Annotated in this window: 38 protein-coding genes and 6 pseudogenes (1 of these 44 only partly in view); 34 read left to right on the top strand and 10 right to left on the bottom strand. The window is 70.8% G+C overall.

The window, feature by feature from the left end; genetic code table 11:
- The first annotated feature begins 724 nt into the window (after positions 1-724).
- Both ACFVKT_RS06390 and ACFVKT_RS06385 read left to right on the top strand, forming a co-directional pair.
- Entirely contained in the window at positions 725-3,238 is a 2,514-nt protein-coding gene (locus ACFVKT_RS06390; protein WP_385728051.1) for a Helicase associated domain protein, read from the top strand.
- A 97-nt stretch (positions 3,239-3,335) separates the two neighbouring features.
- Positions 3,336-3,464, top strand: coding sequence for a hypothetical protein (locus ACFVKT_RS06385; protein ID WP_385728050.1), 129 nt, complete (start codon positions 3,336-3,338; stop codon positions 3,462-3,464).
- A 351-nt stretch (positions 3,465-3,815) separates the two neighbouring features.
- Here the strand turns inward: ACFVKT_RS06385 and ACFVKT_RS06380 are convergent, their stop codons facing one another.
- The 5 genes and pseudogenes from ACFVKT_RS06380 to ACFVKT_RS06360 all read right to left on the bottom strand — a co-directional run bounded on the left by ACFVKT_RS06380 (position 3,816) and on the right by ACFVKT_RS06360 (position 8,566).
- A complete protein-coding gene (locus tag ACFVKT_RS06380; protein ID WP_385728048.1) occupies positions 3,816-4,211 on the bottom strand; it encodes a hypothetical protein in 396 nt (131 codons plus the stop codon).
- Between the two features lie 85 nt (positions 4,212-4,296).
- Positions 4,297-4,437, bottom strand: a pseudogene (locus ACFVKT_RS06375) (ATP-binding protein); the annotation flags it as partial.
- Positions 4,438-4,983: 546 nt separating this feature from the next.
- Positions 4,984-5,781, bottom strand: a complete 798-nt coding sequence (locus ACFVKT_RS06370; protein WP_385728046.1) for an SAM-dependent methyltransferase — start codon at positions 5,779-5,781, stop codon at positions 4,984-4,986.
- Positions 5,782-5,877: 96 nt separating this feature from the next.
- Entirely contained in the window at positions 5,878-8,094 is a 2,217-nt protein-coding gene (locus tag ACFVKT_RS06365) for a DUF262 domain-containing protein (protein WP_385728044.1), read from the bottom strand.
- A 40-nt stretch (positions 8,095-8,134) separates the two neighbouring features.
- The gene (locus ACFVKT_RS06360) at positions 8,135-8,566 is read right to left on the bottom strand and encodes a hypothetical protein (protein ID WP_385728196.1); all 432 of its coding nucleotides are present in this window, start codon (positions 8,564-8,566) and stop codon (positions 8,135-8,137) included.
- Between ACFVKT_RS06360 and ACFVKT_RS06355 the strand changes: the two genes are divergently transcribed.
- From ACFVKT_RS06355 to ACFVKT_RS06310, 10 genes and pseudogenes are all read left to right on the top strand, one after another.
- The gene (locus ACFVKT_RS06355) at positions 8,507-8,842 is read left to right on the top strand and encodes a hypothetical protein (RefSeq protein ID WP_385728199.1); all 336 of its coding nucleotides are present in this window, start codon (positions 8,507-8,509) and stop codon (positions 8,840-8,842) included. The two genes, ACFVKT_RS06360 and ACFVKT_RS06355, sit on opposite strands and share 60 nt — an antisense overlap.
- A gap of 161 nt (positions 8,843-9,003) precedes the next feature.
- Positions 9,004-9,495, top strand: a pseudogene (locus ACFVKT_RS06350) (glycosyl hydrolase family 18 protein); the annotation flags it as partial.
- Positions 9,496-9,506: 11 nt separating this feature from the next.
- Positions 9,507-9,695 (top strand): DUF6233 domain-containing protein, encoded by a 189-nt coding sequence (locus ACFVKT_RS06345; RefSeq protein ID WP_385728194.1) that lies wholly within the window; start codon positions 9,507-9,509, stop codon positions 9,693-9,695.
- A 269-nt stretch (positions 9,696-9,964) separates the two neighbouring features.
- Entirely contained in the window at positions 9,965-11,137 is a 1,173-nt protein-coding gene (locus ACFVKT_RS06340) for a tyrosine-type recombinase/integrase (protein WP_385728042.1), read from the top strand.
- A gap of 384 nt (positions 11,138-11,521) precedes the next feature.
- A complete protein-coding gene (locus ACFVKT_RS06335) occupies positions 11,522-12,385 on the top strand; it encodes a hypothetical protein (protein ID WP_385728040.1) in 864 nt (287 codons plus the stop codon).
- A gap of 123 nt (positions 12,386-12,508) precedes the next feature.
- Positions 12,509-12,850 carry a helix-turn-helix domain-containing protein gene (locus ACFVKT_RS06330; RefSeq protein ID WP_385728038.1) on the top strand — a complete coding sequence of 114 codons (342 nt, stop codon included), beginning with the start codon at positions 12,509-12,511 and terminating at the stop codon, positions 12,848-12,850.
- A gap of 478 nt (positions 12,851-13,328) precedes the next feature.
- Complete coding sequence (locus tag ACFVKT_RS06325) at positions 13,329-14,624, top strand: hypothetical protein (protein WP_385728036.1); 1,296 nt, start codon at positions 13,329-13,331, stop codon at positions 14,622-14,624.
- A 290-nt stretch (positions 14,625-14,914) separates the two neighbouring features.
- A complete protein-coding gene (locus ACFVKT_RS06320) occupies positions 14,915-16,222 on the top strand; it encodes a hypothetical protein (RefSeq protein WP_385728034.1) in 1,308 nt (435 codons plus the stop codon).
- A gap of 494 nt (positions 16,223-16,716) precedes the next feature.
- Entirely contained in the window at positions 16,717-17,748 is a 1,032-nt protein-coding gene (locus tag ACFVKT_RS06315; RefSeq protein WP_385728032.1) for a streptomycin biosynthesis regulator, read from the top strand.
- A 262-nt stretch (positions 17,749-18,010) separates the two neighbouring features.
- Positions 18,011-19,156 (top strand): glycine amidinotransferase, encoded by a 1,146-nt coding sequence (locus tag ACFVKT_RS06310; protein WP_385728030.1) that lies wholly within the window; start codon positions 18,011-18,013, stop codon positions 19,154-19,156.
- A 90-nt stretch (positions 19,157-19,246) separates the two neighbouring features.
- On the opposite strand, the gene dpgD is transcribed toward ACFVKT_RS06310, so the two are convergent.
- Complete coding sequence (dpgD, locus tag ACFVKT_RS06305; protein WP_385728028.1) at positions 19,247-20,080, bottom strand: enoyl-CoA-hydratase DpgD; 834 nt, start codon at positions 20,078-20,080, stop codon at positions 19,247-19,249.
- Between the two features lie 71 nt (positions 20,081-20,151).
- Between dpgD and dpgA the strand changes: the two genes are divergently transcribed.
- The 16 genes from dpgA (at position 20,152) to ACFVKT_RS06225 (ending at position 44,400) form a co-directional block, all read left to right on the top strand.
- Positions 20,152-21,285: a 3,5-dihydroxyphenylacetyl-CoA synthase DpgA gene (dpgA, locus tag ACFVKT_RS06300; RefSeq protein ID WP_385728026.1), complete on the top strand. Its 1,134-nt coding sequence runs from the start codon at positions 20,152-20,154 to the stop codon at positions 21,283-21,285.
- Between the two features lie 179 nt (positions 21,286-21,464).
- Positions 21,465-22,226 (top strand): enoyl-CoA-hydratase DpgB, encoded by a 762-nt coding sequence (dpgB, locus tag ACFVKT_RS06295; protein ID WP_385728024.1) that lies wholly within the window; start codon positions 21,465-21,467, stop codon positions 22,224-22,226.
- A gap of 125 nt (positions 22,227-22,351) precedes the next feature.
- Positions 22,352-23,656 carry a (3,5-dihydroxyphenyl)acetyl-CoA 1,2-dioxygenase DpgC gene (dpgC, locus tag ACFVKT_RS06290; RefSeq protein ID WP_385728192.1) on the top strand — a complete coding sequence of 435 codons (1,305 nt, stop codon included), beginning with the start codon at positions 22,352-22,354 and terminating at the stop codon, positions 23,654-23,656.
- Complete coding sequence (locus tag ACFVKT_RS06285) at positions 23,634-25,118, top strand: aminotransferase class I/II-fold pyridoxal phosphate-dependent enzyme (RefSeq protein ID WP_385728022.1); 1,485 nt, start codon at positions 23,634-23,636, stop codon at positions 25,116-25,118. Before dpgC ends, ACFVKT_RS06285 begins: the two co-directional genes overlap by 23 nt.
- Positions 25,115-26,437 carry a hypothetical protein gene (locus ACFVKT_RS06280; protein WP_385728020.1) on the top strand — a complete coding sequence of 441 codons (1,323 nt, stop codon included), beginning with the start codon at positions 25,115-25,117 and terminating at the stop codon, positions 26,435-26,437. Before ACFVKT_RS06285 ends, ACFVKT_RS06280 begins: the two co-directional genes overlap by 4 nt.
- 35 nt (positions 26,438-26,472) lie before the next feature.
- Complete coding sequence (locus tag ACFVKT_RS06275) at positions 26,473-30,162, top strand: amino acid adenylation domain-containing protein (protein WP_385728017.1); 3,690 nt, start codon at positions 26,473-26,475, stop codon at positions 30,160-30,162.
- On the top strand, positions 30,159-31,373 hold the full coding sequence (locus ACFVKT_RS06270) for a thioester reductase domain-containing protein (RefSeq protein WP_385728015.1): 1,215 nt from the start codon (positions 30,159-30,161) through the stop codon (positions 31,371-31,373). Before ACFVKT_RS06275 ends, ACFVKT_RS06270 begins: the two co-directional genes overlap by 4 nt.
- Positions 31,370-32,293: a hypothetical protein gene (locus tag ACFVKT_RS06265; RefSeq protein ID WP_385728013.1), complete on the top strand. Its 924-nt coding sequence runs from the start codon at positions 31,370-31,372 to the stop codon at positions 32,291-32,293. Before ACFVKT_RS06270 ends, ACFVKT_RS06265 begins: the two co-directional genes overlap by 4 nt.
- Positions 32,290-33,336 carry a methyltransferase gene (locus ACFVKT_RS06260; protein ID WP_385728011.1) on the top strand — a complete coding sequence of 349 codons (1,047 nt, stop codon included), beginning with the start codon at positions 32,290-32,292 and terminating at the stop codon, positions 33,334-33,336. Before ACFVKT_RS06265 ends, ACFVKT_RS06260 begins: the two co-directional genes overlap by 4 nt.
- A gap of 148 nt (positions 33,337-33,484) precedes the next feature.
- Positions 33,485-34,696 carry a cytochrome P450 gene (locus ACFVKT_RS06255; protein WP_385728008.1) on the top strand — a complete coding sequence of 404 codons (1,212 nt, stop codon included), beginning with the start codon at positions 33,485-33,487 and terminating at the stop codon, positions 34,694-34,696.
- A 10-nt stretch (positions 34,697-34,706) separates the two neighbouring features.
- On the top strand, positions 34,707-35,789 hold the full coding sequence (locus ACFVKT_RS06250; protein ID WP_385728006.1) for an LLM class flavin-dependent oxidoreductase: 1,083 nt from the start codon (positions 34,707-34,709) through the stop codon (positions 35,787-35,789).
- A gap of 73 nt (positions 35,790-35,862) precedes the next feature.
- Positions 35,863-37,578 carry an ABC transporter transmembrane domain-containing protein gene (locus ACFVKT_RS06245; RefSeq protein WP_385728004.1) on the top strand — a complete coding sequence of 572 codons (1,716 nt, stop codon included), beginning with the start codon at positions 35,863-35,865 and terminating at the stop codon, positions 37,576-37,578.
- The gene (locus ACFVKT_RS06240) at positions 37,575-39,443 is read left to right on the top strand and encodes an ABC transporter ATP-binding protein (RefSeq protein ID WP_385728002.1); all 1,869 of its coding nucleotides are present in this window, start codon (positions 37,575-37,577) and stop codon (positions 39,441-39,443) included. The genes ACFVKT_RS06245 and ACFVKT_RS06240 overlap by 4 nt, the downstream gene beginning before the upstream one ends.
- A gap of 333 nt (positions 39,444-39,776) precedes the next feature.
- Entirely contained in the window at positions 39,777-41,747 is a 1,971-nt protein-coding gene (locus ACFVKT_RS06235; RefSeq protein WP_385728000.1) for an AMP-binding protein, read from the top strand.
- A complete protein-coding gene (locus tag ACFVKT_RS06230) occupies positions 41,744-43,147 on the top strand; it encodes a peptide ligase PGM1-related protein (protein ID WP_385727998.1) in 1,404 nt (467 codons plus the stop codon). The genes ACFVKT_RS06235 and ACFVKT_RS06230 overlap by 4 nt, the downstream gene beginning before the upstream one ends.
- A complete protein-coding gene (locus ACFVKT_RS06225; protein ID WP_385727996.1) occupies positions 43,144-44,400 on the top strand; it encodes a class I SAM-dependent methyltransferase in 1,257 nt (418 codons plus the stop codon). Before ACFVKT_RS06230 ends, ACFVKT_RS06225 begins: the two co-directional genes overlap by 4 nt.
- A gap of 246 nt (positions 44,401-44,646) precedes the next feature.
- Here ACFVKT_RS06225 and ACFVKT_RS06220 read toward each other — a convergent pair.
- A pseudogene (locus ACFVKT_RS06220) lies at positions 44,647-45,137 on the bottom strand (transposase); the annotation flags it as partial.
- An 80-nt stretch (positions 45,138-45,217) separates the two neighbouring features.
- On the opposite strand from ACFVKT_RS06220, the pseudogene ACFVKT_RS06215 reads away from it, so the two are divergent.
- Positions 45,218-46,512, top strand: a pseudogene (locus tag ACFVKT_RS06215) (IS256 family transposase).
- A gap of 117 nt (positions 46,513-46,629) precedes the next feature.
- Positions 46,630-48,200 (top strand): annotated as a pseudogene (locus ACFVKT_RS06210) (ISL3 family transposase).
- A gap of 164 nt (positions 48,201-48,364) precedes the next feature.
- Here the strand turns inward: ACFVKT_RS06210 and ACFVKT_RS06205 are convergent.
- Positions 48,365-48,694 (bottom strand): deoxyxylulose-5-phosphate synthase, encoded by a 330-nt coding sequence (locus ACFVKT_RS06205; RefSeq protein WP_385727994.1) that lies wholly within the window; start codon positions 48,692-48,694, stop codon positions 48,365-48,367.
- Positions 48,695-49,107: 413 nt separating this feature from the next.
- On the opposite strand from ACFVKT_RS06205, the gene ACFVKT_RS06200 reads away from it, so the two are divergent.
- Positions 49,108-49,659: a DUF4158 domain-containing protein gene (locus ACFVKT_RS06200; RefSeq protein WP_385727992.1), complete on the top strand. Its 552-nt coding sequence runs from the start codon at positions 49,108-49,110 to the stop codon at positions 49,657-49,659.
- A 365-nt stretch (positions 49,660-50,024) separates the two neighbouring features.
- Positions 50,025-50,808: pseudogene (locus ACFVKT_RS06195) on the top strand (IS1380 family transposase); the annotation flags it as partial.
- Positions 50,809-51,179: 371 nt separating this feature from the next.
- Here the strand turns inward: ACFVKT_RS06195 and ACFVKT_RS06190 are convergent.
- Together ACFVKT_RS06190 and ACFVKT_RS06185 are read right to left on the bottom strand one after the other, a co-directional pair.
- On the bottom strand, positions 51,180-51,764 hold the full coding sequence (locus ACFVKT_RS06190) for a TMEM165/GDT1 family protein (RefSeq protein WP_385727990.1): 585 nt from the start codon (positions 51,762-51,764) through the stop codon (positions 51,180-51,182).
- 419 nt (positions 51,765-52,183) lie between these two features.
- Positions 52,184-52,666: a hypothetical protein gene (locus tag ACFVKT_RS06185; RefSeq protein ID WP_385727988.1), complete on the bottom strand. Its 483-nt coding sequence runs from the start codon at positions 52,664-52,666 to the stop codon at positions 52,184-52,186.
- Positions 52,667-52,768: 102 nt separating this feature from the next.
- Between ACFVKT_RS06185 and ACFVKT_RS06180 the strand changes: the two genes are divergently transcribed.
- Positions 52,769-53,461, top strand: coding sequence for a response regulator transcription factor (locus ACFVKT_RS06180; protein WP_385727986.1), 693 nt, complete (start codon positions 52,769-52,771; stop codon positions 53,459-53,461).
- A protein-coding gene (locus ACFVKT_RS06175) for a sensor histidine kinase (RefSeq protein WP_385727984.1) crosses the window boundary here: on the top strand, positions 53,458-54,556 show its 5' portion. 206 nt of this gene lie beyond the right edge of the window; 1,099 of the gene's 1,305 nt are visible here — the first part of the coding sequence; its start codon is at positions 53,458-53,460; its stop codon lies beyond the right edge, outside the window. Before ACFVKT_RS06180 ends, ACFVKT_RS06175 begins: the two co-directional genes overlap by 4 nt.

Below are 54,556 nucleotides of genomic sequence, written 5' to 3'. Positions count from 1 at the left end.
GTCTGCTCCGCAGACACGACGCGACGACGCTACGCGTCGTTACCATCGCTTCGCGATGGAGCATTGCGCTCCGCGCAATGCAGCGGGACTCCGTCCCGCCAGCCCGGAATCGCTCCGCGATCCGGACCGGTACAGGCCTGCTCCGCAGTCCCATACCGGAGCTGACGCACCCTCCGGGCGCGTCAGAAAAGAAGCTGGCTGCGTCAGCAAGGAATTATGCGCCGTCGCCGGTTCGCCCGGTTGGAGATCAGTAGGCCACTGAAGAAGACACTCATGAAAGCCGGGTAGAGAGCCTGGCCTGTGTGACCCTCAGCTATTCGCCACACCGTCCAGGCCAGGCATAAGCCCACCATCGGCCAGCACATCCAAGCCACCCAGCGGGCCCCGGCTTGGTCCAGGCCGGCGGATCGTGCATTTCCGATGATCGGGTCACGGATAAAACCTCCGCCGTACGGGTGCCCGCATTCACCGCAGGCAGGCGGGGGTCCGGGTCCTCTTGTCAGATTCGGTCACCTCCGGACGGTTTCAACCGCTTCCGACCAGACCTGGTGCGTCACTTTCACATGTAGCTTGATTCTGGGATTATGACGGAGTACCTCCTCCCTCCTGAGGGTCGCAAAAAACGCTAACCCTGTCGAATTGAATGAATTCGTCATTTAGGGGTCTGGATGGAATCCAGGTTGAGATAATACTGCCTCTCTAAATATCGAGAATTCGAGGTATTGTGACTCAGATAAAATTGCGTCCGCATCAGGCCGAGGCAGTCGATAACGTCGTTCGTATTCTCGGGACACCGCCCGGTGGTCATATGCCGCCGGAGGGACTGAGGACTCAGGTAATCGCTGCGACCGGTTCCGGGAAATCTCTGATCGGCGCAGAGTCCGCGCACTGCCTTTCTGCTCGCCGTGTTCTCGTTCTGGTGCCGACGTTGGATCTGTTGACGCAGATGGCCGGTGCGTGGCGTCGGGCGGGTCGGTCGGGGGCGATGGTCGGGGTGTGCTCGCTGCGGGCTGAGGAGAGTCAGGGTCTGCCGTGCACGACGGACCCGGACGAGCTGGTCGCGTGGGCGGCGGGGCCGGAGACGGTGACGGTGTTCGCCACGTACGCCTCCGTCGGGTTGGGCATTCTCCAGCGCGCGCACGCCGCTGGCCTGGGTGTTTGGAGCCTGATGGTCGTGGACGAAGCTCACCGGACCAGTGGTGACGGCCTCAAGCCCTGGGCTGCAGTGCATGACCAGACGCAGCTTCCTGCCGAGCGTCGGCTCTACATGACCGCGACCGCGCGGATCTGGGAGGCCGAGGGAGACAGGCCTCGCATGGTGGCGTCCATGGACGACGATTCGCCCGTGTTCGGTCCGGTGGCGTACAAACTGACGCTGTCTGAGGCGATCGGTCGGGGCATCGTGGCGCCGTATCAGGTGCTGTGCCTCGACATTCGCGATCCCGATCTGTACTCAGCGCTGACCAGCGAGGATACTGGGTCTGACGCGGTGCGCGGCGCTCGTCTCGCGGCGGTGCAGACCGGGCTGATGCGCGCCGCAGCCGAGGAGCGCTTCCGGCGCGTGCTCTCCTTTCACAGCCGGGTCCAGGAGGCGGAAGCCATGGCGGCCTCGGTGCCGGCCATCGCGGCTCGCCTCGCCGAGGACGACCCCCACACCTACCCGCCCGCAGCTCAGGTGTGGGCGGACTGGTTGTGCGGTGAGCATGCCCCCGGACATCGCCGGAATGTGCTCGATGAATTCGCCTCTGATTTTCTCGGGGGACCGGACTATGTGGGTCAGAATGTACGTTCAGAATTGCGTGTTCTGAGTTCCGTTCGTGTTCTCGGGGAAGGTGTGGATACCGCCGAGTGCGATGCGGTTCTTTTCGCGGATGCGCGCGGTTCGATGGTCGACATTGTGCAGATGGTCGGACGTGCCCTGCGGTTGGGTCCGGACCATGGGAAACTCGCAACACTGATCGTTCCGGTATTCCTCGGACCGGACGAAGACCCGAGCGAAATGCTCACCTCGGACGCGTACAGCATCCTGAGCAGGATCCTTGGCGCCCTGCGAGCGCACGACTCGGACACGATCGAAGCGCTCGCGGATCCGCGTCTGCGCAACAGCCACCCGGCTGTCGAAGAAGTGGACGGCGAGGGCGAGCTGGGGGAACGCGATCAGGACGACGGCGACCAGGTGCCTGTGTCCGCGCGGGCTGCGGGAGTGCTGCGGTTCAGCGAGGAACGTGACCCGGCGGTGCTGACGAAGTTCGTGCAGTTGCGGGTCATCGACCCGGAGAAGGCGTACTGGCGGCGTGGGATCGAGGCTGCGACGCGGTGGTTGCGCGAGACGGGCAGCACAGAGCTGCGGGTGCCGTTCATGTATGTCACCCCGGAGGACTGGTCCTCGGTCGGCTCCCACCCTTTGGGGGTGTGGATCGCCGATCAGCGCCGGTACTACGCGGCCGGCACCCTGGAGGCCTCGCGCGTGGCCGAGTTGGTGACGCTGGGCATGGTGTGGTCGGTGCACGCGTCGGCGTGGGACGCCGGCCTTGATGTCGCCCGCTCCTACGCGGCTGTGCACGGGCACTTCCTCCCGCCGGCGTCGGCGGTGTGGGGCGGGGACGGTTTTCCTATCGGGGTGTGGGCGAAGAACCAGCGCGCAGCGGCCCGGAGGACGCAGCAGAACGCCTTGCGGCGCATGCGTGGGGAAGCGGGTGTCTCCAGCGCTGGTGATCTGTCGGAAGGCCGTCTGGGGTCGCTGGAGGATGTGGATCCGGGGTGGTGTCCGGAGTGGGAGATTGGGTGGCAGCGCGGCTACCGGCTCGCCCTCGCTCACGTGCGCGCCGGTGGCAGTCTCCCGGCCGGGGCGGGTGAGGTCGTCGTCCAGGGCGAGGACCTCGGAGTGTGGGTCGCCGGGCAGCGGGCGGGGTGGGAGCGGCTGATGCCTGCGCAGCGGTATTTGCTGGAGACGATCGGTATCGAGCCCGGGGTTGAGGGCGCGGGCGGGGTGGTGTCGGCGCCTCGTACGCAGGATGCGCGGTGGGCTGCGAACCTCGCTGCCGCCCGTCAGTTCCATGCCAGGGAGGGGCATCTGCGGCCGGCGCGCAAGCACGTCGAGGTCGTGGACGGCGAGTCGTACAGACTCGGGGCGTTCTTGGACAACGCCCGCCGCAGGGTTGGGAAGTTGAGCCAGGAGCGGCGGGTGCAGCTGGCCGGTCTCGGTCTGGAGTGGGCAGTGCAGGAGGGTGGGGCGTGATGTGGGGTGTGGAGGATCTGGCGCGGGCTTCGGTTCGGCGGCAGGGTGCGGGACTGGGCGCGGAAGCCGCACGGCGGGAGCGAGAGCCCAGGAGCAGTTGGATTCCCTCGTCGACGTGGGGCGGTATGCGACGGATCCGGAGGATCTTTCGGAGCGGTGGGCCGCCCGGCACGCGGAATGGCGGCGCGTCGCCGCCCTGATGGGCGTCCACGGCTGGCCGGCCTAGGACCCCGAACAGGATGTCGGGGGCAGCGAGTGGGCGCGGGAACGCGACGAACGGCGAAACGGCGCCCTGGCGTATGCAGCGTGGGAGTAGGAGCGCCAGGACGCGCGTGATGAACTACGGACCGAGGTCTGGCTGGGCGCCGATGTCAGTCGACGGCTGCGCGTTATCGCCGCCCGCACCGGCCTGCGCCCCGAGCAGTTGCTCGCCCAACTCTCCGACCATGTCCGCATGAACGACGACGACACCCTCACCGTCAAACCCTTCACTCTGGCCCGGTCCGGTGCGGTGGTGTTCGTCCTGGTCGGTTGACCCGCTTGTCAGGGTGGGAGACAACCATGGACTGACCTCTGGTCAGAGTTCGTAGGGGTAGAGAGCGACCTTCTCGCGCTCGATGAAGAGCTCGGCCCAAGTGCCGGCAGCGCCTTTGGGTAGCGGATGACCAAGGTCCAACAGGATATGCGTGCCGTCCAGGTCCAGCAGGGCGGCACCATCCTCTGTGAGGTTCAGCCGGCCCCGCAGGACAACGCAATGCCCGCCAGTACGGACCTCAGGGCCGATACCTACAGCCGGCTTGGCGTTCCGCCCCCAGACAATGGCCTCGTCGATCGTCCACTCGACGTGATACTCGCCAGGCTCTGCGGCCAGGTCTCCGCACCAGCGGACTGCGGTGTGACCGAACGAGGTTCGGACATCGGCCAGCCAGGGGGTTCCGGAAAACCTCGCGACCTTGACCAGTTCGATCAGCACAGGTCGATCATGCAGTATTCGAGGTGCCACCGGGACCTGTGAGGTTTCGGCGCTGCCTGGCATAGGTTCGCGGGAGCATGTGCGCTTTGCCGAAGGGCTTGTTCGAGGTCAGGATGATCGAGCCCTTCTTGTAGCGCTTGGAGATGGCCTGGAAAACCAGGTGCGCCTCGGCGCGCTCCAGGGGCTGGTAGCCGACCTCATCGCCGATGAGCCTGGTACGCCGCATGCACTGGATGCACCGGCAGGCCGGAACAGCGTGGCCTGGGTGACCGCGGCGGCGCCCAGCACGTCGGTGGCCAGGTGAGACCGGCCGCTCAGGGGGAGACGCAGAACGGTGGTGTGCCGCCGCTGCTCTGGGTGGTGCGTCTGTTCGCCCGGCGAACCCGGGCCCGCATTCTGCGCAGATCACCGGTGGTCTGCGCGATCAGGTCGATACGGGGTGCGGGATGTGGGATGCGGGTGATGCTGTGCCGGGGCCGGCGACGTGGACGGCACTGGTCACCTTGCGGATCGTCAGGTGCGGGTGGAGCGGGGGTGCGCGGCGGCCCGCACCCCTCGGGTCCGACGGTGTGTGTGGGGCGCTGCAGAGGACGCGCCCCAGCGCGCCATGAGGTCCATCAGGACCGCTCAACCCTCGGCCAGGGCCCGCGGCCTCGGCGGTCAACTGGGCGTCCGGGTGGGCCGCTGGGCGGGTGGGGCGTCGCACGGCCTGATATCGCGTTGCCTTCACCATCATGGGAGAGGCGGGCGGCGGGCCCCATACTGCCCCTCGTCATGGAATCCGTGCCACTCCGCCCCAGCCCGCGCGGTCGGTCAGCAGGCCGGTGTTCGCGTCGGGGCGCCAGCGGGGCCAGCTTGTGAACCCGGGTTCGATCAGTTCGGTGCCCTCGAAGAGCTCGATGGCCACCGACGGTTCCCGGAAGATGTAGGGGATCGCCCCGGAGTTGTTGTATTCGTCCTGCACCACTTGATGTTCCTGGTCCGCGGCGGTGGAGTGGCTCAGTGACAGGTAGCTGCTGGGGGGAAGCTGGTTAACCAGTCGGCGCACAAGACCCCGGGCTTCGGCCCAGTCGACGATATGGCCGAGCACATCGCTGATGACCAGAGCGGTCGGCTCGGTCATGTCCAGCGTCTTGGCGGCACCTGCCAAGACGGTGTCCGTGTCGCGCATGTCTGCCTGTACATAGGCTGTGGCGCCCTCCGGGGTGCTGGTGAGCAGCGCATGGACGTGCAGCAGCACGATCGGGTCGTGATCGATGTAGACCACTCGGCAGTCGGGCGAGATCCTTTGTGCGACTTCATGGGTGTTGTTGCTGGTGGGCAGTCCGGCGCCCAGGTCGATGAACTGGCGGATGCCGGCTTCCCTGGCCAGGAACGTGGTGGTGCGCCGGAGGAAGTCCCGCGATTCCCCGGCGAAGGGGACGATCTTGGGGTATTTGCTGCTGTAGGCGTCGCCGGCGGCCTGGTCGGCGGGGTAGTGGTCCTTCCCGCCCAGCCAGTAGTTCCAGACGCGTGAGCTATAAGGGACGGACGTGTCGATCTGCGGGGACGGACGGGCCGGGCCGGTCATGACAACGCCTCTTTCGTTCTTTCGATTCGTCAGGGTGAGGTGCGGCAACGCAGGTCCGGCAGACCCGTCCTGTCCGGTGGCTGCTCGTTGGGGTGGCTACAGGGCGCTGGATGCGGTCGCACGGTCGCGTAGGGTTCGCAGGCTGATGCGCACACCGTCCTCGTCTTCGATGTGCCATTCGTTCATGCCCTGACAGGTCTTGGTGCCGCGGGCGACCGCGCCGGCCTCGTCGGCCCGGCCGTAGGGAGTGCCTCCTGTGGCGTTGAGGATGATGCCGCCGTTGTCGTCAATGGTTGCCCAGTGATCGGTGGAACGGTAGGTGAGCACGATTTGGGTGCCGGGCTTGAGCACCTGGGCGTCGATCATCTTGGCGACATCTGTGCGGCGGCGGCCGGTCACCGGCCTGCGCCGCGCCGCGGCCGGGTGCGCCTGGGCAGCAACCGGCGCGTTGGGGCGAGTCTGTTCGCTTCGGGTGCTTGCGGACAGGCCAAGGCGGTCGGGGTTCCAGATGTGTTCGAACAGGCGCACGTACAGTTCTTGCCGGGTCTGGACGACGGTGGTCATGGTCTCCTGAGGTCCGAACGCCCTGAGGATCTTGTCCAGTCGGTGGGTCTTGATGAACTCGCGCAGCAACGGGTTCCGGCGGTCGTATCCGGGGGCGATGACGCCCAGGAGGACGTTGCTTCGGGCGTAGAGCGGGGATTTGTCGTGCAGAGGCAGGTCGTTGATGCTGGAGTTCTCGCGGCCCATCAGGAGGCCGAGGCCGCCGAGCTGGTTGCGTCGGCTGCGGAAGACGACGGCGTCCGGGATCTCGTGTGCGACCCGGTGGTGATGGTTCGCCCACAGGTGCTCGATGTGGAACCGGTCCCGGTCGAGGTAGGCCAGTACGTGGTGCGGCCTCTGGCAGGCTTCCTCGACGTAGGCAGTTGCCCGGGCCAGGAGATACCTGATCTGGTGAGCGTTGTTGCCGCGCAGTCCCAGGGTGACCGCCTCGGCGGGTGAGCCGCCGTCCCGTTCGGCGAGGTCGCCGAGCACGGCGGCAACGTCGTTCGGTGTGCGGCAGCCCCGCAGGGCGGGGACGAGAGTGGTGTGGACGAGGGCGTCGGCGTCGGCCGACTGTACGGGAAGGTCCTGCAGGACCCGAAGTGCGTACCACCGGTCCATGTAGGAGGCGACCAGGCGGCCTTTGTCCTTGGCGTCGGAGGGCTGGTCGCCCGGGCCGATGGCGGCAAGGACGGCGACTGCCTGGCCGTGCAGGCCGTTGCGTTCGTTGTAGAGCACTGTCTCCAGCCGGTCGCCGTCCTTTTTGAGTTCGCGGCTCGCGGCGAGCAGGGGCCGGAACAGCCTCGCCGACTTCAGCAGATCCTGTACGAACTGCAGGAAGCGGTCCGGGCGTTCGGCCACCAGTCCCAGGTGTGGGGCGTTCCGCCGGACCCACACGTTCAGGTTGGTCTCGATCTGACGGCGGTCCTCGTCCTGGCCCTCGCGTGCGCAGCGGGCCAGGAGGAAGGCTTTGATGAAGCGGGATGCGGCGGCGGGGTCCTCCCGGTCGGTGGTCAGCTCCCTGAGCATTTCCTGCCACTGGGTGTTCAGCTGGTCCTCGTTCGCGCCGACGTGGGACAGCAGATGGCTTTTGAGGAGGTCGACGGCGGTGAGGCGGGCTCCGCGGTCGTTCATCGTCTCGAACATGCGGTAGCCGTGGTCGGGGCCGGCCGCCCGGATTCCGACCAGTGCCACCCGGTCCAGGAGCCACTCGGTGAATCGGTGGAGATTCTCCGCGTCGAGGTCTTCCGAGAGCTGTGATTCGATCTGCCGGCTGCGGGCCCACAGGTTGCGGCGTGAGAGTGAATCACCGGCGCCTGTTTCGTACTTACGGCCCTCAGCAACGGCTCGCAGAACGGGTTCGTGATCGGTGATACCGACCGCGAAGTGCTCACCGTCGGTGGTGATCACGCGGTTGAGCCGGTCGACCGATCTGCTGTATCCGAACTCCTGTGCCAGGAGGCGCAGTTGCAGAAAGATCAGGTGCAGGGTGACGAAACGCTGCTGTCCGTCGACGAGGCAGCGTCTGCTCCGCGACTGCTCGTAGTAGACGAACGGGCCGAGAAAATACTGTGGTGCCGTTCCCGGCCTGCGCAGGTATGCCGGGTCCGTCGACCAGCCCTTGAAGGAGTCGCACAGGTCCCTCAGCAGGGTGCGTACTTCGTCCTCGCCCCAGGTGAAATCACGCTGGTAGTAGTCGACCTCGTAGGTCATGTCACGGAACAGTTCCTTCAGACTGAAGCCCTGGGACCTGATCTCATCAGCACCCATCCCACCACTCCCCCGGCCTGCGTGACGTACGCCCATGCTCTCAACTCCCCCAGGAGCAGAACAGATGGCCTGCATCCGGCAGACGTGCCGGCACGTCTGCGCTGTGACCGAGGCACACGCCGCGCAGTGTCCGGGAGCAAGCGGGGCAAAGCCGGTGCGTCGCCCTGCCCCTGAGCCGGCCGGCCACGTGCCGGACAGAACCGACTGATCGGGGGGCCGGCCCCAAGCGGTGCTCGCGAGGACATCGGCGGCGACCACGTAGGCGGCCCCGGGGGTCGGCGATCTGGTCCGAGCGGACGGCCAACACGCGGAGAGGGGAACGGCCTGCGCGCGTGAGTGACACCCCTTCCGCGCCAAGTGTGGTGATCCAGGTACCGACCCTGGCCAGGATCTCCATCTCGGACCAACCCGTGTGTTCTCGCAGGAAGGCTGCCTCGTACTCGTTGGTGAAGAGGAACTGCGCGCCGTCCACCAGCCGACGGACCTGTTCGCCTTCGAGCCGGGCCAGTTGCTGGGCGGGATCGGCCGCCACGGCGATGCCCAGTCCGTGGGCCGCCGTGGTGTGCCTCAGCATCGCCGCCATCCGCGCCAGCAGACTGCTGACCTCGTCCGTGAGTTGCTGCCGGAGACCAGGACCGAGGACGCCGGGCGGCGTCGTATGCGGTACGGCATCTCCAGGTACTCCTCGACCGCGGTCAGGGCTTCGGTGAAGGTCTCCGCCTGGTGCTCCCGTCTCACTGCCCTGTGACGAGGATTCTTTGTTGGCACAAAGGAGGGATGGTTGACGCCGGTCAGAGTTCGATCCGCGGCGTGCATGATTCGGTCACGGGAACGGAAGGATCCGGGGGGCTTTCTCGGCGCCCGCAAACAGGCCGGGCGCCGCTCCATGCGATGGGAGACCGATCAACGATGTTCACTCCGGTGCGGAGCAGAATACGGACGGCCGCGCTCGCGCTCTCGGCCATTACGGCCCTCGCCTTAGGTGCGACCGCCACGACCGGCGCGGCAGCGGCCCCTACTGCCGCGAAACAGGGACCGACCTCGGTGGCGTACGTCGAGGTGAACAACAACAGCATGCTGAACGTCGGCAAGTACACCCTCGCCAACGGCGGCGGCAACGTCTTCGACGTCGCCGTGATCTTCGCCGCGAACATCAACTACGACACGGGCACGAAGGCGGCGACCCTGTACTTCAACGAGAACGTGCAACGCGTCCTCGACAACGCCGCCACGCAGATACGGCCCTTGCAGCAGAAGGGCATCAAGGTCGTCCTCTCGGTGCTCGGCAACCACCAGGGCGCGGGCTTCGCCAACTTCCCGTCCCAGCAAGCGGCTTCGACGTTCGCGAAAACACTGTCGGACACCGTGGCCAAGTACGGCCTCGACGGCATCGACTTCGACGGCACCGTGCGATCGACCGCGACGAAGCACGCCGTCTCCTCACCACAGGCGGGGTGCCGGCGTGCCCGTTCTGCCACCCCGACACCCAGCTGCGCATCATCGACTTAGCCGTCCGGCGGGGCCGCTGCGGCGGAGCCTCGAACGGCCGTACCATCTGGCCCGTTATCTCGCCGACTGGGCGACTTGCGATGATCGCCTAGAACAGGACCCTGCCGATGACCACGACTCCCCCGCCGCCCATCAGCGAACCGGATCCGTCCGCACTGACCTGCCCCGGTGACCGTGTGGGCATCTGCGCCGCGTGCCAGCGCAAGACGCACCGGTACGGCTCCGGCGGCTGTCCGCTCTCTCTTGGGGTGTGTCCGCTGTGGTGTGACGTGGGGTGAGGTGGGTTCGCTGAGCTCCTGGGACTCGTTCTCGGGGGGTGTGGCTCTGCGGCGGGTTGTTGTACGACTCGTGGCAGGAGTTGATGGTGCGGGCGTTTCCCGTGGTGATGCCGTCCGGGCAGAGGTACTGGACGGTCCTTGACGACGACCTGGAAGTCGTCGCTGTTGCTGATCAGTGGCTTCGGAATCTGCGGTTCGGTCGGGACCGGGCGGAGTTGACGACGAAGGCGTACGCCGGCGGCGTCGCGCTCTATCTGCGGTGGTGCCGGTCGACGCGCCGGGAGTGGACGGCGGCTGGCCGCGACCTCGGTCTGTTCATGGTCTGGCTGAAGCACACCCCGGCGCCCCGGGACGGGGTGGTGTCGGCGGTGCGGCCGGGGCCCGGTGCCGTCCCAGTGCGGGGTGAGCGCCGGATCAACCGGGTGCTCGTCGCGGTGCGGGGGCTGCTGTCGTACGCGGTGTCGGTGAGCAAGGCACCGAGGTCGGTGCTCGGGCAGATCTACGAGCTCGCCGACAGCCGGGACCTCCCGGCGGAGGCGCAGGGCGAGGACGGCGGCCTGTTCTACCGGCTGCGTCCTGTGCACTCGCTGCGTGAGCCGGAGACGCAGGTGGACCGGGCGGAGGACGCCGAGCTGGTGGCCATGTTCGCCGCCTGCCGCAACGCGCGCGACCGGCTCGTCGTCCTGCTGGTCGGCAGGGTCGGGCTGCGCCGCGGCCAGGTGGCGGGCCTGCGGCGCAGCGATGTCCATCTGCTGCCGGACTCCCGTGCGCTGGGCTGCGACTACCCGGGCGCCCATGTGCATGTGCGGCGGTGGGAGAATGGGAACGGGGCCTGGTCGAAGTCGCGGCACTCGTGGGTGGCGCCGCTGGACTTCCTCGTGGTGTCCGCGTTCGACCTCTACTACGAGGAGCGGTACCGGCTGCTGGGGGCGGGTGGGAGTGACTTCCTGCTGGTGAACCTGTTCCAGGCCCCGCTGGGAGAGCCGATGTCTCCGGAGGCGGTCGGGGAACTGCTGGAACGGCTCAGCGACCGGGCGGGGCTGGACAGGAGGGTGGGCGCGCACATGGCGCGCCGGGCGTTCGCGTCGAACGTGGCCGATGCCGGAGGTTCTCCGGATGAGGTGCAGGCGGTGCTCGGGCAGAAGGGTCCCGACTCGCAGGCGCCGTACCTGTTCCCGGATCCGAAGCGTGTGAGGGCGGCGGTCGACCGGGTGCCGTCACCGCGTGGGCTGGGCGGGCCGGAGGGGGAACGGTGACGGCCTCGCGCGCAGCAGCCCTGCCGGGCAGCAAGTCGCCGGCGGGCGATGAGCGGTTGAAGGAGGTCCTTCGCGCCCTGGACGAGGACTTCCTGGTGGTATTGGGGTGGGACTGGGAGCGGCGGGTGATCACGTGGCCGCGGCGGCATCCGGTGATCGGGCTGCCGGACTGCCCCGTGCCGGGGTGTCCCCTGGCGATCACCGTTTCGACGCGGCCGATGTGCGGAGGCTGCATGGAACGCTGGCGCGGCTGCGGTCTGCCTCTGGAGGAGTTCCTGCTCGTGCCGAAGCAGACCAGCCGCGGTACCGGCCAGGGCCCGTGCGTGGTCGCAGGCTGTAGACGTCCCCGCGTCACCGTCGCCGGCCGGCTGTGTCTGGCGCACCGTGTCCAGCACACTCTCTTTGACGAGCGAGAAGCACCTGGCGCCGTCCACAATCCGCAGCTACCAGTGCGATGTCCGCCTGTTCAGCGAGTTCCTCATCGACGGCCGCTACGGCTGGGGGCCGGCCTGCGAGGAAGCCTTCGGCACCTTCCCGGTGGCGGTCTGCCACGAGTGGAACACCATCGCCCACCTCAACGACTACGAGGGCGACCCGGAGGCGAAGCCGTTCACCCGGGAACAGCTGCAGCTCTTCCTCGACTACGCCGACGACCAGGTCGACCGGGCGGTGCGGGCCAAGCGCAAGGGTGCCCTGGCCGCCTACCGGGACGCGACCCTCTTCAAGGTCATCTACGGCTGGGGACTGCGGCGGACCGAGACCTCCAAACTCGACCTGGTCGACTTCGGACGCAACCCGCAGGCCCGCCAGTTTGGCCGGTACGGCACGCTCAACGTCCGCTACGGCAAGGCGAAGAAGGGCCAGCCGCCACGCCGGAGGAACGTGTTGTCGGTGATGGACTGGGCCGTCGATGCGGTGGCGGACTACGTCGAGAACGTCCGCCCGCGCTTCGGGTTCCCCGACCACCCGGCTCTGTGGATCACCAACGGATGGGGCACACCGCGGCAGCACATCAACTGGACCCACTACATCTTCTACGGCGCCGACATTCGCGAGTCGGCCCTGGACTGGTTCATGAACCAGCTCAGAGAAATCGCCCGGATCCCGGCTTCCGACGACGACGGGGACCTCATCCGGGGCCTGTTCCTTGCCAGCCACGAGGTCGATGGGGCGGCCGAGTGGCAGATCCGCGAGGGCCAGCTCTTCGTCTCGTCCGCCGACGCCAGACACCAGTACCTCGACGAATAGCCACACCTATTCCGCAGGTTCCAATACCCGACTCCACCATTACACGTCAGCGACAACTTCATGAACACTGCTCTGAGTAGGGCACTGGCACCGGCGTTCGCCGGATCTTGAGGAGGTACGGAGATGGACGGCAAGCTCGATTACCGCTGGCATCTGCGCAAGGTGATGGCCGAGCGCGGGATGTTCTCCACCACCGACCTCATCGCGCCGTTGTCCGACCGGGGGATCACCCTCTCCACCAGCCAGGTGTATCGGCTGGTGGTGGAACGTCCCGAGCGGCTCAGCTTGAAGATCCTCATGGCGCTGCTCGATCTCCTGGACTGCACGATGGACGACCTCATCGAGCCGGTCGCCGCCACGGGCACCGTCGCCACGCGGCCGAAGAGGGCCGCCGTCGGCGGGTCCACGAACACTGACAGCCTCGGGGACCTGCGTCCCAAGCGGGCACGGATCACCAGGACCTAACCATGACGAAGCGTCAGGACTGGGAGGCCAGCGAAGAGATCGGAACTCTGCTCACTCCGCTGTCCGAACTGGAACCCGCACTTGGTCAGGAAGCCCTCCTGGGGGCGATCGGTCGGGCCGCGGCCCGACCCGACGGACGACGCCGCCTTGCCCGTGACGTCGCGCGGCGGCCCGAACTCCTCACCGGCCAGGGTGTGTTCGCCGACTCTCCCAGTGTCCTGCGGTTCATCGACGCTCTCGTTGGTGCCGGCGCCTCGGCCGTGATCGCGCCGTCCTGCCCGCGCTGCGGCAAGCAGAGAAAGCTCGGCCCGCCCGTCGATGGAGTACGCATCTGCCACGGATGCAGAGCGAAGGCCCGGGCCCTGCCATGCGGCCGGTGCGGGAAGACCCGACCCACCGCCCGCCGCCACGACAACGGACATCCCATCTGCCAGAACTGCTGGCATCAAGATCCCCGGAGCTGGAAGCCGTGCACCGGGTGCGGGAACAACCGGCGCGTCGCCGCAATCACCCCAGACGCCTCCAGAACTGCCGCCCCGGCCACGACCTCCCCTGCACGTTCTGCGGGGCCACCGACAGCCGGATCGGCATCTCCCGCGCGATCAGCAAACCGGTCTGCGAACGGTGCCGTCAACGCTGGATCGTCTGCTCGGCCTGCGACACCAGGGCCGTACTCAAGGGCGGCACCCACGACAAGCCGCTCTGCGCCCCCTGCCTCAACCCCGATCCGGCGTTCTGGAAACGCTGCTCGACCTGCCGGATCACCTGGCAGCTCTCGACGGCGCAGTGCACGCGGTGCTCCCTGGACCGGAAGCTGAAGGCCCTCTTCACCCCGCTCAGCGGCACCACACTGCCCGAACTCGATCAACTCCGAAAGGCACTCGTTCAATCCGACCGGCCCGACAGCGTCGATACCTGGCTGACCAGACGCGGAGTCCGCACCACTCTGCGCGACGTCGCGAGCGGACGCCGCCGCCTCTCACACGAGTTCCTGGACACCATGCCGCCCAGCCTCACCCTGAACCACCTGCGAGCGATGCTGGTCGTCTCCGGCGTTCTCCCTCACCGAGACGAACTCCTCGCCGCCCTTGAGATCTGGATCGACCAGGTCCTGGCCTCGCGATCGTTACCCGAGCACCATCGGGTCCTGCACGGATACGCCGTCTGGCACCAGCTACGCCGACTGCGCGGCCGCCTCCACGGCAACCCCGTCACCGACCAGCAGGCCAGGAACCTGCGCCAGCAGATCACCGCCGCCACGGCCTTCCTGGACTGGCTCGAAGACCGAGAACTGACCTTGCAGACCTGCACCCAGGCCGACATCGACCTCTGGCGCGCGGATCACCCCGGTCACCGGCAACGGTCCGCGAACTTCGTACGGTGGGCAGTGACCCACCGGCATGCCTCCCGCCTCACCGCACCGAGCACCCGCTGGCAAGGCCCGACCGGCCCCCTGGACCAGGACCGCAGGTGGACCGATGCCCGCCGCCTGCTCCACGACGACACCTGCCCCCTCGTCACTCGAACCGCCGGACTGCTGGTCCTGCTCTACGCACAAAAGCTCAGCGACATCACGGCCTTGACCGTCAAACACGTACGCCACCACGATGCCCGCACCAGCCTGCACTTGGGCAGCCGCCCTATCGTCCTGCCCACCCCGCTGGACGCTCTCGTCGACGAACTCGTCGCCATCCGCCGGTCACCGGGAAGCGGTGTCCTCCACGAGGAGTCCGCCTGGCTGTTCCCAGGGCACCCCGCCGAGGGCTCCCGCTGACCGAAGGCGCACTTGCCCGGCGCCTGCACGCCCTCGGGATCACCCCACGACACAGCCGGAACACCGCTCTGTTCGCCCTCGCCGCCGAACTCCCCGCAGCGATCCTGGCCAAGACCTTGGGGATCCACATCCAAAGCGCGGTCCAGTGGCAGAAGATCGCCGCCGGAGACTGGAACTCCTACGCCGCCGACGTCAGCCGGCGCCCAAGGGCCTGAGCCCAAAGGCATTCGGACAAGTTCCAATACCCGACTCCACCATTACAAGGCATCACCGAGGGCGCCCCGGACGCGGTGCAGGTCAGCGACCGCTTTCACCTGTGGCAGGGACTGTCGAAGCGGATCGGGGATATCGCCGCCGCCCACCGCGGCTGCCTGCCCGCCGCGGTGCCCGAGCCCGAAGTGGCACCGTCACCAGGGAACCCAGCGGGACCGTCCGACGAGGCCGATACCCCAGCCCGCCTCCACGCGAAGCATTTGTTCGAGGCGGTGCATGCGGTGACCGACACCGGTCGCTCGCTCAACGCCGCAGCCCACCAACTGGGCCTGAACTGGCGCACCGTGCGCAAATACGCGCGAGCCGCCACCTGGCAAGAATGCGTGCGCCGCACCCGGCCCCGCCGGCCCACCAGCCTCGATCCATACCTGGAGTACCTGCGACAGCGGTGGGAGGAAGGCGAGCACACTGCGACGGTTTTGCACGAGGAGATCGTCGCCAAGGGCTACCGCGGTCACTACCAGCGGGTCAAGATGGCCATCGCGCCGCTGCGCTGCGGCTTACCGATCGACACGCCGCGCGAGCGACCACCCTCGCCCCGTCAGGTCGCCCGCTGGATCACCACCGCGCCATCCCGGCGTGGCCTGCAGGCCGTCGAGGCACTCGGACGGCTGCTCGAGCACTGCCCGGAACTGGACCGAACCCACAACTTGGTGCGTCCGTTCGACGCCATGCTCGACGCCCGCGATGCCGCCCCGCTGCCGGACTGGCTCGCGCAACTCACAACCTCCCGCCTCCCGCCGCTGGCCAGCCTGGCCAAAGCCATCCGAGAAGACCAGCCAGCGGTCGTGCAGGGCATCACCACCCCGTTCAACTCCGGCGTCAACGAAGGCCGCATCACCGATCTGAAGCTCCAGAAGCGGATCATGGCAGGACGCGCAGGGTCCCTCTGCTCCGCCACCGCGTCATCCTCATGGCCTTGCTCCGACGCCGCTACTCGTGACGGAGTGTCACCGGCGCACGGTGGCATACTCCAGCTTCACGGAAATCTTGCCAGGGCCACTTCAGGGAGTACGCGGACATCACCAGCCTCGACGCCCAGCAAGCCGGCCCCGCCGACCTGGCCGCCGCGATCCGCGGGCACGGAGGGAGTGGAGAACTCCTCGCACCACATCAGAGACGTCACCTTCGCCGAGGACGCCTCCACCGTCCATACCGGGACCGCACCACGGGCCATGGCCACCCTCCGCAACCTCTCCATCGGCGTGCTGAAAACCCTCGGAGCCGACAACATCGCCAAGACCACCCGAGCGATCCGCGACGAGCCCCAACGAGCACTCCCCATCCTGGGCATCACCAACGATCCGGACACCCACGGAACTTGATCAAGCCCTGGTTGACTGGTGATCGAATTCTCGGCGAGACTGGACGCATGGTGAAGCGCCGGAATCGAGTAGGTGCACGGTCGACCTTGCGGGAGCGTGCGGGGTTCGGCGCCTGTTGTCGTCCGTCCGTCTGATTTCCCGGCCGGCCGAAGCGGCTCCGCCATCGCGGGCCGGCTGATCTCCTCCCCCCTTTTTTAGGGTGTGACAGCCTGTCGGGAATCGTATCGAAAGCAATCTGGAACAGACGTCTGTTCCAGAATCTTCGGCATGCGGTCGAACGTATCATTACGGTGTTCGTCGGGACGGCGGATAACCGGGCCTGAACGAGCATACGTGGACCGGCCGTCGGTCAACCATAATCATGACCGGTTACCTCGCCCCGGAATACCGGTGCCCGTAAGCCTGCGTCCCAGAGGATATACGGAGGGAAGTGTCCAGTGGATGCCAGAGTTCACAGGAAACGACCGGAGGGCGGCGCATTCAAGAGCCCGCCGGTGGAGGCCATACCGCGTTTCCGCCCGCAACTCGGCGCCCCCTCGCGGGTGGCGATCGACCGGATCGTCGAATCGGATTCGCTCCGCTCCGGCGGGTTGGACGAGGAGCACGTGCGGATGCTCGCCGAGTCCGGGGCGCCGCTGCCGCCGATCATCGTCGACCGGGCGACGATGCGGGTCCTCGACGGTGCGCACCGGTTGCGTGCGGCGACCCTGCGTGGTCGGCGGGACATTGAGGTGGAGTACTTCGTCGGCGAACCCAGGGACGCGCTCGTCCTGGCAGTCAACGCCAACATCGCCCACGGCCTGCCGCTGTCCCAGGCCGATCGGGCGACGGCGGCCGCCCGGATCATGCTGTCCCACCCCGAGTGGTCGAACCGGGCGATCGCCCTGGTCGCCGGGCTCTCCCACCAGGCGGTCGGGGAGATCCGGCGGCGTGCAACTGGCCAGGACGACCGGTTGCACAGCCGGGTCGGCCGGGACGGGCGGGTCAGGCCCCTGGACAGCGCGGGCGGGCGCAGGCGGGCAGGCGAGCTGATAGCCGAGGACCCGGGAGCCTCGCTGCGCACGGTGGCCCGGCTGGCCGGGATCTCGCCCGGCACGGTCCGCGACGTGCGCGAGCGGCTGCGGCGCGGCGAAGATCCGGTCCCCCAGGACGGCAGGCCGCGCCGACAGGAGGACCCCCTGGCCGTCAGGAGCACAGGGCGGGAACCGTCCCCGGCCCCGCCGTCCGCAGGGCCCAGCACAAGGGACACCCCAGAAGCCGCACGCGGCCAGGACGTTTCATCGGTGCTGAACCTGCTACGCAACGACCCGTCGCTGCGTTTCAGCGAGGCCGGCCGGGCGCTGCTGCGCCTGTTGCACGCACATGCCTCGCTGACCGCCCAGAGCGAACTGTTACTCCAGGCCATTCCGGCGCACAGCGCGGGCCTGGTAGCGAATGTCGCCCTGGAATACGCGGGGGCATGGCAGCGGATCGCCGAGCGCCTGCGATTCCCGGGCGAACCTGGCGGTATGGCCATCGGTGAATAGCCGGAATCGGCCGGACCGCCCACAGCCCGCGCGGCGGGCCCGGCGGGAGTTATCGGGACGGTGCCGGGCGAACCGGGAACGACAGCGGAGAACGACGGTGCATCAGCGGCGACTGTGATCGCTTGACCTAGTTCAGCGGGGGTGCCAGCATCGAATGCGTTCACGGGGTGCGAAATGCTCAGGGGAAACTCGCGATGACCGGTTTCCGGTGATTGCGAAGCAATACCGAAAACCGGGTCGGGTACGACAGGGGAGGCAGCAGATGTCCTTGAATAGCTATGACGAATGGTCACCGCTCAGGGAGGTGATCGTCGGTTCCGCCCGGAACTACACCTCGCACGAGCGCGAGCTGTCGTTCGACCTGTTCTTCCACGACAACATCACCCGCTCGGAGTGGTACTACCCCCGGCTGACCGCGGTCGGCGACAGACGGGACGGCCCGGTCCGCCCGTCGCGCCAGTCCATCAAACAGCGCTACGTCGACGAGTTGAACGAGGACGTCGACGGGATCGCCAGGACCCTGGAATCCCTGTCGGTGAAGGTCCACCGGCCCCTGGACGTGGACAGTGCCACCGCCGAGGTCAGCACACCGGCCTGGTCGGCCTCGGTGGTGCCGCCGCTGAACGTCCGCGACAACACCCTGATCCTCGGCGACGAGATCATCGAAACACCCCCGATGGTGCGTTCCCGCTACTTCGAGACACAGTTCCTCACCCCGGTCTTCGCGGAGTACTTCCGGCGCGGTGCCAAGTGGACGGTGATGCCACGGCCGTTGATGACCGACGCCTCCTTCGACCTGTCGTACGCCAGCGCCTCCGTCGGCGGTCCCACCGAGCCGATCGCCAACCCGAAGACGTCACCCTACGACGTCGGGTTCGAGATGATGTTCGACGGCGCCCAGGTGCTGCGGCTCGGCCGCGACCTGGTGGTCAACATCTCCACAGCCAACCACGCGCTCGCGGTGGACTGGCTGGAGCGCCACCTGGAGGGTCGGTTCCGCATCCACCGGGTGCACCGGCTCAGCGACAGCCACATCGACAGTATGGTCCTCGCCCTGCGCCCGGGCCTGCTGCTGGTCCGCTCGGAGGCCGTGCGCGACCAGCTGCCGGAGCCGCTGCACACGTGGGACGTGATCGTTCCCCCGCCGCCCGAGGCGAACAACTTCCCGCACTACGACGACGACGACCTGGTCCTCACCAGTCTTTTCATCGACCTGAACGTGCTGTCGGTCGGCCCGGACACCGTACTCGTCAACGACGCGTGCCCGGAACTGATCCGGACGCTGGAGAAGCACCGCTTCACCGTGGTACCGATCCGCCACCGCCACCGGCGGCTGTTCGGCGGAGGGTTCCACTGCTTCACCCTGGACACGGTTCGCGAGGGCGGGCCGGAGGACTACTTCAGCTGAGTCCTGCGGTCGGGCACCAGCCCCGTACCCAGGGCGGGGTGGGCAGAGCCGGGAAGGCCCAGGGACGGCAGGCGCGGGACCAGGGAGCGATCAGCGCCCCTGCCAGTTCGGCGGCCGCTTCTCGACGAAGGCCGCCGGCCCCTCCGAAGCGTCCCGACTGAACATCCGGGCCTCCTCCTGTGGATAGCGGGTCGCGAACGCCTGCTCCAGCGACAGGGTGGCCGACCGCGCGGCCGCCTCCTTGACCGCGCGCACGGACAGCGGAGCACAGCGCAGCAGGTCGGCCACCCAGGCGTCGACGCAGGCGTCGAGCTCCTCGACTGGCGCTACCTCGTTGACGAGGCCGAGTTCGTAGGCGCGGGCAGCGGTGAGGGGGCGTCCGGTCATCAGGTGGCCCATCGCGGTCCTGTAGGGCAGCTGACGGGAGAGCCGGAAGACGCCGCCAGCACCCGCGATCAGCCCGAGACGGACCTCGGGGAGGGCGAAGGAGGCGTCCTCGGCAGCGATGATCAGATCGCAGGCGAGGGCGAGTTCGAAGCCTCCGCCGAGGGCATGACCGCGGACCTTCGCAACGACCGGCTTGGTCAGGTCGAACCGCTCTGTCAGCCGGGGCCAGCCGGGCTTGCCGCGGCTGCCGAAAGTCGAGGTGCCGGCGCTACCGACGCGGAATCGCGCGACCAGTTCCCCGAGGTCCTGGCCGACCGAGAAGGCCCGTTCCCCGGCGCCGGTGAGCACCGCGACCCACAGGTCGGGGTCGGCCTCGAAGTCGTCCCATATCAGGGCGAGTTCCTCGTGCATCCGCAGGTCCATCGCGTTCAGCACCCGTGGTCGGTCGAGGGTGACGTACGCAACGTGGCCGCGCTTCTCGTAGCGGACCCGGGGTTCCTCGGCGGCTGCGCCGGCATCCGTGCTGGAGGGCTGCATGGCACCGCAATCTAGTACCGGCCCGGGGGTGTTCACACGGGCCGCTCCGACCAGCACGGGAGGATCGATCGATGGCGCTCAGCGAAATGACACGGCTCGCGGGGTCTGCAGACACCGGGCCGGACGGCCCCTCGGCGCGGATCGTCGGGGTCGGTACCGCGGTGCCTCCCGACGCGTACACCCAGGCGGAGGTGCTCGACGAGCTACGGGTCGAGGATCCGAGGATCAGGTCGCTCTTCCTGAACAGTGCGATCGAACGCCGCTTCCTGTGGTTGCCTCCACGTGGGCCGGACGGGCTACGCCGCCCAGAGTCCCAGGGGCAGTTGCTGCGTAAGCACGTCCGCGGCGGGCTGGCCATGGGCCGTGACGCAATCGAGGCGTGCCTGGAGGCGGCGGGGGCGCGGGCCTCAGACGTACGGCACCTGTGCGTGGTGTCCTCGACGGGCTTCCTGACACCCGGCTTCAGCGCCCTGCAGATCAAGGAGCTGGGCCTGCGCAGGGACTGCTCGCGGCTCGACGTGGTCGGGATGGGGTGTAACGCCGGGCTGAACGCGCTGGGCGCCGTCTCGGCGTGGGCCCGCGCCCACCCGGGCGACCTGGCGCTGATGCTGTGCGTAGAGACCTGCTCGGCCGCCTACGCCTTCGACGGCACCATGCGCACCTCGGTGGTTAACAGCCTGTTCGGGGACGGCGCGGCGGCCGTGGCCCTTATCGCGGACCACCCGGGTCAGGGTCAGCCGGCGGGGTCGGACGGGGGTCGGCGGGGCCCGTCTGTCCTGGGGTTCTCCAGCTGGATCATCCCCGACGCGGTGGACGCGATGCGCTACGACTGGGACGAGGACCAGGGACGGTTCAGCTTCTACCTGGATCCCGAGGTGCCCTACGTAGTCGGGGCCAACGCCGAGCACGCCCTGCGTTCCCTGCTCACTAGCACGGGGCTGCGGCGCTCCGACATCGGCCACTGGATCGTGCACTCCGGAGGTAAGAAGGTCATCGACTCCGTGCGGCTCAACCTGGGGCTGTCCGCCCACGAGGTCCGGCACACCACCGGGGTCCTGCGCGACTACGGCAACCTCTCCAGCGGCTCCTTCCTGTTCTCCTACCAGCGCCTGCTGAACGAGGGCGTGGTGGCGGCCGGTGACCACGGGGTGCTGATGACGATGGGGCCCGGCTCGACGATCGAACTGGCGCTGGTCCGGTGGTGACGGAGACCACCGGCGTACGGGCGTGGCGGCCACCGTCTATGGAGGCGAGCGCGGACTCGGGTGCGGGCGCAGATACGGAAACAGGAACGGGCGCGGACTCAGGTGCGCGCAACCAGGAACAGGTGCGAGCGACAACGGAGCACAGTTCGGTCGAAACCGACAGAAGGGACATGACGGTGATGGGCACACGGCATGAGGTGGACGAGCGAACGGACGGCCTCGGCCACCACCTGGAGTTCGACGGCGGGTCGGGGCTGCCCGCACTGACCGCCCGACTCAATGAGCTCTGCGACCGGGTGGAGGAGCAGCCGCAGGCCGTGGTGGTGCTGCGCCCGGCTGCAGGGACCGGGGAGGACCGATCCTGGCCGGGTAGGGCCCGGATCCAGGACGTCAACCGGTGGGAGCGGGCGGTCCGCCGGCTGGAGCGGTCGCCCGCGGTGAGCATCGCGGTGGCGTCGGGCACCTGCGCAGGCCCGGCACTGGACCTGCTGCTGGCGGCGGACTACCGGATCGCCGGGGCCGACCTGCGGTTGCTCCTGCCGGTCAACGACGGCCACTTCTGGCCAGGGACCGGCATCCACCGGCTGGTCACGCAGCTGGGTGCCGCCCGGGCCCGGCAACTGGTCCTCTGGGGAACTGAGTTGACTGCCGAGCGGTCCCTGGGGACCGGACTGGTGGACGAGGTCGCCGACGATGTGCCGGACGCCGTCCGCACCGCCACGGTCTGGCTCGGCCGGGCGGCCGGCGCCGAACTGGCCGTCCGGCGCGCCCTGTTACTGGCGGCGGGCGCCACACCCTACGAGGATGCACTCGGGATGCATCTCGCCGCCTGTGACCGGGAGTTGCGCCGCCTCACCGGCGGCGGCACCGGCGCGCCGCCGCCGCACACCCCCGCCGGCCCGGGGCCCGCGGCGGGCCCCGGACGGGACGCCGACCAGTGAGCGGCGACCTCACGGTCCACGGCCCCGACCGGGCCGGACGCCCGGCGGCGGCGCGGAAGGCCGCCCCCGTGTGGGACGCCGACCCAGCGACGTGGGGGACGACCCCACCGCCCCTCGGGGCCGGCCTGGCCGAGGACGCGACCGCGCTCGCCCGCTACGCCGCGGCGGCCGATCGCGAGCTCGCCACCTTGCCCGCCGTGCCCCAGCGCGACCGCCGCCAGCGCGACGCGGCTGCCAGGATCCTGCGGGCCGCCCGCACCCTGCGCGACCGCTTCATCGCCCAACACGCGGAGGCGGTCTACGACGAGCTGACCGGGGCACGCTCGGTCCACCTGCGCATAGACGCGCTGGCTCGCGCCGCGGCCGACCGCTTCCCCGGCCTGGTACCGACCCGCGCGCAGCTCGACGCCGAACGCGCCCTCGCCCAGGCCGACAAGGAGGGGCGGGAGATCGACCAGGGCATCCTCTTCCGCGGCCTGCTCCGCTCCCCCACGGCGGGACCACACCTGACCGACGCCATGCTGCTGCCCACTCGGCGGGCGCTCGACCTGCTCTCCAGTTTCCGCCGGACCGGACGGCTCGACCTGGGCGTGGTCCTGATCGAACGCAGGGGGGCGGCCGCCCACCTGACCCTGCGCAACACCCACTGTCTCAACGCGGAGGACGACGCGCTCGTCGACGACCTGGAGACCGCCGTCGACCTCACCCTGCTGGACGACCAGGTCACGGTGGGGGTGCTGCGTGGGGGCGAGATGACCCACCCCCGCCACGCGGGCCGGCGGGTCTTCAGCGCGGGGATCAACCTCACCGACCTGCGCGAGGGCCGCATCTCCTTCGTGGACTTCCTGCTCCGCCGCGAACTCGGGCCGATCGGCAAGATCACCCGCGGACTACTGCCGGTGCCCGGCGTCGAGTCGTTCCCGCATCGCACCGTCCAGAAGCCGTGGATCGGCGCGGTGGACTCGTTCGCGATCGGCGGCGGGATGCAGCTGCTGCTCGTCCTCGACCGGGTCATCGCCACCGAGGACGCATACTTCAGCCTTCCCGCCGCCCAAGAGGGCATCGTGCCGGGTGTCGCCAACCTGCGGCTGCCCCGTCTCACCGGCGCCCGGGCCGCCCGCCGCGTCATCCTCACCGGGCAGGTCGTCACTGCCACCGACCCGCAGGCCTCCTTAATCTGCGACGAGGTGGTGCCCTCCGACGGGATGGACGCGGCCGTGGAGACCGCCGTGGCCGCCTTCGACAACCCTGCGGTCCTCGCCAACCGGCGCATGCTCCAGCTCGCCGAGGAGCCGCCTGAGCGGTTCCAGGCCTACCTGGCGGAGTTCGCCGTCACCCAGGCGCTGCGGCTCTACAGCGAGGACGTGATCGGCCGGATCGCCCGGCCCCGACCGGAGGGGGACGGACGTGCCGACGATCGACCGGCGTGATCTGCACGGCGCGCTGGCCGAGCCGGTGCTCGGCTCAATCGGGTTCCTGAACGAGGTGATGGGCCGCTACCCGGATGCGGTCTCCTTCGCCCCCGGCGCCCCGCACCCCGCTTTCCTGCGCGAACTCGACCTCGACCGGCACGTCCGGCGCTACCTGGACCACCTCGGCGACGACCGCGGCCTGGACCCCGATCGAGCCCGGCTCCTGCTGGCGGAGTACGGGCCGAGCCGCGGCCTGATCAACGACCTGCTGGCGCAGGCGCTGCGGCTCGACCAGGGCCTGGACGTGCCGGAGCGCGCGATCGTGGTGACCGTCGGCGCCCAGGAGGGCATGCTGCTGGCGCTGCGCGTGCTGCACCGCTCCACCGACGACCTGCTGGCGGCTGTCACCCCGTGCTTCCCCGGCGTCCTCGGCGCGGCCCGGCTGCTGGACATCGGCGTCGTACCGGTCCACGAGAGCCCCGTCGGGATCGACTTCGACGAACTCGCCGAGGTCTGCCGGGCGGCCAGGTCGGCCGGCCGCCGAGTGCGGACCCTGTACGTCGCCCCCGACTACTCCAACCCGTCCGGCACCGTACTCGACCCGCCCGCCCGGCTTCGGCTGTTGGCCGCCGCGCGACGGCAGGACTTCCTGATCCTGGAGGACGGTGCGTACGGTTTCACGGCCGCGCCCGGCGCCGCCCTGCCCACCCTGAAGTCGATGGACACCGACGGCCGGGTGATCCACCTGGGCACCTTCGCCAAGGTCTGCCTTCCCGGCGTCCGGGTCGGCTTCGTCGTCGCCGACCAGCCGGTACGCGACACGAACGACGCACGCGACGCCGGCGGCACTGGCCGGCTACTCGCCGACGAGCTCGCCGCCGCCAAGACCATGGTGACGGTGAACACCTCGCCGATTGGCCAGGCCGTGGTCGGCGGGATGCTGCTGGAACACGGCGGCTCCCTCGCCGCGCTGGGCCGGGAGCGGTCCGTCCTGTACCGGCGCAATCTCGACCTGTTGCTGCGGGCACTGCGGCGCCGGCTCTCCCCCGACGCCCCGGGCGTGCCGCCGGGGATCTCCTGGAACCGGCCCACCGGCGGGTTCTTCGTACGGCTGCGCCTGCCGTGCCCGGTCGACGCCGAGCTGCTGGAGTACTCCGCCTCGCGGTACGGCGTGCTCTGGACGCCGATGTCCGCGTTCCACCTGGACGGCGCCGGCGACCACGACCTGCGCCTCTCGTGCAGCTACCTCGACCCGGACCAGATCGAGGAGGGCGTCGACCGGCTGGCCCGCTTCCTGCGCGACCTCCCGACGGCCCCGTCCGGCGGCCGTCGGACGAGGACCGCCGGAGCCGAGTCCGTCCCGCGCGGGCGCGGCACGAGCGGGCCCGTCCACGCGTCCCCGGGCACCGCGCCAGTCCACCCCACCCCAGACACCCGTCCGGTCGCACCGGCCGGCCCGACGAGCGGACAGCAACGATGACCGACCGCCCCAACGCCGTCCCCGGCCCCGCCCCGCAGCCCCTGCCGCCCGCGCGGCTCCAGCAGCTCGTCGACGAGCTGCGCGACGCCGACCGGCGCAACCGCGCCGCCGTGAACCTGATTCCCAGCGAGACCCGGCTCTCCCCGCTGGCCGCCCTGCCGCTGGCCACCGACTTCTATAACCGGTACTTCTTCGACGAGCACTCCGGCTTCCGCGGCGGCTTGGCCGCCCACCGACTGGAGAGCGAGGTCGCGGCGGGCAGCCTCGCGCGGCTCTCCGGCGCCCGTCACGTGAACACCAGGCCGGTCTCCGGGATGAGCGCAATGACGCTCGCCATCGCTGCGCTCGCCGGGCCCCGCGGCAACACCGTGATCAGCGTGGGCGACGAACACGGCGGCCACTACGCGACCCGGGAGGTGGTCGAATACCTCGGCTACCGCTCAGCCACGGTGGCCTTCCGGTCCGGGCGGGTCGACCGGGACGACCTGGTCCGTGCACTGCACGAGGGGACGCCGGGCCTGGTCTACCTCGACCTCCAGCACAGCCTGCACCTGCCCGACGTGGCGGCCGTCGTGGAGACTGTGCGCCGGCACGGGCGCGGCGTTCCGGTCCACGTTGACTGCAGCCACACCCTCGGCCTGGTACTCGGCGGGGCGGTGCCCCACCCGCTGGAGGCGGGCGCCGACTCCATGGGGGGCTCCACCCACAAGACCTTCCCCGGCCCGCACAAGGGCGTGCTGATCACCGACCGGCCGGACGTGGCCGAACGCTTCCACGAGGCCGACATGCGGCTCATCAGCAGCCACCACTTCGCCGAGAGCCTCTCCCTGGGCCTGGCCGCCGCCGAGTTCGAGCACTTCGGCGCCGGGTACGCCGCCGCGACCCTCGCCAACGCCGAGCTGCTCGCCGAGAGCCTGCACGAGGAGGGCTTCGAGGTGGCCAAGGCCGGCGAGACGTTCACCCGCACGCACCAGGTCTGGGTCCGGATCGGCGACCCGGAGGACACCCAGCGCTTCTTCGACCGGGTGACGGCGGTGGGTCTGCGGGTCAACCGGCTGAGCCGGCTGCCCGGCTGGGACGGCCCCATGATCAGGCTCGGCACCAACGAGGTCACCTTCGAGGGCGCCGGCCCGCGGAGCATCCGGCTCATCGCGGCGGCCCTCGGCCACGCCCGCCGGGCGGCGCCCGGACGCGGTCCTGACGCACCGGAGATCCGCGCCTCGTTCGGCCGGCCCCACTTCTTCGACGACCCGGCCCACCTCGATCCGGACGCCGCCTTCAACCCCGTCACCGCGTTCGCCGCCGCCGGCCGCGGCTGACCGACCGTCCGCCCCGATCCCATCAGGAGGGTTGAGTGGCCACCGACTCCCGCGACCCCGCCAGCTTCGTCCGCGGCGTCACCTCACTGTGGCAGGAACTGCTCCGCGTCGAGCAGGCCGCCCCGCACGACAACTTCCTCGACCACGGCGGCACCTCGGTCACCGCGATGTTGCTGCTCAACCGGCTGCACCGCGACTGGGGCCTGGAGCTGCCCATCCGGGCCTTCCTGCGCGACCCCACCCTGGGCGGCGTCCTCACCGCGCTCGCCGGATTGGCGGCCGCCGCGCCCGCGTCCGACGGTCCGCGACGGGCGGGCCCCGCGGCCCGGCGCACCCCTCCGGCCCGGCTGGAGGCCGCCCCCCGGAACGGACCGCGCGACACCTTCCCGACCACCCCTGCCCAGCGCCGGCTGCTCTTCCTCGACCGCTACGACGGCGGCAGCCCGGCGTACCAGATGCCAGTCGTCGCCGTCCGGGTCGAGGGGCCGCTCGACCCGGACGCCCTGCGGACGGCACTGAGCGCCCTGGTCGCCCGGCACGAACCGTTGCGCACCACCTTCACGCTCGGCGACGAACTGCTCCAGGTCGTGCACCGGCAGGGCGAACTGCCCTTGGCCGAGACCGACCTGAGGACGCTCCCGGCGGCCGGGCGGCAGGCCGGCGCCGACCGCTGGGCGGCCGCGCTGGCCGCCGCGCCGATGAACGTGGAGACCGGGCCGCTCGCCACCGCCAGCCTCGCCCGGCTGGGCACCGAGGAGTACCTCTTCGTCCTGGTCGCGCACCACCTGCTCATCGACGGCTGGTCCGTCTCCGTGCTCCGCGCCGAACTCGCTGAGCTGTACCGGGCCGCCGTGGAGGGCCGCCCACCCGCCCCGGCCCTGCGCGACGACCAGGGCCCGCCCCGCCCGCAATACGCCGACGTCGCGCTGCGCCGGGCCGAACGGCTCCGCGCGGGCCGGGAGCGCCCGGGGCTCGACTGGTGGCTCGACCGCCTCCGGGACCTTCCCGCCAGGTTCGACCTGCCGCTGGCCGACCCGCGCCCGGCCGTGCCGGGCCGGACGGGCGGACTCCACGGACATCGGCTGCCGGTCGCCGTCGTCCGGCGGATCGGCGCGCTGGCCGCACGGGCCGGCGCGACCCCATACCACGTCCTGCTGGCGGCCTACCTGCTCCTGCTGCACCGCTACAGCGGACGTACCGACCTGCTGGTCGGCACCCCGGTGTCCGGCCGCGAGGAGCCCGGACTGGAGTCACTGGTCGGCCTGTTCACCAACACCGTGGTCATCAGGGCCGACCTGTCCGGGCCGCTGACCGGGGTGGGGCTCGTCTGCCTGGTCCGGGACGCGGCGCTCGACTCCTTCACCCACCAGGACGTTCCCTTCGAACGGATCGTCTCGCGGCTGCGGCTGCCCCGCGACCCCGGCGCCAACCCCGTCTTCCAGGTCTTCTTCGCGCTGCACAACCAGCCGCCGGCCGATCCTGAGCTGGCCGGCACCCGGACGCTGCCGCTGCCGGACGACCGGCGCTTCGCCCGGTTCGACCTGAGCCTGGACGTCACACCGGTCGCAGGGGCGATGGAATGCGCCTGGGAATACCGCAGCGACCTGCTGGACCGCCCCCGGGCGGAGCAACTCGCCCGGCACTGGACACGGTTGCTGGACGGCCTCATCGAGGAGCCGGACGTCCCAGTGTCCGGGCTGCCGCTGCTGGGCGAGGAGGAGGCCCGCGCCCTCGTCCTGCACGGCCCCCCGCCGGCGGGCCCGGAGCCCGGCCTCGCAGAGCTGTTCGCCGCCCGGGCGGGCGCCCACCCCGGGCGCGTCGCGGTCGTCGGCGCCGGGGCCCGGCTGACCTACCGGGACCTCGACCGGCTGTCCGACGCCGTAGCCGCCGGGCTCACCACCGCTGCCGCCGGGACCGCCCCCGGGGCCGCGCCGGCACCGGTGGGGATCCACCTGCCTCGCACGCCCGACGCGGTGGCCGTCATGCTCGGCGTCCTGAAGGCGGGCCGGCCCTACCTGCCGCTCGACCCCGGCCAGCCGGCTGGCCGGACCGCCGCCCTGCTCCGGGACTGCGGAGCGGGCACCGTGGTGACCGGCGCCGCCGACGCGGGCGCGCTGCACCGGGCGCTGGCCGCGGACCCGGCGGGTCCTCCGGTCCCGGTGGACCCTTCGGACCCTTCGGACCCTTCGGACCCGGCGATCCTGCTGGTCGAGGAGCTTCTCGCCGCCACCGCCAGCGGTACCGCCGACCGACCCCACGCCCCGGCCCGGCCGACCCCTCCCGGCGCACTCGCCTACATCACCTACACCTCGGGTTCCACCGGGCGGCCCAAACCGGTGGCCGTCCGCCAGGACGCGCTGGCCGGGCTCGTCCACGGCACGAGTACAGAACTCGGGTTCGGCGAGGACGACGTCTGGGTGTCCAGCCACACCTTCACCTTCGACGTCAGCGCCTGGGAGATCTGGGCCCCGCTACTGACCGGCGCCCGGCTGGTGATCGCTACCGCCGCCCAACAGCACGCACCCACGGGCCTGCGCGCCCTGCTCACCGAGGAGGCCGTCACCGTGCTCTGCCTCACCCCGTCCGTCCTGCGCGAACTGGCCCGCCTGGGCCTACCGGAGGGCGGCGCCCTGCGCCGGGTCTTCGCCGGCGGTGAGGCGCTGCCCTCCGACCTCGCCCGTACCCTGCTCGACTGGCCTGCCGAGTTGTGGAACTTCTACGGACCGACCGAGGCGACCGTGTGGGCCGCCGTGCACCGGGTGCGGCCGGCCGATCTCGACGGACCGAGCGTGCAGCTCGGCCACCCGGTCGCTGGCACCCGGCTGAGCGTCCTCAACGACCGGCTCCAGCCACTGCCGCCCGGCGTCCCCGGCGAACTCTTCATCGGGGGAAAGGCGTTGGCCGAGGGCTACTACCGAAGGCCGGACCTGACCCGGGAACGCTTCCCCCCCGACCCGACAGCCGGGCCCGGCGAACGGCTCTACCGCACCGGGGACAGGGTCGTGCTCGGCCCCTCCGGGGAGCTGCGCTTCCTCGGGCGCGCCGACGACCAGGTGAAGATCCGCGGCTTCCGGGTCGAACTCGGCGAGGTCGAGGCGGCCCTGCGGGCCGCGCCCGGGGTCCGTGACGCCGCCGCCGCACTGCGGCGGCGAGGCGAGCACACCGTCCTCGCCGGCTACCTCGTCCCAGAACCGGACCGCGCCGGCCCCGCACTCGCCCGCCAGGTGCTGGCCGCACTCGCCGAGACGCTGCCCGCCCACCTGATCCCCACCCTGCTGACCGAGATCCCCGCCGTCCCGCTGACACCCAGCGGCAAGGTCGACCGGCTGGCGCTGCCCGAACCGGCGGCCGCCACCGGGGCGCCAGCCGCCGGGTACCGGCCGCCCGCCGACGATGTCGAGCGGCGCCTGTGCGCCCTCTGGGAACGGCTGCTCGGCGCTGACCGGGTCGGCCGGCACGACGACTTCTTCCTCCTGGGCGGCGACTCCCTGATCGCGATGCGGCTCACCACCGAGGCCGAGCGGGAGTTCGGCACCTCCCTCACCCTTCCCGACGTGTTCCGGCACCCGACCGTCCGAGCGCTCGCCGCCATGCTGCGCGGCCCCGCCTCCACCTCCGAGGAGCCGACGCCCGACCACCCCACGCCCGGCCCGCCGTCCGCGGCGCTCCTGGAGGCGGACGCGGTCCTGGACGCCGCCATCGCCCCCGGGGAGGCCGTGCGATGAGCGCACCCACCGTGCTGCTCACCGGCGCCACCGGCTTCCTCGGGGCGCACCTGCTCGCCGAACTGGCCGCCGCCGGCGCACGGGAGATCCGCTGCCTGGTCCGGGCCCCGGACTCCCCCGCCGCGGCCGAACGGCTGCGGGCGGCCGCCGCCCGCTACGGACTGGCCGAACCGTCCCGGGCCGTCCGGTCGTGGCCGGGCGACCTCGGCCGCCCCCGGCTGGGACTGGACAGCGTCGCCTACGCGGCCCTGGGGCGCGGTCTCGACCTGGTCGTCCACGCCGGCGCCCGGGTCAACCTGGCCCTGCCCTACGAGGCGCTCAAGCCCGTCAACGTCGACGGCACCCAGGAGATCCTGCGGCTCGCCGCCCAGGGCCCGACACCGGTTCCGGTGCACCACATCTCCACGCTCGCCGTCTTCGGCCCGGACACCCCGGTCGAGGAGACCCTGCGGCTCCCCGCCCCGACCGATCTGGCCAGCGGCTACGAGCAGAGCAAGTGGGTGGCCGACCGGCTGGCCGCCACCGCCGCCGAACGCGGCCTGCCGGTGGCGATCCACCGCACGGGCCGCCTGTTCGTCAACAGCGCCACCGCCGGCCACAATCCGCAGGACCTGCTGGTCCAGGTGCTCACCGCCGTCGTGCGCCTGGGCACGGCCCCGGACTACGAGGCCGTGCTGCGGCCCGCGCCGGTGGACTGGACGGCCGGCGTCCTGCGCCGCCTCGCCCTGGCCCCCGACGGCCTCGGCCGCGCCTACCACCTCACCGGACAGCAGCCGCTGCCGTGGAGCGCGGTGCTGGACGCCGTCGACGCCGGCGGCCCGGCGCTGCCGCGTACCGACTACCGCCGCTGGCTGCGGCTGCTGACCGAGCACGCCGACCACAGTGGTGACGAGGTGCTGCGCCGGCTGACCCTGGTGCTCGGCGCCCGTCCGCCGTTCCTCGGAGAGGACGCCGGCACGCCGGCCAACGCCCGCTCGCTGCTCGGCCCCGCCTTCGACCGGGAGCACCCCGCGTCGGCCGCCGGGCTGGTCACCCGCCTGGTGGCACGGCTAGCTGCCGAACCGCCAAGCCCGCCACCAAGCCCGCCACCGGGGGACGCCACTGACCCGGGGCCCGCGCCAGGCCCAGCGCCGGTCGCGCCGGCCGCCCCGGCCGGTGTCGGCCCGGACCGGCCGACGGGGGAACCGTACGCACCCGGGGGCACCCGATGAGCGACCTGTACCTGTCGGCGCTGGCCCACGTGCACGGTGAGCCGCGGCCGATCGCCAGCCTCGCCGAACCCGGCGCCGAGGAACTCACCGACCCGCTCCACGGCCTGGCCTCCTACCGGCAGAGCGAACTGCCGAGCTGGCGACTCGCCGCGCTCGCGGGCGAGCGCACCCTCGAACTCGCCGACGGCGCGCCCGATCTGCTGCTCTACATCAGCGAGAACGACGAGGACATCGCCGACTCGCTGGCCCGGCTGGCCGACCGGCTCGGCCTGCCGACCGTCGAGTACCTGGCCCTGGCCGGGCACGGCTGCGCCAACCTGGGCCCCGCGCTGCGGATCGCAGGGGACGCGCTCGCCTCCGGACGCCACCGGCGCGTCCTGCTAATCTCGGCCGACCGCGCCCCGGCGGGCGGACGGCTGATGAAGTCCGGCCTCTCGGTGTTCAGCGACGGCGCTGCCGCCGGCGTGCTGACCCGCTCCCCACCGGACCGGCGCTCCGCCACCTTCCGGATCGACGCGGTGGGCCTGCGTACCTCGGTCAGGGCCGGATCGCGATCCGCTCCGGGACTGCTGGATATCGTGGAGCTCGCCACCGACGCGGTGACCGACATTCTCGCGGAGACCGGCCGCGGCCCGGAGGACTTCGACGCCGTCGTCTTCGCCAACTACCGCCTCCAGAGCCAGGGGTTCCTCGCCACCGCGATGGGCTTCGGCCAGGACCGGCTCCTCCTCGGCGACGTCGCCGGACTGGCCCACAGCTTCTCCGCCGACCTGCTGATCACCCTGGAACAACTCGCCGCCGACGGCCGCACCCGGCCCGGTCACCGCCTGCTCGTCTCCGCCACCGGTCCGCACGCCTGGTCGATCCTGGCCGTCGAACAGGTCGGACAGCAGCCCCGAGAGGAAGGACCCCACCGATGACCGACTCCCGAGAGACCGACCCGGTCCGCGAGCGCTTCGACCTGATCGTCAACGGCCCGGCCCTCTTCAGCGCGCTCGTCGCCGGGCTGGAACTGGACCTCTTCGGCTACGTGTCCCGCCACCCGGCGCCGCCGGCCTTCGAGGATATCCGCGCCTTCACCGGCCTACCCGCCCACCAGGCCCGCGTCCTGCTGCACGCCCTGTGCGCCACCGAGCTCCTGGACGTACGGGACGGCGGCTACGTCAACTCCCGGTTCGCCGAGGAGACGCTCACCTCGGACGGCCCGGACGGCTGGCGGCACATCCTCGACGGCTGGCAGCAGATCTACAACCCCGCCTTCGCCCACACCACCGCCGCGCTCCGCGCCGGCACCAACACCGCGCTGGCCGGCCACCGGGGCGAGGAACCCACGCTCTACCGGCGCCTCGCCCACAACCCCGAGCTGGAGGCCGTGTTCCACGCCTCGATGGCCGCCTTCAGCCTCCGGACTCTTCCCGCGCTGTTGGAGCACATCGACCTGACCGGGGTCGGTGAACTGCTGGACGTCGGCGGCGGCGACGGCACGACGGCCCGCCACCTCGCCGGACGCTTCCCCGTGACCCGGATCACCGTGCTGGACACCCCGAGTGTCAGCGAGCTCGCCGACCGGGCCGAGCCCTTCGCTGGACGCAACCGGATCACCCTGCGCCCCGGCAACATCCTGAACGACCCGTTCCCACCGGGCGCGGACGCGGTGCTGTTCAGCCACGTCCTGGAGGTGTTCCCCGCCGACCGGATCCGGCAGCTGCTCGCCAAGGCCATCGAAGCGCTGCCCAGCGGGGGGCGGGTGTTCGTCTACGGGTTCGTGATCGACGAGGAGGAGCGCCGGGGCGTCTACTCGGCCCGGCTCTCGCTCTACCTGAACGTCCTCGCCAGCGGCGGCGGCATGGCCTACCCGGCCGCCGACTACGAACGCTGGCTGCGCGAGGCCGGCTGCGTCGACGTCGCGACGGTGGCCGGACTCCCCTTCGAACACGGCCTCACCGTCGCCACCAAGCCCTGAGCGCCGAGCACCGAGCGCCAAGCCCTGAGTCCTGAGCCCCGAGCCCTGAGTCCCGAGCCGGGTGCCCCGAGTGCTGTGCCCCGCTCCCCGGCGGCCCCTGATCACCCCGCCCCTCAGCGCCCCACACCATCGAGCGAGAGGAACCACCGTGCCCCCCGAGCAGGCGCTCGAACCCGAGCCCGTCCGCCACCCCACCGCCCGCTCCTGCCCGTTCGACCCGCCGCCCGAGCTGGGCCGGTTCCGGGAGAGCACCCCACTGCGCCGGCTCGCCTATCCGGACGGCCACCTCGGCTGGCTGGTCACCAGCCACCGACTGGCCCGGACCGTCCTGGCCGACGACCGGTTCAGCGCACGGGCCGACCTCAAGCACGTGCCGGTCCCGCGTCCGGCCGCCGACCCTTTCATCGGCGCAGAGGTCCAGCCCGGCTGGTTCGTCGACCTCGACCCGCCCGAGCACACCCGGTACAAGCGGCTGGTCATCAGCAGCTTCACCGCGCGCCGGATGGCCGAACTCCGGCCCCGGATCGAGCGGACCGTCGAGGAGCATCTGGACGCGCTGGCGCAGGCCGGCCCGCCGGCCGACCTGGTCGAGCACTTCGCGCTGCCCGTCCCGTCCACCGCCATCTGCGAACTCCTCGGCGTCCCGTACGGGGACCGGGCCGAGTTCCAGCACAACAGCACGGTCCTGTTCAGCCTCACCGCCGACGCCGGGGAAGGCGTCGAGGCGATGCGCGCGCTCGACGACTTCCTGCTGCGCCTGGTCCGGCACAAGCGCCGGGTCCCCGGCGATGACCTACTCAGCCGGATGGCCTCCACCAGCGACCTCACCGACGCCGAGGTGGCCGGGGCCGGCGTCCTGCTGCTCACCGCCGGCCACGAGACCGTCGCCGGCATGCTCGGCCTCGGCGTCTTCGCCCTGCTCTCGCACCCCCGTGAGTGGCGGCGCCTGCGCGAGCGGCCGGACCTGGCCGACAACGCGGTCGAGGAACTGCTGCGCTACCTGTCGATCTTCCACTTCGGCGTCCCCCGAACGCCGTTGGAGGACGTCGAGCTCGACGGACGGACGATCAGGGCGGGCGAGAGCGTCACCATCTCGCTCTCGGCGGCCAACCGCGACCCGCAGCGGTTCCCTGATCCGGACCGGCTCGACCTCGCCCGCGCCACCGGCGGGCACATCGCCTTCGGGCACGGCATTCACCAGTGCATCGGGCAGAACCTGGCGCGGCTCCAACTACGCGTCGCCTACCCGGCACTGGCCGCCCGCTTCCCCGACCTGCGGCTCGCCGTCCCCGCCGGGGAGGTCCCGCTCGGCGGCGACATGGGCTTCTACGGCGTCCACCGGCTTCTGGTGGCCTGGTGAAGGGACACACGTGCACGTCTACTCGGTGACCCCGCCCTCACGGCCCGGCGAGGGTCCGGTGCCCGTACCCGGTGCCTACCGGGCCCGGGTCGCGGCGACCGCGCGCGCCGCCGAGGCGGCCGGCTGGTCGGGCATCCTGGTGCCGCACAACCTGCGTGAGGTCGACCCCTGGACGGTCGCCTCCTACATCGGCGCGGTCAGCCCCGAGCTGACCCCGCTCGTCGCCGTCCAGCCCTCCGGCACACCCCCGCACACCGCCGCCGCCTGCGCCGCCGCATACGCCGAACTCTACGGCCGTCCCCTGTACTTCAATCTGGTGGCGGGGGCCCGGGACGACGAGATGCACAGCATAGGCGAGCGTCTGGACCACGACGGGCGCTACCGGCGGTTACGGGAGTACGCCCAGGTCCTGCGGGCGCTGCTGGCGGGTGCCGAGGCGGAACTCACCGGCGAGCACTACACGTACCGCCGTCTTCGGCTCGAACCCCGGGCCGCGGTGCTAGCCGGGTGCAAGGTGTTCATCGCGGGCTCGTCGCCGCAGAGCGTGGCACTCGCGGTGGACGAGGCGGACGTCGTGGTCACCCACCCGCTACCCTTCGAGCGTTGGCGCGAGGAGTCGCTGGATCCGCTGCGGCGGGCCGGCTACCGGGGTGAACTCGGCATCCGGATCGGCATCGTGAGCCGCGAGAGCCGCGCGGAGGCCCGCCGGGTCGCGAACCTACGCTTCCCCCAGACCTGGCTGGCCCGGCAGGAGACCGTGCTCAAGACCGGTTCGCGGAACCACTGGGCGCGCGACCTCGCCACCCTGGCCGTCGAGCGGGAGGCCGCCGAGGACGGCTCCGACGCGGCGGACCCGACGGACGGCACCTACTGGCTGGGCGCGTTCCGCAGCGGCCGGGCCAGCGCGCCCTTCCTCGTGGGCTCCTACCAGGACGTGGGCGCGGCCCTCGGCGCCTACCTGCGGGCCGGTGTCGGCCACGTGCTGCTGAACGGCGTCGAGCAGGAGGACCACGCGCACACCGGGATCGCTCTGGAGGAGGCGGCGCGCACACTCGATGGCATTCGCGACCCCCGTGGCAACGAACATGATTGACGTAATGTCACGTGCGTGTTGCACGCTTTCGATTGCACGACTGGCTTCCTTTCGGCGGTGCTAATCTCGCCGAATGTCCGGACCGGCCCCCACCGACGTGATGTCGGGCCAGAACTCAGTGGAATACCACCGACCGAACCTCCTGCTACGCACTCTCGGCAAACGGTTCCGCGTTCCCGTCACATTCGGCGTGGTCGCCGGAATCGCGGGAATGCTCGCACGTTCGTTCATCCCCGTGGTCATCGGTCTCGCCGTCGACCGGGGAGTCGTCGCCCACGACAGACCGGCCCTGCTGCGCTGGGCCGGCCTGCTGGTCGCCCTGGTGCTGGCCCAGTCGATCGCCGGACTGGCCCAGGAGCGCTGCGACTTCAGGAGCATGACCGGCCCCTCGTACCACCTGGTGCACCTGATCAACGCGCAGGCCGCCCGCCTCGGGTCTGGCCTGCGGGCCCGGACCACCAGCGGCGAGGTGGTGAGCATCGGCGTCGGGGACATCGAACCGCTCGGGGCCGCGCTCGCCGCCAGCTCCCGCGGAGTGGGCGCCGTGGTGGCGATCGGCGTGGTCGCCACCATCGTGCTGTCCTCCTCCTGGCAGCTCGGCCTGATCGTGCTGGTCGGCGTGGGCGTCAACTTCTGGCTGCTCGCGCTCCTCCTCCGGCCGCTGCGGCGGCGCCAGCAGGACCTGCGCCGCCAGCAGGGCGAACTCATGGGCATGGCCGTGGACATCGCTGGCGGCCTGCGGGTGCTGCACGGCTTCGGCGGCGAGCAGCGCCTCGCCGAGCGCTACCGGCTCGAATCGCAGCTCACCCGGCGCCTAGCCACCCGCACGGCCCGGGTCGAGGCGGCCCTGTCCGGGGTGAAGGTCCTCGTCCCCGGTGTGCTCGCCACCGCGATCGTGTGGCGGGGCGCCGACCTGGTCCTCGCCAGCGAACTGAGCGTCGGCCGTCTGATCGCCTTCTACGGCTACGCGGTCTTCCTGGTGACTCCGCTGCGCTGGCTGACCGAGACGGCTGAACTCCTCACCCGCGCCCAGGTATCCGCCGCCCGGGTGAGCCGCTTCCTGGCGCTCGAACCGCACCTGGCCGACCAGGGCGCTGCCGACCTGCCGGCCGGGCCCGCGGAACTCGTCGACCCGGAGTCCGGACTCAAGATCCGGCACGGGGAGTTCACCGCCATCGCCTGCTCCTCGACCGGTGAGGCCGCCGAACTCGCCGACCGGCTCGGCCGCTACACCGACTCCGCCGTCACCTGGGGCGACGTTCCGCTCACCGAGCTGCCGCTGGCCGCCGTGCGCGAGCGGATCCTCGTGGTCCACAACGACGACCACCTGTTTGCCGGCCGCCTCGGGCTCGAACTCGACCCCCTGGACCGGGCGGGTGCGGGCGCCCTCGCCGCGCATGCCCGCACCGCCTCCGCCACCGACGTCATCGACCGGCTCCCGCAGGGACTGGACAGCGAAGTGCAGCCGGGCGCACGCGACCTCTCCGGCGGCGAGCGCCAGCGGCTGCGGCTCCTGCGCGCCCTGGCCGTCGCCCCCGAGGTCCTGGTGCTGGTCGAGCCGACCGGCGCCCTGGACGCTCACACCGAGACCCGCGTCGCCCAGCGGCTGCGAGCCGGACGCGCCCGGCGCACCACCGTCGTGTTCACCACCAGCGCGACCGTACTCGGCGAGGCCGACACCGTCCTGTACGTCCGCGACCTCTCCGTGGTCGGCGAGGGCCCGCACAGCGCGCTGCTCGCCGACGCCGACTACCACGCACTCGTGACCCGAGGGAGCGACCCCAGGTGACCGCACTGCCCGTCGTCTCCTCGAAGACCGTCCGCCGCCACGCCCGGCGCCTCCTGCTACGCCACCCCGTCCGCCTCGTCCCCGTGCTGGTGCTGCACGCGCTGGCCGCCGCCCTCGGGCTGACCGCTCCCTGGCTACTGGGCCGGTTGGTGGAGGACGTCCAGGCCGGCCAGGACACCGTCGCCACCGTGGTGCCGGCGATCCTCGGCTTCCTGCTGACCCAGTCCGTCCTGATCGGCCTGGCCGTCCACCAGTCCGCCCGGCTCGCCGAGCAGGTCATCGCCGAGCTTCGCGAGGACTTCGTCCGCGACCTGCTCCGGCTTCCCCTCGCCAGGGTCGAGAGCGCCGGGGTCGGCGACCTCGTCACCCGCTCGACCAGGGACGTCGACGCGCTGGCGCGCATCGTCCGGGACGCCGTGCCGAGCTCCCTGGTCGCGCTCACCGCGATCGTCACCACCCTCGGCGCCCTCCTGCTGACCGGCCCGCTCATGGTCGTGCCCTGCCTGCTCGCCCTCCCGCTGCTGTGGCCAGCGGCCCGCTGGTACCTGGCCCGGGCCCGTGACGGGTACCTGCGCGAGCGCTCCTCCTACGCCCGCACCGCCGAGGTGCTCACCGAGACCGTCGAGGGCGCCCGGACGGTCGAGGCCCTCGGCACCGCCCCATGGCGGGTGGAGCGCATGCGGCGGGCGGCCCGGGAGTCGTACGGCGCCGAGCGCCACACGCTCTGGCTGCGCAGCGTCTTCCTTCCCGTCACCGACACGGCCATCGCCGTCCCGACGATCGCCACGCTCGTCCTCGGCGGCATCGGCTACGACCGGGGTTGGGTCTCCCTCGGGGCGGTCACCGCGGCCACCCTGTACGCCCAGCAGCTAGCGGGCCAGATCGACGTGCTGCTCTACCAGCAGGACAAGCTGCAGGTCGGCGGCGCCTCGATGGCGCGCCTGCTCGGGGTGAGCGAGACGGCCGAGGTGGGCGGGGCGGGCGGGGGCCGTCCGCAAGAGGACCGACGGGGCGCCGACGGGGCGGGCCCCGAGGTCCCGTCCGCGCCGCGGACGGAGGCACGGGTGGAGGCACGGGTCAGGACACCGACCCGGGCGTGGGCAGGGACCGGGGCTGGAGCAGGGACCGGGGCGCGGGACATCGTGCTGCTCTCAGTCAGCCACGCCTACCAGGGCGGACCCGACGTCCTGCACGACATAGACCTGACCGTCCGCGCGGGGGAACGGCTCGCCGTCGTCGGACCGTCCGGCGCGGGCAAATCCACCCTCGGCCGGCTGATCGCCGGGATCGACCGGCCCCGCGCGGGTTCGATCACCGTCGCGGGCCTTCGCCTGGACCGCCTGTCCCGGTCCGAACTGCGCGCCGAGATCGCCATGGTGACCCAGGATTACCACGTCTTCCGGGGTTCCGTCCGCGACAACCTCCTCCTGGCACGGTCCACCGCCGACGACCGCGAGATCGACCGGGCGCTGACGGCCGTCGGCGCCGACGGCTGGGTCACCGAACTGGGCCTGGGCACCCCGCTCCACGACGGCGGTCGCCAGCTCTCCCCGGCCGAGGCCCAGCAGCTCTCGCTCGCCCGGCTGCTGCTCACCGACCCGCACACCCTCGTCCTCGACGAGGCGACCTCACTCCTCAACCCGCGGCTCGCCCGCGACCTGGAACGCTCGCTGGCGGCCGTCTCCCAGGGCCGCACGGTGATCTCCATCGCCCACCGGCTGCACACCGCCTACGACGCCGACCGGGTGGTCGTCCTGGAGGACGGCCGCATCGTGGAGAGCGGGCCGCACCGGGACCTGCTCGGCCTGGACGGCGCCTACGCCGCCCTCTGGCGCTCCTGGCACGGCGAGGGCGCCCGCGCCTGACCCCACCCCCGCGTCGGCCCGTGTCCGGCCCCCCGCTCCGGCCCCCGCTTCATCGCCCGCCGGCGGGGCCGGACGCCTTTCCCGCAGGGGCCTGCTTCCGGAGCACCGCGCATTTCCGCGAGAACGTCTCGCCATTCCCGATGCCCGTGCGCAAATCCCTTGCCCAGGTGGTCGGTTGACGCGCTGTCGGGCGGCGCGATTTCATGAGGGGAACAGCGGGAAGTGGGAGTGCGTCACGCACCCGAAGGACCGACCGTGTGCGGACTGCCACGGCGGGCAATTCCCGGTCTCCGAATCCAGCCGTGTCCGCTACCCAGGTGGTGAGGGAGTTCGATGGAGGCTCAAGCGATCCCGGTCGAGGCGCGGCACGGACCCGCCGCGACACCGGCACCCACGACGCCAGCGCCCGTGCCACCGGCGGGCGACGACGGGACGCTGACCGGCCGGTTCCGGGCGACGGCCACCGCCCACCCGGACCGCACGGCGGTCCGCGGGCGCTCGGGCGCCTACTCCTACCGGGAGTTGGACCGCCTCACCGACGCCACCGCCCACCGACTGGCCGCAGCGGCCCCCGCCGTCGGGCGGATCGCCCTGCTCTGCGAACACGACCTCGGCGCGGTCGTCGGGATCTGGTCGGTCCTCAAGAGCGGCAACGCGTACGTCCCGCTCGACCCCCGCCAGCCCGACGGACGGCTGACTCGGATCCTGGCCGACGCCGACGTGTCCGCGATCGCGTACGACACCCCTCTCGCCCAGCGGGCCCGCTCGCTGGCCCAGGAAACGCCGCTCGTCGAACTGCCCAGCCATCCGGGGACAGGGCCCGCCCCCGAGGGCGGGGAGCCGCGGGCTCCGTTGCCGGAGCCGACCGGCGGCTCGGTCGCCTACCTGCTGCACACCTCCGGCTCCACCGGCCGCCCCAAGGCCGTCGTGCAGAGTCACCGCAACGTCCTCGGCCACGCCCTGGAGTACGCCCGCCGGATCCGGATCGGCCCCTCCGACGAGGTGTCGCTCACGGCGCGCTACACCTTCGACGCCGCGGTCATGGACGTGTTCGGCGCCCTGCTGAGCGGCGCGGGCCTGAACGTCCTGGAGCCGCTGCTCCCTGCGGCGGAGCTGCGCGCCGCGCACCGCCGTGCGGGCACCACCGTGCTGCACTGCACTCCGTCGCTCTTCCGGCACCTGCTCTCCGACCTCAACGACACCGGCGGCACCGACGGCACCGGCAAGACCCTCAGGGCCGCCCGGCGCGACCTCCCGGTGGAAGGAACCCCGTCCCCGGGCGCTGCCCCGGACCCTGACCCGGACCTGGCGTCGGTGCGGGTGGCCGTCCTAGGCGGCGAGGAGGCCGTCGGAGCCGATCTACGACAGTTCCGGCGGCACTTCAGGGCAGATGCCGTGCTGGTCAACGGCCTCGGGCCGACCGAGTGCACCCTGATCCTCCAGCACCGTGCTGGTCCCGCCGACGCCGACCGCCCCTCGGTGCCGGTCGGCCACCCGGTGGAGGGCGTCCGGGTGGAACTCCAGGACGCGGATGGCCGCCCGAGCGCCACGGCCGGCGAGCTCGTGGTGATCGGCGAGCGCGTCGCCCTCGGTTACTGGCGACAGGCCGAGGCGACCGCCGCCGCCTTCGGCACCCGCCCCGACGGTACGCGGTACTACCGCACGGGGGACCTGGTCCGCAGGCTCCCCGACGGATCGCTGGTCCACGACGGCCGCAAGGACCGGCAGGTGAAGATCCGCGGCCACCGCGTCGAGCCGGGCGAGGTGGAGAACCGGCTGCGCGCCCACCCGAGTGTCGCCCAAGCCGCGGTGGTGCTCGACGCACCGCCCGGGAGCGTGCCCCAACTGGTCGCCTACGTCACCAGCGCCGCCGGACTCCCCGCCGAGGAGGACGAGTTGGCCGACTACCTGGGCAGGCAGCTGCCCGAGTACGCCGTCCCGGGGCGCACCGTCGTGCTTGAGCGCATGCCGCTCGGGCCGACCGGCAAACTCGACCGCGCGGCGCTGCCCGCACCGCCCGAGCGGCCCGAACCGGGTAGCGGCCTGCCGACGACACCGGTGGAACGGCAGGTGGCCGGCCTCTGGTGCGACGTCCTCGGCACCGCCGCCGCCGGTGTCGGAACGAACTTCATCGCCGCCGGCGGCGACTCCATCCGACTGCTGGAACTGCTGACCCGGATCAGGGCCGACCTGGGCGTTGAGATCCGGCTCGCCGAATTCCTGCGGGCTCCGACGATCGCCACGCTCGCCCTGCTCGTCGAACGCGACGGCCGGCTCCGGCCGTCCGGGAGGGAACACCAGTGACCCGAGTACTTATCGGCAACGACTTCAGCGAGGACGCGCGCACCGACCGCGGATGGACCGGCTGGTGGGTCCAACGTCTGGCCTGGTTCGCGCGCGAGGGCGACGTCCTCGTGCTTCCGGTGGCGCCCGAGGCCGACTTTCTGGCCTACGTCACCGCGCTGACCGAGGTCCCGGCCGACTCACTGCGCGCGGTGGTCCCGCCGCCGGGCGCGACGGGGACCGGCACGCTCTCCCCGGACCGGCTGGCCGACCCGGTTTTCCTGCGCGAGCTGCGCGAGGCCATCGGCAACCGCCGAGTCACGGAGGTCTTCCCCCTCTGGCCGGACGTCCCGGTCGCCCGGCTGGTGAGGGAGCTCGGCATCGGGGCGGCGCTGCCGGGCTACGGCTTCGTGGACCAGGCCGGCGGCTTGCTGCTGAACAGCAAGTCGGCCTTCCGGGCGATCGCCGGCGGTGCCGGAGTCCCGGTGCCGCAGGGGACGGTCGGCACGAGTGCCGAGGCCGTCGAGCCGACCGTCCTGGAGCTGCTGGCCCTGGGCCATCCGGCCATCGTGAAGCACGACTTCCTCTCCGGCGGCCACGGCAACGAGATCCTCAACTCCAGCGGCCCGGTGCGGCCGGTGGGCGCCCGCCGCGTCGTCGAGGTCCGCGACCGCGACGAGGTCCGCGCCTACCTGGCGGACCGCTGGGAATGGCTCACCGGCGGCGGCCGCAGCCGCCCCGTCGTCGAGCGCTACTACCGCGACAGCTCCGCCTACTTCGCCGAGTTCCTGATCTCCGACGCGGGCATCCGGCTGACCGGCACAGGCGAGCTGCTGTCGGCACCGTACGCGGTGGGCCAGATCATGCCGGCCGTCGGGCTGGAGCCGCACACCTTCGAGCGGCTGGTCGAACTCGGCCGTCGGCTCTGCGAACCGCTGCACGCGCTGGGCTACCGGGGCACGCTCGGCGCGGACGCGATCGTCACCCCGGACGGGGAGGTGCTGTTCACCGAGTACAACGGCCGGGTCACCGGGTCCACCCACATCTACGGGGTGATCGGGGAGCAGGTGGTCGGCCCCGGCTACGGCGAGGACCGGGTGATCCTGGAACGGGTCTGGCCGGAGGGATGGTCGGTCCCCTCCTTCGCTGCGGCCGTCGAGCGCCTAGCCGCCACCGGCACCGGATGGAACCCCGGCACCCGGACCGGCGTCGTCCTGACCAACGCCTTCGACGGCGAACACGGCGTGATGTACTGCATCGTCGCGGCGGACCTGGACGACGCCTGGGCCCGGGACGCCGCGCTGAAGGACGTCTTCGGCGCTCAGGCCTCCCCCGCCGCCGCCCCCACGCTCCACCTCGCCGACCCTCCCGGCACCACCGTCGCCGCCACGACCGCTGCCCTCCCCGGCGGGCGGGCATGAGCACGGGTGCGGACACCAGCCCCGACCCGCGCGCGGACCCGCCGCCGCCCGGTACCGACGGCCCCGGCCGGCCCCCGGCCGTCCGCGAGGTGGTCACCGGCGGCGCGGTGATCCGGGTCCTGGTGGACGACGGCGCACCCGAGGACGTGCCGTCTCCCGCGCCCGCATCGGCGCCGGTGCTCTGGCCGAGCATCGGCGAGTACCCGATCTACGATCCGACCTCCTACCGTGTCCTCGCCACCGACGAGGAACGCAACAGCCGCTTCCGGACGGCCCTCAGCCGACTCGCCCCCGGCCGTACGGTGCTGGACCTCGGAACCGGGCAGGAGCTGGTCTGGGCCCGCGAGGCGCTCAGGGCAGGCGCCCGGCACGTGGTGGCCATGGAGGAGATGCCCGCCTCCTACGCGGGGGCCCTGGACAACCTGCGCGCCCTCGGCCTGGAACGGGAGATCACCCTGCTCAACGGCGCCTCCGGCGCCCTGGAGTCCGGCTCCCGGGCCGAGGTCTGCATCGCGGAGGTCATCGGCTCCCTCGCCGGAGCCGAGGGGGCGGCGGCCGTGCTCACGGACGCCCGCCGGCGCCATCTCGTACCGGGCGGCACGATCGTCCCCGAGCGGGCCGTCACCCTCGCCGCCCCGGCCTGCCTGCGCGGACTGCTCGGGGGCCGTACCCCCGCGTTCTCGCCGGCGGGAGTCACCTATCTGCAACGGATCTTCGACTGGAACGGCGCCCCGTTCGACGTCCGGCTCCGGATCCGGGACCCGGCCGTCGACGCCGTCCTGTCGCCCGGCGAGCCGGTGGAGGTCCTCGACTTCAACGGTGACCTGCTGGTCGGCCAGCACCGGGCGGCGCACCTGGTGATCGACCGCCCCGGCCCGGTCGACGGCATCCTGACCTGGCTGGAACTGCGCTGCCTGCCGGACGGCGAACCCCTCGACGCACTGGCCGTGAAGTCGAGTTGGGCCTCCGTCTACCTGCCGCTATTCGACTCCGAGATTCCGGTTGCCCCCGGCGACACCATCGATCTCGCCTTCACCACGACGCTCAGCGACGACGGCCTCCACCCGAACTATCGCGTGGAGGCGATCCTACGCACCGCGGACGGCGTGATCCGCACGGGTGCCCACCACTCCCCCCACCACGGCACCACCTTCCGGGACCGCCCCCTCTACCGCACCCTCTTTCCCCAGCCCGCCCTGCCCCCAGATCCGCGGCCACCCGCACTCAACACCCCCGCCACCCGGAGGGATTGACCCGCCGCCTCGTCCTGCCCTTGCCGTCCACACTGCCCGTGCCGTCCAGGTGATGCCCGCCTCCCGGCGGAAGACCCCGGCACGGCACACCTGTGGTCCCGGCGAGGCGCCGGGACCACAGGGCAGGGAAGGGAGCCGCGGCGGCCGACCGAGTGGGCGTGGCGCTGTTCCGTTTCGGCGGTCCGCGCGCGGCACGCGATTGAAGACTAAGAGGGCGTTTGATGTAGCCGAATTGCTGCTTACGCCCTAGTAGGTTCCTCGCCAGGTTGGTGCGGTCTCGTCCGTTATGCGATTGGCGAGGTTGTCGATCGAGGCGACGTGGATCATGGCTTCGGAGCTGGCGGTGAGGGTCTCGTAGTCGCGGGCGAGACGTCGGTGTATCATGATCCAACCGATACTCCGCTCTACTACCCATCGCCTTTCACGACGTGAAAGCCGCGAACTCCGGGGTTTCTGTTGACGACTTCGACGTCGATTCCGAGCTGCGCGCCGTGCTCGACGACGGCCTTCTTGAAGCCGGTGTCGACCCAGCTCTTGGAGATGGTCGGGTACGTCTTCTTCGCCTGGTCGAGGAGGCGTATTCCCAGCGCGTTTTCGGAGAGGCTCGCGGCGGTGACGGTCACAGCGAGGATCAGGCCGATGGTGTCGGCGAGGATGCCTCGTTTCCGACCGACGATCTTCTTCGCGGCGTCCGTTCCCTGGCTGGTCACGGGCACGTTGGTGGAGGTCTTCACGCTCGGGACTGTCCTAAAGATTGTGTATGCCCCAGTGCAACCCAGATGGCATGAGGTGTGGCCTCTGCCGGGAAGGATCACGCATGGGGATCAAGGACGAACGCCCCCGCGACAGCGCGAACATCGTACGGACGGGGGCGGTGTTGGCGAGAGCGGCCCAACTGGACCGGGATCTGGCCGAGCAGTTGATCGAGCGGGCCCGCCGCGAGGGGGTGAACCTGGTAGGCGAGGGCGGGCTGCTGTCGAGGCTGGTCAAGCTGGTCCTGGAAGGGGCTCTGGAGGCCGAGATGACCGAGCATCTCGGCTACGAGAAGGGTGATACGACCGGCACCGGCTCGGGCAACTCCCGCAATGGAACCTCCCGCAAGACGGTGCTGACCGACGTCGGTCCGATCGAGCTGGACATTCCCCGGGACCGGGCCGGGTCCTTCACGCCGGCCGTGGTGCCCAAGCACTCCCGGCGGGTGCAGGGCTTCGACGCCGCGATCCTGTCGCTGTACGCCAAGGACCTGACCACCGGGAGATCCAGGCCCACCTGGCGGAGATCTACGACGTCGACGTATCCCGGGACCTGATCTCCCGAGCCACCGACAAGGTCAGCGAGGAACTGAACGCCTGGCGCAACCGCCCGCTGGACACCGTCTACGCCGTCGTCATGATCGAGGCCATCGTCGTGAAGATCCGCGACGGCGCAGTTGAAAACCGCCCCGTCTGTGTCGCCGTCGGGATCAATCTTGAGGGCGAGCGGGACGTGCTGGGCATGTGGTTCGGCACCGGCGGCGAGGGTGCCAAGACCTGGATGACCTGGCTCGCGGAACTGAAGAACCGCGGCGTCCAGGACGTCCTGATCGCCTGCTGCGACGGGTTGAAGGGCCTGCCGGAGTCCATCGGCAACATCTGGCCCATGGCCGACGTCCAACTGTGCGTGGTCCACATGGTCCGGGCCAGCTTGAAGTACGCCTCCACCAAGCACTGGGCCCGGATCGCCAAGGAACTGCGCCACGTCTACACCGCACCGACCGCCGACGGGGCCCGCTTCACCGAGTTCGAGGACGTCTGGGGCGCCAAATACCCGCCACTGGTGGCGGTCTGGCGTCGCAGCTGGGAGCACTTCGTGATGTTCCTACGGTTCCCGCCCGAGATCAGAAAGATCGTCTACACCACCAACATGATCGAGAGCCTGAACTCCCGGTTCCGCCAGGCCACCCGCCGACGCGGCCACTTCCCCGACGAGAACTCGGCCCTGAAGGTGCACTACCTGGTCATCCGCGACCGGCAGCCCAACCGGCCCAACGCCACCGGCAGAACCCGCAACTGGAAGGAAGCCATCAACACCCTCGCCGGCTACTACAGCGACCGCGCCACCGACCACCAGTAAGCAAGCAGAGCACCGGGCTTACACAAAGAAAAAGGCTCTGGCCCGTAATCGGTGGTAGCGAAGGGTGACGTTTGTCGTTGGCATGGTGTGCGCGATGTCAATGAGCTTGTGGCGGTGGTGTTTTCAGGATTGTCGGCCCTGGTCATCGAGGGGGTGATGGGCGAGGGTGAGCTCATCCGGGTGTCGGCGCGGACCCGGGACGATCCGGTGCCGTGCCCCGCGTGCGGGACGCGAACAGCGCGGGTGCACGGGTTTCATGGGCGGGTGCTCGCGGACGTGCCGGTGGACGGACGGCGGATCGTCGTCTCGGTGCGGGTCCGCCGCCTGGTGTGCCCGGTTCTCGACTGCCCGCGGCAGACGTTCCGCGAGCAGGTTCCCGGCGTCGTGGAGCGCTACCAGCGCCGCACCAACCGCCTGACCAACCAACTGAACTCCGTGGTCAAGGAGTTAGCGGGCCGGGCGGGCGCCCGCCTCTGCCGCGTTCTGGCCTGCGCGATCTCCCGCTCGACCGCCCTGCGCATGCTCATGCGCCAGGTGGTGACGCCGCTGCGCGTCCCGCGCGTGCTCGGCGTCGACGACTTCGCACTCAAACGCCGGCACCGCTACGCCACTGTGATCATCGACGCCGAAACCGGCGAGCGGATCGACGTCCTGCCCGACCGCACCGCCCAGACCCTGACCACGTGGCTGCGCGAGCACCCCGGGGCCCAGTACGTCTGCCGCGACGGCTCCGCGACCTACGCCGAAGCGATCCGCCAAGCCCTCCCCGAAGCGGTACAGGTCAGCGACAGGTGGCACCTCTGGCCCAACCTGTGCAGCAAGGTCCTGGCCGAAGTCCGCTCCCACGCCGCCTGCTGGGCCACCACTGTGAACCCCACCCGACCTGGGGGCGTGCGCGAGCAGACCACCCGCGAGCGCTGGCAGCGGGTCCACCATCTGCTCGACCGGGGCGTCGGCCTCCTCGAATGCGCCCGCCGCCTCGATGTCGCCCTGAACACCGTCAAGCGGTACGCCCGCATGAACTCGAATGCGCCCGCCGCCTCGATGTCGCCCTGAACACCGTCAAGCGGTACGCCCGCATGAAGGAGCCCACCGGCGACCGCCGCGCGCCCCGCTACAAGCCCACACTCGTCGACCCCTACCGCGACCACCTGCGCCGACGCCGAATCGAAGACCCCGCGGTGCCGGTCACTCACCTCCTGCGCGAGGTCAAGGAACTGGGCTACACCGGCAGCGCCAACCTCCTGGTCCGATACATCACCCAAGGCCGCGCCGAGGGCGACAAGCCAGTCACCACCCCGCAGCGTTTCGCCCGCCTCCTGCTCACCCGCCCCGAAAACCTGCGCGACAAGGACACCGCACTACTACGGGAACTCGTCAAGGTCTGCCCCGAGCTCACCGAACTCACCCGCCTCACCGGCGAGTTCGCTCAGTTACTGACCCCAGCGGAGGGCAACGACGCCAAACTCACCGACTGGATCACCACGGTTCGCGCCGTCGACCTGCCCCACCTGCACTCCTTCGCGAACGGCCTCGAACTCGACCGCGCCGCCGTCGACGCCGGCCTCACCCGCCCCTACCACAACGGCCGCACCGAGGGCGTCAACACTCGAACCAAACGGATCATGAGACAGATGCACGGCCGAGCCGGGTTCCCCCTGCTCCGCCACCGCATCCTCCTCCAATGATCACTACGCGGCGCTACCACCGACTACGGGCCAGAGCCGCTCGCTTTACAGACCCAGGGGCTGGTCGACCGCATCACCCCGCCCACGCCTGTACGCCCTTGGTCACGCAACTATGACTGAGCGCTCGCGTTGGCCGGTTGAGCGTTCGGTCTCCAGGCTGTCCATCACCCCGCGTCCCGCCGGGTGAGCGCGTGTGCGATCGGCTCGCCACTACGCTGCGCGTACGTCATCCGTTCGCGTACCTCACGCAGGGTCCGGGGACGATATCCAGGCCCGCCACAGCAGCTTTTGTGGAATCTCACACCGGCGTTCAGCAGCACCGTCAGTGTTCGCCACGCCGCGACATCCCGCCGCCGAGGCACGGCGAACGCCGAACCTGCATGGATCAGCGGCTCCGCACAGCGGGGACAGGTCCGCTGTCTCGTTCTGTCGTAGGGCTGCTTGTAGGAGGCCCGGCAAGAGAGGCAGACGTACGAGGTCTTCGCATGAGCCATGCGCTCAAGCCTAGAGATCATCCTGGGCGTCGACCAGTGAATTGAAGGAGATCGAGAGTCCAGGCAGGAACGTCGGCGGGCCTTCCAGACTCGACTGGCGAACTCAGGAGTTGTCACTAGCGGGTGTCGAGCGAGCTGGCAAAAGGGATCGGTCGGAGCATCCTGATTGTCACAGGCGAAGCATCCGTCTTGTCACACACGCTCATTTCCGCCTGTCACCGCGGCCCGCACTACGCTAGCGTCAAGTCCATGATGTACGGCTCAACGGCACCCACGGCGCAGGCAAGACGGCCCCGGTGTCCTAGCCCAGACACCAGCCGCAAAGTAGGTTGCGGGTAGCCGGATGCGTCCCGTTTCCCGGTCCCGGGCGCCGTCGTTGGTCTGATCAAGTGATCGAGGCCAAAGGGGCAGGCATGCGGCAAGAGTGGTCGCCAGAGGAGCTGCTGGCGAACTGGACGCTGGTAGACGGCGACTGGGACCTGATGGCGAACAAGAGCGGGACGACCCGGCTCGGCTTCAGCCTGTTGCTGAGCTTCTTCGAGCTGGAAGGCCGGTTCCCCGATGTGCTGGGAGAGGTCCCGCCATCTGCGGTGGAGTACGTCGCCGAACTGCTGAAGGTCCCGGCCACCGACTTCGCGAAGTACACGCTGATCGGCCGGACCGCCGAGTACCACCGCAAGCAGATCCGCGGGGCCCTGGGGTTCCGGCCGTCGACAGTCGCAGACGAGAAGGCCCTGGCCGAGTGGCTGGCCGTTGAGGTCTGTCCGGTCGAGCTGGTGGGGGACCGGCAGCGCGAGGCCCTGCTGGTCGAGTGCCAGGCCCGGAAGATCGAGCCGCCGGGCCCGACCCGGGTTGAGAAGGTAGTCGTCGCGGCGCGGGGCAAGTGGGAGAAGACGCTCTGCGCCCCCACGATCAGCCGCCTGGGCGAGGCGGGCACGGCTCGGCTGCTGTCGCTGGTGGCTTAGGACAACGAGGCGGGGACCGCCCTGCTGGCCGCGCTCAAGCGCGACCCCGGCGCGGTCGGCCTGGACTCCCTGCTGACGGAGATCACCAAGCTGAACGACGTGCGCAAGCTGGGGCTGCCCGACGGGTGGTTCGCGGACCGCTCGGAGAAGCTGGCAGGCGCGGGCGATCAAGATGTACCCCTCGGACTTCCGCGACACGAGCGAGGACGTACGGATCACCCTGCTCGCGGCGCCGTGTTCGTCCCGTCAGGCGGAGATCACCGACGCCCTGGCCGACCTGCTGGTCGCTCTGGTTCACAAGATCAACGCTCGTGCCGAGCGGCGGGTGGAGAAGCAGCTCACCGCCGAGTTGAAGAAGGTCCCTGGCGCACTCCGAGAAGCAGGATGCCACCGCGACCTGGAAGAAGACCTTCGGCCATCACCCCCTCGTCGCGTTCGTCGACCACGGCGAGACCGGTTCCGGGGAACCGGTGGCCGCGCTGCTTCGGCCCGGCAACGCCGGCTCCAACACCGCCACCGACCACATCGAAACCGCCCAACTCGCCCTGACCCAACTGCCGAAACACCTGCGGCGGGGCCGCCAGACCTTGATCCGCACCGACTCCGCCGGCGGCACCCACGCCTTCCAAGGACTGGCTCACACGGCCGGGCCGGTGGCTGTCGCATTCCCTCGGAATGACCATCACCGACACCCTCCACCAAGCCGTCCTGAAGATCCCGAAGAAGGCGTGGACACCGGCCTACGACGCAGGCGGCACCGAGCGACCCGGCGCCTGGGTCGCGGAGATCACCGACATGCCCGACCTGCGCACGTGGCCGAAGGGCATGCGGCTGGTCGTCCGCAAGGAACGCCCGCACCCCGGCGCCCAGTTGCGCTTCACCGACCTCGACGGGCTACGGCTCACCTGCTTCGCGACCAACACCCAAGGCGGCCAGGTCGCCGACCTCGAACTACGCCACCGCAGACGGGCCCGCTGCGAAGACCGCATCCGAAACGCCCGCGCCACCGGACTGCGCAACCTCCCCCTGCACGACACGGCCCAGAACCGGATCGGGCTGGAGATCGCCTCCCTCGCACTCGACCTCCTCGCCTGGATGCCCATGCTCGCCCTGACCGGCCAAACCCGCCGCTGGGAACCCAAAAAGCTCCACGCGGGGACCGTCGACGGAACCACTGACGATGGGCGCCCGGTGCCGGTGCCCGTGGAGGGATCTCCGGATTTCGTCGGCGAGTTGGGCCTGGGCAGGCATCATCAGGCAGTGCCTGTCCAGCCTCTGTCTGACGTCGGTGTGACCGCTCGCCGGAGTTCGCCTCCGGCGCGCAGGGCGGCAGCGAGTGCGACTCGAATCGGTAGGGGTGTATCGGTGAACTACTCCGCGCACCATGCAGGAGCGGTGTGCGGAGTAGCCATCCCACGGTCGCGGCCCGCCACCAGCGCGGACAACTGCCCTGCGCACTCCGGCAGTTCACGCACCGCACGGAACACGAGCGAGCGGTCGCGGTCGCCTCCTCAGGTAGGTCACGCAGTGAACACCTCGACCAGCGACCAGACGGCGAGGACGAGCATGCACATGCCACCGATGCGCTGGACCTTCTTGAGGGGTACGCGCTTGGCGATGAAGCGGCCGGCGAGCAGTGCGAGCGCGGAGACGGACATGAGGGCAACAGACGAGCCGATGGCCGTGGACCAGGTGCCGTTTGTGGCGGCCAGATTGGCGGTGGTGATCTGCGTGAGGTCGCCCCACTCGCTGATGAAGACAGCCATGAAAGCAGTCGTGTACACGGGCCAGAAGCCGGTGACGGCCTTACCGCCGGCGTCCTCCTCCGCGTTGTCTTCTCCGCCGCGCAGCAGCATGAAGGCGCCGAAGGCGAAGAGGACGGCGGAGATGAGCTTGACGAGCCAGTCGGGCAGGAGGCCGATGGCACCGCCGGCGCCGACAGCGATGGCGACATGCACGATGAACGCACTTGAGGTGCCGAACCAGACGTAAAGGGGGCGCATGCGAGTGCCCATGGCCAGCGACGCGAACATCGTCTTGTCCGGGAGCTCGGCGAGGAAGATCAGCCCGAAGGCAGTGATGATCGCCAGAAGGTCGAGATGCATTCCGGGTGGCTTTCTATAGGGACCGGGCCCCGGATCTTCGCGAAGCGCCCTGTGCGGGGCGACGGGAGAACCCAAACGGCCCGGTATGACGGTTGCGCCGCACATAGTGCGGGCGCGTCAGTACCTGGCCGAAGGTCTCGCCCGCCCGCATGATCACACGGGCCCGGCCACCGGGAACCCGAGGGTTCCAGCGTGTCGACGACCGGTTTGCGGGGCTACTCCCCTTCGCTCCCGCCAGAATACATGGCCCCCGGTCGAGGCTCAGTTGCCGGCGTCACGTCCCGGAGCTGCCCGTACGAGCCGCCGCGTCGCAGCCGGGGCCCATCCGCCTGGCCTGGTCGCCTCAGGGGGCGAGGAACCCGGCGCCGCCCTGTGGACTAAACGGCCCGCCGCTGTATGCGGCTTGGGCATGCGCTTGTTCAGTCGTCCTGTTCCCATGATCCGGCGGGTTGGCCGTTCGCGCACTGCACTCGGAGTTCGACCTTGCCGGCGGCTCCCTCGAACTTCACTTCGGCGTGCTCGTCGGGTCCTCGGTCGACGCTTTCGACGCCGTATCCCTGCGCGGGGGCCCATGACAAGAGCCGCACCGTCGCGCCGTCGCACTGGGCGATGACGGTCCCGCCCGGAGTGGAGAACGTCTTCTTGGCCGCCGTGGCGGCGGGTGTCGGGGTGGTCTGGGCAGGTGTCGGAGTCACGGCGCCCGATGGCTGGCCCGGATCAGCCGACTGCGATGCCTTCGCGGCCGCGAGCTGCCGCTCGACCTGTTGCGGGGTGAGCACCCCGCCCTCGGTGGAGGCAGTGATCCCGTCACCGATGACCTGGACGGCGGCCAGGCCGGTGAGCGTGGCGGCCACGGCGGCGGCTGTCCAGCCGGCCAGGGCGAGGAGCGTGCGGGAAGGCATGCGTACGACTATGCCCCGGCCGTCGCTAAGGACAGCACCGGGGAACCCTAAGGGACGGTTAACGAGGTTGGCGGGGCCGTCGGCTCGGATAGCGTGCCTGCTGTGGTGCGCCTGCTGCTCATCGAAGACGACCCGACGATACGGACACCGCTGATCCGTGCTCTGCGCGAGCGCGATCATGCGGTCGCCGCCGCGCACACCGCGATGAGCGGCCTGCAGACCGCGCTGGACGAGCGTCCGGATCTCGTGGTCCTCGACCTCGGCCTGCCGGATCTGGACGGCATCGAACTGCTGCGCATGTTGCGTGCGGTCAGCTCGATACCGGTGATCATCGCGACGGCGAGGGACGACGAGACGGAGATCGTCCGAGGGCTGGACGCCGGCGCCGACGACTACGTGGTGAAGCCGTTCACCGCCGCCCAACTGGAGGCACGCATACGGGCAGTGCTCCGGCGGGGCCCCAACTCCCCGCAGAGCGCGGCCGCAGCCGTCGTGGGTGACCTGCGCATCGACCCGGGCACCCGCGAGGCGAGCCTTGCCGGCGTCATCCTTGATCTCACCCCCCGCGAGTTCGACCTCCTGCACCATCTCGCCAGTCGGGCCGGGCAGGTCGTCACCAAGCGGGAGCTGCTCACCGAGGTGTGGCGGGTGCCTTACGGCAGCGCCGACAAGACAGTGGACGTGCACCTGTCCTGGCTCCGTCGCAAACTGGGCGAGACCGCGCAGGAACCGCGTTATCTGCACACCGTGCGAGGAGTCGGAGTCCGGCTGAGCGCACCCGTGGACCGCCGATGAGGCGCCGCCTGACGCTGCTCGTCGCGGCCACCATGTGCCTGGCCCTCCTCGCGTTCGTGGTGCCCCTGGCCCTGTTGCTGCGTACGGTGGCGCAGGACCGCGCTGTCGTCACCGCGAGCGCCGATGCCCAGAGCCTTGTCTCGCTGGTGGGGACCGCTGACCCGGACACCCTGCGGATCAGCGTCGAGCACATGGCCGCCGGGTCACGGGCCCCGATCACGGTCTTCCTGCCCGACGGGTCGGTGCTGGGCACACCGGCACCACGCACCAGCGCCGTGCTGCTCGCCGCCCAGGCGGGAGTCAGCAGGACCGTGGAGAGGTCCGACGGCCGCGAGATCGTGGTGGCCGTACTGGGCCGGCCGGACGGCACCGCCGTGATCCGTGCCTTCGTGCCCGCCGCCGAACTGACCCGCGGGGTTACCCGGGCCTGGCTGGTGCTCGTCGGCCTCGGCGTCACTCTCCTGGTGCTCGGCCTGCTCGTCGCCGACCGGCTCAGCCGCGCTCTGGTCGGCCCCATCGCGGAACTGTCCGCCGTGTCCCACCGGCTGGCCGGCGCCGACCTCACGGCACGCGCCCGCCCGGTCGGCCCGCCGGAGCTGCGCGAGGTCGCCGGGGCGCTCAACCACCTGGCCGGTCGGATCCAGGAGCTGCTCCGCGAGGAGCGCGAGCAGGTTGCGGACCTGTCCCACCGCCTGCGCGCACCACTGACTTCCCTGCGGCTTGAGGCCGAGTCCCTGTCCGACACCGACGCGGCCCGGATCGCCGCGCGCGTGGACGACATGGAACGGGCGGTCACCGGCCTGATCAGCCAAGCCCGCCACCGTCGGGAGACGAACCCCGACGCGGCCTGTGAGGCGACCACCTCGCTGCGCGAACGGGTGGCCTTCTGGACCGTGCTGGCCGAGGACACCGGCCGCGCAGTAACCCTCGACGTGTCGGCGAGCGGACCGCTGCCCGTCGGGGTCCCCGCCGACGAACTCGACGCCGCCCTCGACGCTCTGCTGGGCAACGTGTTCGCCCACACCCCCGACGGCACCGCGTTCGCCGTCACCCTGGAGCCCAGGGCCGGCGGCGGAGCGCTGCTGACAGTGGCGG

Source organism: Streptomyces sp. NPDC127595, from assembly GCF_042671685.1.
Classification (GTDB): Bacteria; Actinomycetota; Actinomycetes; order Streptomycetales; family Streptomycetaceae; genus Streptomyces.
This window is presented reverse-complemented; position numbering and strand designations above follow the sequence as displayed.

Coding starts and splice junctions, on each gene's coding strand:
- ACFVKT_RS06370 (WP_385728046.1), bottom strand. CDS start 5,781: ATGACCGGCCCGGCCCGTCCGTCCCCGCAGATCGACACGTCCGTCCCT.
- ACFVKT_RS06225 (WP_385727996.1), top strand. CDS start 43,144: ATGAGCACGGGTGCGGACACCAGCCCCGACCCGCGCGCGGACCCGCCG.
- ACFVKT_RS06235 (WP_385728000.1), top strand. CDS start 39,777: ATGGAGGCTCAAGCGATCCCGGTCGAGGCGCGGCACGGACCCGCCGCG.
- dpgD (WP_385728028.1), bottom strand. CDS start 20,080: ATGCAGCCCTCCAGCACGGATGCCGGCGCAGCCGCCGAGGAACCCCGG.
- ACFVKT_RS06205 (WP_385727994.1), bottom strand. CDS start 48,694: ATGGCTCATGCGAAGACCTCGTACGTCTGCCTCTCTTGCCGGGCCTCC.
- ACFVKT_RS06190 (WP_385727990.1), bottom strand. CDS start 51,764: ATGCATCTCGACCTTCTGGCGATCATCACTGCCTTCGGGCTGATCTTC.
- ACFVKT_RS06310 (WP_385728030.1), top strand. CDS start 18,011: ATGTCCTTGAATAGCTATGACGAATGGTCACCGCTCAGGGAGGTGATC.
- ACFVKT_RS06200 (WP_385727992.1), top strand. CDS start 49,108: ATGCGGCAAGAGTGGTCGCCAGAGGAGCTGCTGGCGAACTGGACGCTG.
- ACFVKT_RS06185 (WP_385727988.1), bottom strand. CDS start 52,666: ATGCCTTCCCGCACGCTCCTCGCCCTGGCCGGCTGGACAGCCGCCGCC.
- ACFVKT_RS06270 (WP_385728015.1), top strand. CDS start 30,159: ATGAGCGCACCCACCGTGCTGCTCACCGGCGCCACCGGCTTCCTCGGG.
- dpgA (WP_385728026.1), top strand. CDS start 20,152: ATGGCGCTCAGCGAAATGACACGGCTCGCGGGGTCTGCAGACACCGGG.
- ACFVKT_RS06330 (WP_385728038.1), top strand. CDS start 12,509: ATGGACGGCAAGCTCGATTACCGCTGGCATCTGCGCAAGGTGATGGCC.
- dpgB (WP_385728024.1), top strand. CDS start 21,465: ATGGGCACACGGCATGAGGTGGACGAGCGAACGGACGGCCTCGGCCAC.
- ACFVKT_RS06365 (WP_385728044.1), bottom strand. CDS start 8,094: ATGGGTGCTGATGAGATCAGGTCCCAGGGCTTCAGTCTGAAGGAACTG.
- ACFVKT_RS06340 (WP_385728042.1), top strand. CDS start 9,965: ATGGTGCGGGCGTTTCCCGTGGTGATGCCGTCCGGGCAGAGGTACTGG.
- ACFVKT_RS06265 (WP_385728013.1), top strand. CDS start 31,370: ATGAGCGACCTGTACCTGTCGGCGCTGGCCCACGTGCACGGTGAGCCG.
- ACFVKT_RS06245 (WP_385728004.1), top strand. CDS start 35,863: ATGTCCGGACCGGCCCCCACCGACGTGATGTCGGGCCAGAACTCAGTG.
- ACFVKT_RS06280 (WP_385728020.1), top strand. CDS start 25,115: ATGACCGACCGCCCCAACGCCGTCCCCGGCCCCGCCCCGCAGCCCCTG.
- ACFVKT_RS06260 (WP_385728011.1), top strand. CDS start 32,290: ATGACCGACTCCCGAGAGACCGACCCGGTCCGCGAGCGCTTCGACCTG.